Here is a 57,671-nt window from a genome sequence, read left to right on the forward strand (position 1 = left end):
CCGCCATGGATCATATGCGAGGACGCGCCGCTTGCACCCTGGCAGTAGTCACCGCGCTCCACCAGGGCGACATCCACGCCCTGCAGCGCAAGGTCGCGGAACGTTCCCACACCGTTAATACCACCACCGACCACCAGTACTTTGGCGTGCGGACGGCGGCGCAGGTTGTGGACTGAAGGGCGTTCCACCCCATGCCGGGGCGCAGCAACAGACGGTTGAACAGATGGATCCTTGGGTCCCAAAACGACTCCCTTGGGGCTTTGTGTGATGCGGCCGCCGCTGGATGGCGCCGCCGTTCTGCTCTATTCTTCGGAGAAATGGAAAATGGAGTCAAGGACTATGCACGAATGTGCAGAAGGGAACTGAGATGGCACTTTCACGGGATCAGGAAGCCCTGCGAGCTGCACAAATGTACTACCTGCAGGACCTGACGATGGACGCGATCGCGCGTGAACTGCGCACTTCCCGGTCCACCGTTTCAAGGCTCCTGTCCTCCGCCAGGGAGTCCGGCCTGGTGCAGATCCAGATCCGCAACCCCCTGGACACCGGTCCCGAACTGGAGGGCATGATCCGGCGCCGGTACAACCTGGACGTCCACGTAGTCCCCATCCTGGGCACCCTCAACGAAGCGGAAACACTTGACCGGGTGGCCATGCAGGCCGCCCGCACCATCGGGCCGCTGGTGGATTCCAATGCCATCATCGGCGTGGCCTGGGGCTCAACTCTCAGCGCGGTGAGCCGGCACCTCACCAGGAAAATCACGCATGACAGCGTCATTGTCCAGCTCAACGGCGCCGGGAACATGCACACCACGGGCATCACCTATGCAAGCGACATCATGCGGAGGTTCGGCAGCGCCTACGGCGCGCGGGTAGAACAGTTCCCCGTCCCGGCCTTCTTCGACCACGCGGCCACCAAGACCGCAATGTGGAACGAGCGCAGCGTCCAGCGCGTCCTGGAACTGCAGGCAAAGATGAGCATCGCCATCTTCGGCGTGGGTTCAGTACACGCCGACTACCCCAGTCACGTGTACGCCGGAGGTTATCTTGACGAGGAGGACCTGAACGCGCTGGCCAACTCAGATGTGGTGGGCGACGTTGCCACCGTATTCTTCCGCGGTGACGGCTCCTCAGACGGGATTGTCCTGAACGAACGCTCCACCGGTCCGTCGCTGGCCCAACTCCGCCAAGTGCGCCGACGGATCTGTGTGGTGTCAGGAGTTTCCAAGATCAACGGCCTGCGCGGAGCCCTCGCGGCGAGGCTCGCCACCGACCTGATCCTCGATGAAGCCACCGCACGCCGGCTGGTCGATTACGAAGGACTGGCCAGCTGAAGTGGGTAGAGTCGTTGCCATGAGAACCTCACCCCGGCTCAGCCTCAACAACGGCGTGCTGATAGACCAGCTCGGCTTCGGGCTGTACAAGGTGCCGGCAGCTGACGCGGAAGGACTGGTCGCCACCGCGCTCGCAGCGGGCTACCGCCACTTCGACACCGCCGCGATGTACGGAAACGAAACCGGCGTGGCCCGCGGCATCAGCTCCCAGCTGGATGCAGGGACCGGCAGTGGCGGCTCGGGCGAGTTGTTCCCGTCCCTGTCCCGTGAAGACATTTTTGTCACCACGAAGGTGTGGAATGACCATCACGGCTACGACGCCACACTGCAGGCCTTCGATGACTCCATGGTCAACTTGGGGCTCGACTATGTGGACATGTACCTGATCCACTGGCCCTGCCCGCGCCGGGGACTGTTCCCGGAGACCTATCGGGCCCTCGAAACCCTGTACCGGGAAGGCAGGGTACGGGCGATTGGCGTCAGCAACTTCCAGCCGGCTCACCTTGACCGCCTGCTCCAGACCGCCGAGGTGGTCCCCGCCGTCAACCAGATCGAACTGCACCCATGGCTGCAACAGGACGAACTCCGGCACAAGCACGCCGAGCTGGGAATCCGCACCGAAGCGTGGAGCCCGCTGGGCCGCGGCCAGGTCCTTTCCGACCCCGTCATCCAGGCCTGCGCCACGGAACATAACCGCACCCCCGCACAAGTGATCCTCCGCTGGCACATGCAGCTGGGTAACATCGCCATCCCCAAGGCCAGCTCTGAGGCCCGCATCCGCGAGAACCTGGACGTTTTCAGTTTCGAGCTCTCCGAACGCGACATGGTGGCCATCAAGGCGCTGGACCGCGGACAGCGGACCGGTTCACATCCGGACAACGTGAACTAGGCCGGGCATGGATACCGTGAACCCGGGGACTTCCCCTGCGCCTGCCTACTTCAGCCAGAGCCTTGCCACCCGCGCCTCCGCCTCCACAATCACCCTCGACGACGGCACTGTGGCCTTTTGGACCTACGAGCCCCTTGAAGCGAATCCGGACACCCGCACCGTGCTGGTGGTGCACGGGTTCCGCGGCGACCACCACGGACTGCTGCGCGTAGCGGACCAACTTCCCGATATGCGGATCATCATGCCGGACTTGCCCGGCTTTGGCCGCTCCGACGCTTTTGCCGGGCGCCCGCACTCCGTGGAGCGGTACGGGCAGTTCATCTCTGACTTCATGGCCGCCCTGGACCTGGGGCCGGACACAGTGCTCCTTGGGCACTCCTTTGGCTCCATCGTGGCGGCTCACTTCGTGGCCAACAACCCGGGCGCTGTGCGCCCGCTGATCCTCATCAACCCCATCGCCGCTCCTGCCTTGGAGGGACCCAAAGGTGTGATGACGCGCCTCGCAGTACTGTACTACCGGCTCGCTGCACGGCTGCCCCGCCGCCCGGGCCTGGCTTTGCTGCGCAATCCGCTGATCGTGCGGGTAATGAGCGAGACCATGGCCAAAACCGGCGACCGTGAGCTGCGGGCCTTCATCCACGGCCAGCACCACGCCTATTTCAGTTCGTTCGCGGACCGCGACAGCCTCCTGGAATCCTTCACTGCTTCCGTCACCAGCCACGTGGCGGAAGTCGCCGGGCAACTGGAACTGCCCGTGCTGCTGATTGCCGGTGAAAGGGATGAGATTGCCACCCTTCCCAGCCAGCACCGCCTCCTGGAACTGCTGCCGGACGGCGAGCTCAAGGTGATTCCCGGCGTCGGACACCTGATTCACTACGAAACGCCGGAACCGGCCGCCCGCTACATCCGCAGCTTCCTGAAGGACCATCCCGCGTGAAGATCGTCATTGATGCACGTTTTACCCGTACCGACCACCACGACGGCATCAGCCGCTACGGCGCAAGCCTGATCGCAGCCACGGCGAAAATCGCGGATGTCTCAATGCTCATCTCGGACCCCCGGCAGCTCGCCCTGCTCCCCGACGTCCCCTACACGCTCATCAGCAGTCCGCTCTCCCCCCTGGAACTCTTCGTTGCGCGGAAGGTCAACGCCGTGGGGGCCGACGTCGTGGTGTGCCCCATGCAGACGATGGGCACCTGGGGCCGGAAGTACGGCTTGATCCTGACCCTGCACGACCTCATCTACTACGAGCACCCCGCTCCCCCCGGTTTCCTTCCGGGCCCCGTGCGGCTGCTCTGGCGGCTCTACCACAAGGCGTTCTGGCCGCAGCGTCTGCTCCTCAACAGGGCAGACGCCGTGGCCACCATCAGCAGGACAACGGAGGCGCTGATGGCCAAATACCGCCTGACCCGCCGACCGGTCCGCATCATCGCCAACGCTCCCCAGCCCGCGCAGGACCCGCGCGATCCGGGCGACGGAGCGGACAAAACGATCATCTACATGGGCTCGTTCATGCCCTACAAGAACGTGGAAACAATGGTGGCCGGGATGGGCGCACTGAGCGGGTACACCCTGCACCTGCTAAGCCGGATCACTCCGCAGCGGAAGTCCGAACTGGAAGCCCTTGTCCCGCCGGGCGCATCCGTGGTGTTCCACAACGGCGTGACAGATGACGAATATGACGCACTGCTGCGGCGGGCGACGGCGCTGGTGAGTCTGTCCCGGGCCGAGGGGTATGGCCTTCCTTTAGTCGAGGCCATGGCTGTGGGCACGCCCGTCATCGCCAGCGACATTCCGATTTTCCGGGAAGTCGGCGGAGACGCCGCCCTCTATGTTGACCCGGAGTCGCCTTCGCAGTTTGCGGATGCAGTGGGGCAACTGCAGGACGGGGCGCACTGGAAGGACCTGTCCGGCCGGTCGGTTGCCCGCGCGGCACAATTCAGCTGGGATGAATCCGCGCGCCAGTTGGTGGATGCGGCGCACGAGGTGATGGCGAAGAGGCACCGTTAGAGAACGTCAACACCGTCAAGGCGCAGCTGCACAGGGTCCGTGGTCCGTTTGGCTGCCACCGCTGCCCGGGTCACCCGCAGCGCGCGGACGACGGCGGCGGCCTGGCCGTACGTGAAGAACAGCAGGGTCCGAACGTCCTCGGCTGAGCGCCTGCCGGAGGGAGGCGCGGTCAGCAGCAGCGGGGCGGGCCCTGCTGTGCGCACCGCAATGGCCTCGCCCGCCAAGTGCGCTTGCACCGCACCAGTAAAGTGTTCAACCGCTGCCCGCGGCCCCGTCACCGATGCGATCCGCACAGCGGGAGGAAGCCCCAGTTCCGCCCGAAGGGACAGCTCCCGCTGGGCGTAACCTGCGGGATCCCACCGCAGCAGCGCCCCGGTGGCGGCCGGGTCCGTAGCCGTGACAACAACAAGTCCGCCGTCCGGGGCAGGCCGGACGAGGGCGGCCGCATTGAACCAGCGCCGCACGGTGTCCTCACCTGCCCTGAGGGTCTCCCGCCGCAGCAGTGAATCACCGTCCAGCAGCAGGGCAGCGGCATACCCACCCTCCGCAACCGGCTCCGCACCCACTGTTGCCACCACCAGCGTCTTGCCGGCAGATACCGTTGCCTTCACTTGGTCTCCGGAAGAAGTGATGACCGTCCTGCCCGGGAAGGCCCGGCCGAGTTCCTCGGCAGTCCGCAGGACTCCGGTGGCGCCTTTTCGAAGCCGTCTCCCGCCGCAGTGGGCGCATTTCCAGTCCGGAGCGGGGGTGGAACACCAGCGGCACTGGGGCAGCGAAGACGTGCCGGCCAGTGCCAGGGGCCCCTGGCAGTGGCCGCAGCGGGCAGGCTCCCGGCACGTGTCACAAACCAAGGAAGGGGCGTAGCCAGCCCTCCCTACCTGGACCAGGACGGGGCCCCGTTCCAGTCCTTCCTTTGCCGCCTGCCATGCGGCGTGGGGCAAGCGGGCGACAGTGGCGAGCGGGTCCCGCTCCTGCTCGAAGCTGTCCGCGGTATTGACCACGCGGGCAACGGTGCTGCGGATCGTGGCCCTGTCAGCCTCGATGGGGAGCGCCCAGCGCGCCTCCACCAGCCGCTGGGACTCAGTGCTGCGGGCGTGGCCGGCAAGGAGGCAGGCCGTCCCCTCCTGTTCTGCCCGCAGGAGGAGGACTTCCCGCGCATGGGCATAGGGCGCGCGCTGCTCGATGTGGAGATCGTCGCCGTCGTCCCAGCAGGCAACCAGTCCAAGGTCCCGGACCGGGGCAAAGGCGGCCGACCGGGTGCCGATGGCAATCCTGGCCCGGCCCGCCAGCAGGCGGAGGAAGCTCCGGTAGCGGGGCGTGGGACCGTCGTCGGCAGTAAGCCGTGCCACTGCCCCAGCGGGCACCAGGCCATTCAGCGCTTCCTCCAGGCGGTCCAGGTCGCGGTAGTCCGGCACCACCACCAGCGCGCCCCTGCCTGCGGCGTAAGCTGCGGCCGCAGCCTGGGCAAGCAGGTGCGGCCACCCTGCCGCGCCGTGGCCCTGCAGCGGATTAATGACGGCCCGGGGAGATCCGCCACCAGCCAGATGCCTCAGGAACGCGGCGCCGGTGCGGTACACCGCCCAGGCGGAAACGCCCGGGGGCGCAGGAGGAGCGGCGTCTGCTTCCGCTGTCCCGGTGTCCAGCGACCCGGGGTAATCCTTTTCCAGCCTGGCAACGCGGGGCGGTACGGCAAGGCGGAGGACATCGCTGACTGTACCCGCATACCGGGCAGCGACCGCGGCCGACAGCTCCCTGATGGCGGGCGTCAGGACCGGAACCGGGGACACAACCTTGGCCAGGGGCACCAGGGTGTGTCCGGCGTCGGACTCCGCCAACCGCTCAAGCAGGAATCCGGTGAGGTCCTGGCCGTTGAACTTGACCTTCACCCTGACTCCCGGCTGGGCGGCCTGGTCCAGCGCGGCCGGCACTGCGTAGTCGAAAGGGCGGTCCAGGTGCGGCAGGGAGGAGTCAACCAGGACCCGTGCCACCGGTAGTTCCCCCGCCAAGGCGACGCCGCCGGCCATCTTCCGCACGGGAAAACCCTGCAGCAGGCTCGGCTGGACGGAGCTGTCAGCAACCATGGCAGTTACCTCCGTTCAGCCGCCGGGTGGACAGGAACAGCAAAGCACCGGGCACTGACATTGGACTCCCGGCCTGCGCGGTTGGCTCCCGGCGTGGACAGGCGCGCAACTAGGCGTTGAAGAAAGCCTTGAGGTCGTCCACTCGGTCCAGGCGCTCCCACGTGAAGTCCGGTTCGTCGCGGCCGAAGTGGCCATGCGCGGCCGTCTTGGCGTAGATGGGCCGTTTCAGGTCAAGGGCGTCGATGATGGCGCGGGGACGCAGGTCGAAGATTTCCGCGATGGCTTCACTGATGCGGGCCGGATCAACTGTTTCAGTCCCGAAGGTCTCTACGTAGGTTCCCACCGGCCGCGCCTGGCCGATGGCGTAGGCAATCTGGATTTCGGCGCGCTTGGCCAGCCCGGCAGCCACCACGTTCTTGGCAACCCAGCGCATGGCATAGGCGGCGGAGCGGTCCACCTTGGACGGATCTTTTCCGGAGAAAGCGCCGCCGCCGTGCCGGGCCATGCCGCCGTACGTGTCCACGATGATCTTGCGGCCTGTCAGGCCTGCGTCGCCCACCGGGCCGCCGATGACGAACTCACCGGCAGGGTTAAGGATGTTCGCGGCACGCGAGACGTCCAGGTTGGCGGCGGCCAGGACAGGTCCGATGACTACGGCGGCGAGGTCTGCCCGCAACTGCTCCAGGCTTGCGCCCTCGGCATGCTGGCTGGAAATCACCACGGTTTCCACGGAAACCGGAACGTCCTTGTCGTAGCCCACGGTGACCTGCGTCTTGCCGTCCGGGCGAAGGTAGGGCAACTGGCCCGTCTTGCGGACCTCGGTGAGCCGTTCCGACAAGCGGTGGGCCAGCCAGATGGGGGTGGGCATGTAGGACGGCGTTTCGTCGCTGGCGTAGCCGAACATGAGGCCCTGGTCCCCGGCGCCCTGGAGGTCGTAGTCGTCCTCCTGGCGGCCTTCGCGGGCCTCAAGTGAGTTGAAGACGCCGCCGGCAATGTCGTTGGACTGCTGGCCGATGGAGACGGAGACGCCGCAGCGGGCGCCGTCGAAGCCGTTGGCAGAGGAGTCGTAGCCGATGCCCAGGATGGTCTCACGGACGATCTGCGGGATTTCGACGTAGGCGTCGGTAGTGACTTCGCCGGCGACGTGCACCAGCCCCGTGGTGGCCATTGTCTCAACTGCCACCCGCGATTCGGGATCCCTGGCCAGCAGTGCGTCCAGGATGGCATCACTGATCTGGTCGCAGATCTTGTCGGGGTGGCCTTCGGTAACCGACTCGGACGTGAAGAGCCGGAGCGCAGAGGGCGTGGTCCCATGGGTCTGGGGAAGGTGCAGCGGTAAAGTCACTCAATTACCTTACTGGTTGGTGTTGGTTGCCAGGCGGGAGATGTCCCCGTGCTAAGCAAACGTGGCCCGAAACACGTCAGGCCCGGGGCGAAACGTGGTTCAGTTCAAAGCTGATGCGGCTGATGATGGCGTCGGAAACCTCGGTTTTGGTTCCTGATGCTTCCTGTGGTTCGGCGCCGGAACGGGAGAGGATGACCACCGAGTTGGAATCCTGCCCAAAGACTTTGTCCGTGCCCACATGGTTGACCACCAGGAGGTCACAGCCCTTGCGCTGCAGCTTTGCTTCCGCATAGGCCAGCACACCGCCCTGGCTGTCCCCGGTTTCTGCGGCGAAGCCGACAATGAGCTGCGGGGCGCCGCCGGCGCCGCCATTCCGCTGCTCAACAAGTTCCTGCAGGATGTCCGGGTTCCGGACCAGCGTGATGACGGGATCCGCGGTGTCGTCCCGCTTTTTAATCTTGGTATCCGAGATCTCGGCGGGGCGGAAATCAGCGACGGCCGCGGACATGATGACGACGTCCGACCCGTTGGCAGCCTCCAGCGCGGCTTCCCGAAGCTGCAGGGCAGTCTCCACCCGCACAACTTCAACCCCTGCAGGCGGCGGGACTTCCATGTGGGCGGCCACAAACCTGACAGTTGCACCGGCGTTGCGTGCTGCGACGGCCAGCGCCACTCCCTGCTTGCCCGAAGACCGGTTGCCGAGGAAGCGAACGGGGTCGAGGGGTTCCCGGGTCCCGCCGGCGGTGATGGTCACGGTGCGGCCCGCCAAGGGCATCTGGTAATCGGACTGTCCCTGGACAAGCGCCATGGCGGCGTCGAAGATCACCTGCGGCTCCGGCAGCCGTCCCGGCCCCGAATCGGCGCCGGTCAACCGGCCGGAGGCTGGTTCGAGGACGGCAGTCCCGCGCGCGCGGAGCGTTTCGACGTTGGCGCGGGTGGCGGCATGCTGCCACATTTCCGTGTGCATGGCGGGCGCAAACAGTACCGGGCCGTGGGCCATCAGCAGGGTGTTGGTGAGCAGGTCTCCGGCCTGGCCGGTGGCAGCCTTCGCCAGGAGATCAGCTGTGGCGGGTGCGACTACAACAAGGTCCGCTTCGTGACCAAGGCGCACGTGGTTGACCAGGGGCACGTCATCAAAGACGCTGTTGCTGACCGGGTTTCCGGACAGCGCCTCCCAGGTGGCGGTGCCGATAAAGCGGGTGGACGCTTCCGTGGGGATCACGGTGACGTCATGGCCGGCTTCAGTAAAAAGCCGGAGGAGCGACGCCACCTTGTAGGCGGCAATCCCTCCCCCGACTCCGAGGACTATGCGCACGTGACCTCCGTCAACAGCACGTCAGCAGCGGCAGGTTTACTCTGCGGCTTCGATCGGCGTGGAAACCAGCTTGCCTTCGTTGATCTCGCGCAGGGCGATCGACAGAGACTTTTCGTTCAGCTTGGTGTCAACCAACGGGCCGACGTATTCGAACAGGCCCTCGTGCAGCTGGGCGTAGTAAGCGTTGATCTGACGAGCGCGCTTGGCACCGAAAATGACCAGGCCGTACTTGGAATCCGCTACCTTCAGCAGATCGTCGATCGGCGGGTTGATGATGCCTTCAAGGTTCGTGGACACGAATTCTCCAAATTCCTAGCGGGCTGACGGTTCCGGCAGGTGTGGATGCGGTGTCAGCCCCATGAGTGAAACAAGCTCGTCCGCTGCCCGGCGGACGTCGTCGTTAATGACGGTGTGGTCGAACTCCGGTTCAGCAGCAAGTTCCAGTTTAGCGGTTTCCAGGCGTCGTTGCTGTTCCTCGGGGGTTTCGGTGCCCCGGCCCACCAGCCGGCGGACCATCTCGTCCCAGCTGGGCGGGGCCAGGAACACGAACTGGGCGTCAGGAACGGCCGCCTTGACCTGGCGTGCTCCCTGCAGGTCGATCTCCAGCAGGACGGAACGGCCTTCGGCGATGGCCCGTTTCACGGTGCTCTTCAGGGTGCCGTAGGTGTTTTGACCGTGGACCACAGCCCATTCCAGGAGTTCACCCTCAGCAATGAGCTGCTCGAACTCCTCCCTGGTTTTGAAGAAGTAGTGGACGCCATCCACTTCCCCGGGGCGGGGCGCCCGGGTGGTGGCTGAGACGGAAAGCCAAACCTCGGGGTAGTTGTCACGGATGTAGGTGGACACGGTGCCTTTGCCAACAGCCGTCGGACCTGCGAGGACTGTCAGTCCAGGTTTGTTGCTCACGTATTCCTTTTGCGCAGTTGGGGGAAGACAGGCGCCGCCTGCCTCAATGCTCGTCTATAAAATCTACCAGCGCCCGGCGCTGGTGGACGCCCAGGCCCCGGACCCGGCGGGAGGCAGCAATACCCAGCTGCTGCATGATGGCGGCGGCCCGCACCTTGCCGATGCCCGGAAGGGCTTCGAGCAGTTCCGAAACCCTCATGCGGGCCAGCGCGTCGTCCTCCAGCGCGGAGCTGATGATGTCAGCGGCGGTCCTGTCGCCGTTCCGCAGGCTCTCCTTTGCGGCAGCCCGGGTGGCCCTGGCCGCCGCGGCCTTGCCCAGCGCATCGGCCCGTTCAGACGCAGATAAGGGTCGCAGGACCATCACGGACACCCCCGAAGTCGGCGGATTCATCCAAGGGCGGCCGCCCTTGGACCTGTCCTGAAACTACCCTTTGGTGCAGCCCGAATCAATGCATCCGGGCAATTGCGGGCTATCCCCGGAGTCCGTCCAGGGTGTGGAGTGCAGCTTCCCGCAGTCCGCTGACCTGCGGTCCCGCCGTCAGGATGCCGCGGCTGGAAGTTCCGAGGACCAGCGGGTAGGCGGTGCCGAAGGTCGCCCGAAGGTCAGCCGGAGTTGCCCCCTGGGCGCCGAGTCCGGGAGCCAGGATGGGTCCGCGGACGGAAGCCAGATCCAGCTCCAGGTCCGTCAGTGCGCTGCCGACGGTGGCGCCGACCACCAGGCCCACGGAACCGAGGCTGCCCCCGTACCGGGCGTTCTCCGCCGCGGCGGACTCCGTGATCCTGCGTGCCACGGAGTCTCTTCCGCCCACGTGCTGGACCGAAGCTCCCTCGGGGTTGGATGTCAGTGCCAGCACGAACACGCCGCGCCCGGTGTCGGCCGCGAGGTCCAGCGCGGGGCGCAGGGACTCAAAGCCGAGGTATGGGCTCAGCGTGACCGCGTCGGCTGCCAGGGGGGATCCGTCGCGGAGCCACGCGTCAGCGTAGGCGGCCATGGTGGAACCGATGTCGCCGCGCTTTGCGTCAGCAATCGTGAGCACTGACGAGTCCCGGGCCGTGGCCAGGAGCTCCTCCAGCACCGCCATGCCGGCGGACCCGTGCCGTTCATACAGTGCCACCTGGGGCTTCACCGCGGCAGCGAGCGAAGCCACCGCCTCCAGCACGGTCAGCGAGAAACGCCGAAGCCCCGCGGCGTCGTCGTCCAGTCCCCAGGCTTGCAGCAGCGCCGGATGCGGATCAATGCCAACGCACAGCGGCCCGCGCGCAGCCATGGCGGCGCCGAGCCGGGAGCCAAAGGACTCCCGGCCGGCGGCGGGTACCTGCTCAGGCATGCTGCAGGGCCGCCTTCTGCGACGCCGCAAGCGCTGCGGCGTGCTCCTGCAGGCTGGTGACGGACCACTCGTAGGTGCGCATGGCCTCGATGGCCTGGACGGCGGCGTTGAATTCGGCCACAGTCGTGATGCACGGGATGCCGATGGACGTTGCCGCGGCACGGAGTTCGTAGCCGTCGCTGCGGGCTTCGCCGCCGGACGGGGTGTTGAAGACCATGTCGATCTCGCCGGCCACGATCAGGTCCGCGATGGTGCCCTCGCCCTCGGCGCTGCTGCCCTCAGCAACCTTGCGCACCGGGGTGGCCTGGATGCCGTTGCGGCGCAGGACATCCGCAGTACCGCCGGTGGAGACGATCTCGAACCCGAGATCCGAGAGCCGCTTGACGCCCATGATCACCGAGCGCTTGTCCCGATTGGCCACGGAGACGAACACCTTGCCCTCGGTGGGCAGCGCGTTGTTGGCGCCGGCCTGGCTCTTGGCGAAAGCGGTGTCAAAGTGCTTGTCGATGCCCATGACCTCGCCGGTGGACCGCATTTCAGGGCCAAGCAGGGAGTCCACCACCTTGCCTTCAAGGGTGCGGAACCGGCTGAACGGCAGCACGGCTTCCTTGACGGCTACGGGGGCGTCCAGCGGCAGGGTGGATCCGTCGCCGGTTTCCGGCAGCATCTTGTAGGCGCTGCGGAGCTGGTTGATGGTCACGCCGGTGCCGATCAGGGCGGCTGCCTTGGCCATCTGGACGCCGGTGGCCTTGGACACGAACGGCACGGTCCGGGAGGCACGCGGGTTGGCTTCCAGGACGTACAGGACGTCCGAGGCCAGTGCGAACTGGATGTTGATCAGGCCGCGTACGCCCACGCCCTCGGCGATGGCGCGGGTTGCCACGCGCACCCGTTCGATGACGTTGCTGCCCAGGGTGATGGGCGGCAGGACGCAGGCGGAGTCGCCGGAGTGGATGCCGGCTTCCTCGATGTGCTCCATGATGCCGCCCAGGTACAGATCGGTGCCGTCGAATAGGGCGTCGACGTCGATTTCGACGGCGTCTTCCAGGAAGCGGTCGATCAGCACCGGGTGGTCCGGGGTGATCTCGGTGGCGTTGGCGATGTAGCGGGAGAGGTTGGGCTCGTCATAGACGATTTCCATACCCCGGCCGCCCAGCACGTAGGACGGACGGACAAGCACCGGATAACCGATCTCGTCAGCGATGCTCTTGGCGTCCTCGAAGGAGACGGCGGTGCCGTTCTTCGGTGAAACCAGGCCGGCCTTGTCCAGCACGCGGGAGAAGGCGCCGCGGTGCTCGGCGAGGTCGATGGCTTCAGGGGAGGTGCCCAGGATGGGCACGCCGGCGTCGGCCAGCTGCTGGGCGAGCTTCAGCGGGGTCTGGCCGCCGAGCTGGACAAACACACCCATGACGCCGCCGGTACGTTCCTCTGCGGCGATGACCTCCAGGACGTCCTCAAGCGTCAGCGGCTCGAAGTACAGCCGGGTGGAGACGTCGTAGTCCGTGGAGACGGTTTCCGGGTTGCAGTTGACCATGACGGTTTCGTAGCCGGCCTTGCGCAGCGCCATGGAGGCGTGAACGCAGGAGTAGTCGAACTCGATGCCCTGGCCGATGCGGTTGGGACCGGAACCGAGGATCAGGATGGACGGCTTGGAGTGCAGCGCAACCTCGTCCTCCTCGTCATACGCCGAGTAGTGGTACGGCGTGTACGCGGCGAACTCGGCGGCGCAGGTGTCAACGGTCTTGTAGACCGGGCGGATGCCCAGCGCCTGCCGGACGCCGCGGACCACTGCCTCGGAGTTGTGCGTGAGGGCACCGATCTGCTCGTCCGAGAAGCCGTGGCGCTTGGCGCGCTTGAGCATGTCCGCTGTCAGTGCTCCGGCCTGCCGGATTTCGTGGGAGATCTCGTTGAGCAGCTGGAGCTGGTCAAGGAACCAGGGATCGATCTTGGTGGCCTCGAAAAGCTGCTCCACGGTGGCGCCCCCCAGGAGGGCGCGCTGGACCTGGTGCAGGCGCTCGGTGGTGGGGCGCTTGGCCTTTTCGATGAGCTCCGCCACTTCGTATTCGGGGACGGAGCTGAAGTCCAGCTGCGAGCCCTTCTGTTCCAGGGAACGCAGGGCCTTCTGCAGTGCTTCGGTGAAGTTGCGGCCCATGGCCATGGCCTCGCCCACCGACTTCATGGTGGTGGTAAGGGTGTTGTCGGCCGCCGGGAACTTCTCGAATGCAAAGCGGGGTACCTTGACCACCACGTAGTCCAGGGTGGGCTCGAAGGACGCCGGGGTCTTCTGGGTGATGTCGTTGGGGATCTCATCCAGCGTGTAGCCCAGGGAGAGCTTGGTGGCGATCTTGGCGATTGCGAAGCCAGTGGCCTTGGAGGCCAGTGCCGAGGAGCGCGAGACGCGCGGGTTCATTTCGATGACCACCACGCGGCCGGTCTTGGGATCGATGGCGAACTGGATGTTGCAGCCGCCCGTGTCCACGCCGACTTCGCGAATGACCGCAATGGCGACGTCCCGCAGCTTCTGGTATTCGCGGTCCGTGAGGGTGAGGGCCGGAGCCACGGTGATCGAGTCGCCGGTGTGCACGCCAACGGGATCGAAGTTTTCGATGGAGCAGACGACAACCACATTGTCGTTCTTGTCGCGCATCATCTCAAGCTCGTATTCCTTCCAGCCCAGGATGCTCTCTTCGAGCAATACCTCGCTGGTGGGGCTGTACTGCAGGCCCTGTCCGACGATGCGGCGCAGGTCCTGCTCGTTGTAGGCCAGGCCGGAGCCCAGTCCGCCCATGGTGAAGGAGGGCCGGACCACCATCGGGTAGCCCAGGTCGACGGCGGCCGTGAGCGCCTCGTCCATGGTGTGGATGATGTGGCTGCGGGCGGATTCGGCGCCACAGCGTTCCACGACGCCCTTGAACTTCTCGCGGTCTTCACCGAGCTCGATGGCAGCGATGTTGGCGCCGATCAGCTCCACGTTGTACTTCTCCAGCACACCGTTCTTGTCCAAAGCGATGGCGGTGTTCAGCGCCGTCTGGCCACCCAGGGTGGGCAGCACGGCGTCGGGGCGCTCCTTGGCGATGATCTTCTCCACCACCTCCGGGGTGATGGGCTCCACGTAGGTGGCATCGGCGAACTCCGGGTCCGTCATGATGGTGGCCGGGTTGGAGTTCACGAGGATGACGCGCAGGCCTTCCTCTTTGAGGACACGCAGTGCCTGGGTGCCGGAGTAGTCGAATTCAGCGGCCTGCCCGATGACGATCGGGCCGGAACCAATGACGAGGACGCTCTTGAGGTCGGTACGTTTCGGCATTACTTCTTGTCCTCGGTCTTGTTGTCGGTGGCGGGGTTGGTGTCAGCGTTCTTCGTGTCCGCCATCAGGTCAATGAAGCGGTCGAACAGGTAGGCGGCATCGTGCGGGCCAGCCGCTGCTTCCGGGTGGTACTGCACAGAGAACGCCGGGATGTCCAGGCAGGCCAGGCCTTCCACGACGTCGTCATTCAGGCTGATGTGGCTCACTTCCACCCGCCCGTAGCGTGCCTCGGGAGCCTGGGTGGCGCCCTCGAGCGGGGCGTCCACGGCAAAGCCGTGGTTCTGGGAAGTGATTTCCACCTTGCCCGTGCGCCGGTCCATGACCGGTTGGTTGATGCCGCGGTGTCCGTAGCGGAGCTTGTAGGTGCCAAAGCCCAGTGCGCGGCCCAGGATCTGGTTGCCGAAGCAGATACCGAAGTACGGCAGCTTTTCGTCCAGGACGGAGCGCAGGAGGCTGACCTGGGCGTCCGCGGTGGCGGGGTCACCCGGGCCGTTGGACATGAAGAAGCCGTCCGGGTTGACGGCCTTGACGTCCTCGAGGGTGGCGGTGGCGGGAAGTACGTGGACGCGGACGCCGCGCTCCGCGAAGCGGACGGGGGTCATCGCCTTGATGCCGAGGTCGATCGCCGCAATGGTGAAGCGGGGTTCACCGTCCCAGCCGTGGTCCTTCGGTTCCACCACGAAGGCTTTGTCGACGCTGACTTCCTCGGCCAGGCGCGAACCCTCCATGGGGGCGCTGGCCAGGACGGCGTCGACCAGTTCCTTGTCCGTGGCCTCCGCAGCCTCGCCGGAGAAGATGCCGGCGCGCATGGTTTTGTGCTCGCGCAGGTGGCGGGTGATGGCGCGGGTGTCCACTCCCTGGATGCCGACGATGCCCTGGGCCACCAGTTCCTCGTCCAGCGACCGCTCGGATCGCCAGTTGGAGGGCCGCCGCGCAGCGTCGCGGACGATGTACCCGGCCACCCAGATGCGCCGGGACTCGGCGTCCTCATCGTTCACACCGGTGTTGCCGATATGCGGGGCCGTCTGCACCACCAGCTGGTGGGCGTAAGACGGGTCGGTGATGGTTTCCTGGTAGCCGGTCATGCCCGTGGCAAAGACGGCCTCGCCCAGGGCGGTGCCGGTGGCGCCGTAGCTGGTGCCGCGGAAAATGCGCCCGTCTTCGAGAACTAGCGCTGCCGGAGCGGAGGTGGTTGCTGTCAATGTATTCGCTTTCACTGTCTTACTTTCCACTGGTGGCACCAGCCGCTGGGGCTGACGAAATCAAATCCTGAAGGGCCTGGTACAGCACGTCCTTGTCCGCGGCGCGGCGGGTCCGGAAGCCGGTGTCCAGCTCGTGCCTGCCAAGTGTCCAGGCGAGCACCAGCAGGCCATCCTTTTCTACGAACTTACCCGCCATCCCGCTGTCCTGGCGTACGCCGGTGAGGGAGGCAGCCGGGATGTACAGGGCGGGCGCCCCGGCTCTTTCATAAAGGACGCCGTGCGGGTACACGGCCAGGTTGGAATTGGTGCGGATGCCCAGCCCGTGCACCGCAATCCGGTCGAGCCAATCGCCGGCGGTCGTGGTGGCCACATACTGGCCCTCGGCGACGGCGGTGGGCTCCCCCGGTGCACCGGGCACCTGGGGCAGCTGCTCGACGTCGGACTGGCGTTTCAGGCGGTTGCGCCACCCCAGGGCAAGAAGGACAAAGACGACGGCGACCACCGCCAGCATGGCAAGGCCGGGAAGGATCTTGTCCATCAGGCCGCGCCTGCCGGGGTTGCCGCGGCTTCGGGGTGGGGCGTGTTGAGTGCGCCGTCGAGGACGGTGGGGTGCCCCTTGAAGAAGGTGGCCACCACCTTGCCCGGCAGTTCCCTGCCCGCGAACGGGGAGTTGCGGCCCATGGTGGCCATCCGGAAAGGGTCCACCGTCCAGCGTGCCGCCGGATCAACCAAGATGAAGTTCGCGGGTTCGCCTGCCTCGATGGGCCTGCCCTGGTCGCTCAGCCGGCCGATCTTCGCCGCCGCGGTGGACGTGACCCGGGCGAAGTCAGCCCAGGTCATCAGGCCGGTGTCGATCATGGCGTGCTGGACCACGGACAGTGCTGTTTCCAGGCCCGTCATTCCCATGGCCGCCTGCGCCCACTCGCATTCCTTGTGCTCGCTCGGGTGTGGGGCGTGATCTGTGCCCACCACGTCGATGGTGCCGTCTGCCAGGCCTGCACGCAGTGCCTGGACGTCGGCGTCGGTGCGCAGCGGCGGGTTGACCTTGAAGACGGGGTCGTAGCTGCGCACGAGGTCGTCGGTGAGCAGCAGGTGGTGCGGCGTGACCTCGGCCGTGACGTCGATACCCCGTTCCTTGGCCCAACGGATAATCTCCACCGACCCGGCCGTGGACACGTGGCACACGTGCAGGCGGGAGCCCACGTGCTGTGCCAGCAGGACGTCCCGGGCAATGATGCTTTCCTCAGCAACCGCAGGCCAGCCGGTGAGGCCCAGCACGGCGGATACATCGCCTTCGTTCATCTGTGCCCCGGCGGTCAGGCGGGGCTCCTGGGCGTGCTGGGCCACCACGCCGTCGAACGCCTTGACATACTCCAGGGCGCGGCGCATCAGCACGGGGTCATGGACGCAGATGCCGTCGTCGGAAAACATCCGAACCCGGGCACGGGAATCGGCCATGGCGCCGAGCTCAGCCAACTGCTCTCCTGCGAGGCCGACCGTTACAGCGCCCACCGGGCGGACGTCCACCCATCCGGCCGCACGGCCCAGGGTGTAGACCTGCTCCACGACGCCTGCGGTGTCGGCAACCGGCGTGCTGTTGGCCATGGCGTGCACGGCGGTGTAGCCACCGAGCGCAGCCGCACGCGTTCCGGTCTCCACGGTTTCGGCATCCTCGCGGCCGGGTTCGCGGAGGTGCGTGTGCACGTCCACCATGCCGGGCAGCGCCACCAGGCCGGCGGCGTCGATTACGGTGGCGCCGTCGACGGAAAGGCCACTGCCGATCTCGGCGATGATGCCGTCCCGGACCAGCAGGTCTGCGGGCTCGCCACCAAGAATGGCGGCGCCCTGGATGAGGTACGTTCCGGTGTTGGCTGCCATCAGATGCTCTCCTTGGTGGAAGGGGCGGCGGCAGCGTAGGCCGGTGCCCGGTGTGCGGCTGGTTCCCGGGTGTCACCGGAGAGCAGCAGGTAAAGCGCGGCCATCCGCACGGACACGCCGTTGCGGACCTGCGCCAGGACGGTGGACCGGGGCGAGTCCGCGGCGGCGGCACTGATCTCCAGGCCCCGGTTCATGGGTCCGGGGTGCATGATGATCGTATCCGTCATGCCAAGGTCATCCAGGGCACGGAGGCGGTTGTCGTCAAAGCCCCAGCGGCGCGAGTATTCCCGGGTGCTGGGAAAGAAGGAGGCGTTCATTCGCTCGCCCTGCACGCGGAGCATCATGATGGCGTCGACGCCGTTTGCCAGCGTCTGGTCCAGGTCGTAACTGACGCTGCAGGGCCATTTTTCGACGCCGACGGGCAGCAGGGTGGGCGGGGCGACCAGGGTGACTTCTGCGCCAAGGGTGCGGAGCAGCCAGACGTTCGAACGCGCCACGCGGGAGTGCAGGACGTCGCCTGCTATGGCCACCCGCATGCCCTTGAGGTCGGTCCCTTCGGAACCGGTGCCCGAGAGGCGGGCCCAGTGCCGGCGCATGGTGAAAGCGTCGAGCAGGGCCTGTGTGGGGTGTTCATGGGTGCCGTCGCCCGCGTTGATGACGGCTGCATCGATCCAGTCGGTCGCCGCGAGCCGGTGGGGGGCGCCCGACGCCCAGTGCCGGATGACGACGGCGTCCGCACCCATGGCGGACAGCGTCTGGGCCGTGTCTTTGAGGGATTCGCCCTTGGAGACGGATGATCCCTTGGCTGCGAAGTTGATGACGTCCGCCGAAAGCCGCTTGGCTGCGGCTTCGAACGAGATACGGGTGCGGGTGGAGTCCTCGAAGAAGAGGTTGACCACGGTGCGTCCGCGCAGGGCCGGGAGTTTCTTCACTTCCCGCTCCCCCACGGCCGACATTTCCTCGGCGGTGTCCAGTATGCGGATGGCGTTCGAAAGGCTGAGGTCCTCAGTGGACAGAAGGTGCTTCATGCGCCGCCCTCGATCACGACTTCGTTGACCGGGACGCCGGCGTCGGACATGTCCGTTTCTTCGAGCCGGACCCGGACCTTCTCGGAGGCGGCGGTGGGCAGGTTCTTGCCAACGTGGTCGGCGCGGATGGGAAGTTCCCGGTGCCCGCGGTCGATCAGGACCGCCAGCCGGACGATGCGGGGTCGGCCGAGGTCGACAAGGGCGTCGAGGGCAGCCCGGATGGTGCGTCCCGAGTAGAGGACGTCGTCGATGAGCACCACCACTTTGTTGTCGATGCCGGTGCGGGGCAGACGGGTGGGATACGGCGGCCGCGTCCCCTGGTGGGAGAGATCGTCACGGAACATGGTGACGTCAAGCTGCCCCACGATGGCTGCGGCGTCAACGGTGTTGTCCGCGGCGGCAATTTTTTCGGCAAGCCGGACAGCCAGCGGGTAACCGCGGCGGGGAATGCCCAAAAGGACCAGGTCCCGGGATCCCTTGTTGGCTTCGAGGATCTCATGGGCGATACGAGTGAGTGCCCGGTCAATGTCCGCCTGGCTCAGGACGACCCTGGCTGGAACCGGTGCGCTGGTGACAGAAGTCAACGCTCGTCTCCCCTTTCCCCGCCTCACAGGACGGAATTAAAAAAGGAATGTTTGCTTTCCAAAATTACCACACGGTCCCCGGGCCCCGGCCCCGGAACAACGCGGCGCTCATCACACCCGGTCCCGCGGCCGCCCGGCCCTGGTGGGGCGGTCCTTGGTGGCGCGGTAGGCCCAGCTTAGGCTGTCGGGTATGCCGATGTATTCGCAGCACCCCTCCCCCGGCCTGCCCGACGACCCCTACCTCGGGCCGGGCGGCCCCGTCCCCCGGCAGGCCAACCCGAGCTGGATGGGACAGGTGCAGCCGCAGCACTACCGGGCCGCGCCGGGCCACCAGGGCCAGCCGCTGGCTGCCGTGGTGCCGCCGCAGGCGCAGGGGGCGGTGCTGCAGGCATCGCGCACGCGCAGCGGGCTGGTGGGCTTGGCCGTGGCCGGTGGCGTCCTGGCTTTCCTGAGCCTTTTCCTCGTGGTGCCGTTCCTGTTGTCCAACACCGGCGTCGGCGGATTCGTGATTGGTTTCCTGGCCTCACTTATTCCATTGACGGTGGTCCTGGCGGCCGTGCACATCATTGACCGGTGGGAGCCGGAACCGAAGCGGCTTCTGTTTTTCGCTTTCACATGGGGCGCGGCGGTATCCGTCGCCGTAACCCTGCTCATCCAGCCGTTCTTCGTGATCGCCTTCCAGTTCACCGGGGAACCTGACCTGCAGACCTACATGGCCACCGTCCAGGCACCAATCGTCGAGGAGTTCGCAAAGTCGCTGGGCCTGCTGATCCTCCTGCTCGCGGCGCGCCGGCAGTTCGATGGACCAGTGGACGGCGTGGTGTTCGCCTTCACCATCGCCGGCGGGTTCGCGTTCACCGAAAACATCCTCTACTTCGGCAGGGCCGTCGCGGAGTCGGCGTCCCCGGCCAGCGACTTCGCCCAGATTTTCTTCCTTCGCGGCGTCATGTCCCCGTTCGCCCACGCGATCTTCACCGGCACCACCGGTCTTGTCATGGGCTTTGCAGCGAGGCGGTGGCACACGGGCGCGTCGATCGGGGCCTTCTTTGTGGGGCTGCTGCCGGCCATGTTCCTGCACAACCGGTGGAACAGCATGGGGCAGGGTTTCGTGCTGGACTACATCATGGTCCAGGTGCCGATTTTCCTCCTGGCGGTGGGCGGCATCATCTTCCTGCGGGTTGCGGAGAAGCGCCTTACCCGGCAGCGTCTGCTGGAATACTCCGCCGCGGGGTGGTTTACGCCCGCCGAGGTCGAACTCCTCGCCACCCGCGCGGGACGCCGCACAGCCCTGGCATGGGCGGCGGGCTCAGGCAGGAAGCCGCAGATGAAGCAGTTCCTGAAGGCGGCCACCCAGCTTGCCAACACCCGCCAACGGATCCTGAGTGGACGCGACGTGCCGCTGCACCAGGCGGAGGAAAGGCAGCAGCTGCAGCAGATCCTCTCCCTGCGGGCGTCCGTGGCCGGCTGAACTGTCCGCGGCAACGCAAAAGGACCCCGCCAACGGCGGGGTCCTTTTGCGCGTTCCTGAGCGGAGCCTACGCGAGCAGCGAAGGCTTCAGCTGCTGCAGCCGGCCGAGAAGGCCGTTGATGAACTGGGGCGACTCATCGGTGGACAGCGACTTTGCCAGCGCAACTGCCTCGCTGACGGCTACACCGTCGGGGACGTCCTCGTTGTAAAGAAGTTCCCAGGTGCCTATGCGCAGGATGATGCGGTCTACCGACGGCATGCGCTCCAGGGTCCAGCCCTGCGAGTAGGTCTCCAGGAACTCGTCGATGGCTGCCTGGTGGGACAGCACGCCTTCGACGATTTCCAGGGTGTAGGGGTTGACCACCTGGTCGGTCTTTTCCCGGCGTGCACGGAGCACGTCGAACGCCGAAACAGAGCGCTGCTCCGCTTCGAAAAGAACATCCAGTGCCCTGTTGCGGGCTTTACCGCGGGCGCTCACTACTCAGTGACCCGGCCCAGGTAGCTGCCGTCGCGGGTGTCCACCTTGACCTTGGTGTTGTTTTCGATGAACAGCGGAACCTGGATCTCGTAGCCGGTTTCCAGGGTGGCCGGCTTGGTGCCTGCGGAGGAGCGGTCACCCTGCAGGCCCGGCTCGGTGTAGGTGATCTCCAGGACAACGCTCGGCGGCAGCTCGATGTAGAGGGGGGTGCCGTCGTGGATGGCGATGTTGACCATCTGGTTTTCAAGCATGAAGTTGGTGGCGTCGCCCACAGTGGCGCCGGAGACCGTGATCTGGTCGTAGTCGGAGGTGTCCATGAAAACGAAGTCCGCGCCGTCCTGGTACAGGTACTGGTAGTCGCGGCGGTCCACCGTGGCAGTCTCGATCTTGAGGCCGGCGTTAAAGGTCTTGTCAACAACCTTGCCGGACATGACGTTGCGCATCTTGGTGCGCACAAAGGCGCCGCCCTTGCCAGGCTTGACGTGCTGGAATTCGATGATGTTCCAGAGCTGGCCCTCGAGCTTCAGGACCGTTCCGTTCTTAATGTCATTAGTGGTTGCCACTGGGTTCCTCTGGTTTCTTTGTCCGGCCGCCTGGGCCGGATGCTGTATGCCGGGCGGGCACGCCACAACGGCCCGCCTGCACGTGTTTGTCAAAAATCGCGTGGATGCAAAAATTCCACAACCATTCTACCGGTAAATAACGGGCAGCCTCTCCGAAGCCGCTGTCTGCCGCTTCAGCAGGCGAGATCCAGGACGTCCCGGGCCCGCTGGAGCGCGACGGTTGAAGAGTAGATCTGGGCGGCGTCGGCCGATTGAGCCACGCGCAGGTCCAGGGCTTTGGAGAAAGACTCCACCGCCGCCGATGTTTGTCCGGCCGCGTACTGCGTCCTCCCCAGGTACTGGAGGGCCAGCGCTTCCCGGGGCGTGCCGTGCACCTCCGCGAGGAGCTGGCGGAACAAATCGATGGCGCGGTCCAGGCGGTGGGAGACGCTCAGCACCTCCGCTTCAAACACCCTCAGGCGGAATGACTCCGGGTCCTTGAACCGCGCCTCGGCCAGCAGCTCAGCCGCCTCGGACGCGTGCCCTTCCACCAGCAGCACGAAGATGTGGTCCGCAGGATCGGCTGAGGCCGCCAAGGCTTCCCGGACCGCGTCCTCGTTGACGATTTGGGGCCGGAGTGAGTCCGGGTTGATGCGGATTCCCGGGAACCCGGCCTCCGGCCAGTCGGTGGTGCCGCTCATGTCGCCCTGCATCAGGACGCAATTTCCTGGTAGGCCGCAAAGAGCAGCGAGGTGTCCGGGACGTCAAGGATGCCCGGCTTGCCAATACCGTCCAGCACGACGAAGCGCAGAAGGTCGCCACGGGACTTCTTGTCGCGGCGCATCCCGTCCAGCAGGCCCTGCCACCGGTCCCGCCGGTAGGTGACCGGCAACCCGAGGCCGTCCAGGATGCTCCGGTGCCTGTCGGCGTCGGCATCGCTGAGGCGCCCGACGCTGCGCGCGAGTTCGGCTGCGAACATCATGCCCACGGAGACCGCCGCCCCGTGGCGCCACGAGTAGCGTTCCACCAGTTCGATGGCGTGCCCCAGGGTGTGTCCGTAATTCAGGATCTCCCGCAGTCCGGACTCTTTGAGGTCCTCGGAAACCACTTTGGCCTTCACGGCGATGGCCCGCTCGATCAGCTCACGAAGAGCGTCGGAGCGGGGGTCGACCACTGCGGCGGGGTCCTTTTCCACCAGGTCCAGGATGGCGGGGTCGGCGATGAAGCCGCACTTGATCACCTCCGCCAGGCCGGAAATGATCTCGTTTTTCGGCAGGGTGTCCAGGGTGTCCAGGTCCGCCAGGACGGCGGCGGGCGGGTGGAAGGCGCCTACGAGGTTCTTTCCCTCGGCGGTGTTAATGCCGGTCTTGCCGCCGACGGAGGCGTCAACCATGCCGAGCAGGCTGGTGGGCATGTGGATCACCTTGACGCCCCGCAGCCAGGTGGCGGCGACAAAGCCGGCAAGGTCGGTGACGGCACCGCCTCCCACGGCAACGATCGCGTCCGAGCGGGTGAAGTCGTTCTGGCCCAGAACCTGCCAGCAGAAGGCAGCCACCTGGATGTGCTTGCCTTCTTCGGCGTCCGGGATTTCCGCAGTCAGGGACGTGAAGCCGGCTTCTGCGAGTTCATCACGGACGGTGTCGCCAGTGAGGCGCAGGGCGCGGGGGTGGATCACCAGGACCCGGCGGACACGCTCTCCGAGGAGTGCGGGAAGGTCACCCAGAAGGCCGCGGCCGACGACGACGCCGTAGTTGTTGCCGGCGCCCTCGCCGGTGACGTTGATGACTGTTGATTGCGTGTTCACTTTTCAACTTCCTGTTTGGCAGCTGCATGGTGGCGCAGTGCTGCTTCCAGCCGGCCGCCGAGTTCGGGTATGGAACCGTGGCGGACGTCCAGGGTGATGTCGGCCAGCCTCTCGTAGACCGGCCTGCGGGTGGCGAACATGGCCTTCCAGCGGCCCATGGCGTCGCCGGCAAGGAGCGGGCGGCCTGAGTTCCGGGCAATCCTGTCCGCTACGGTTTCGGCATCGCATTCGAGGTACACGACGGTGCATCGGCCAATGAGCTGCTGGGTGCCGGAATCGAGTACGGCGCCGCCGCCAAGGGAAATGACGGTGGGCGTCCCGTCGGCCTCCTCAACTGCATCGGCCACTGTCCGGGCCTCAATTTCCCGGAACGCGTGCTCACCGCGCCCCGCGAAGATTTCGGCAATTGATCCATGGCCCGCGACGATGACGGCATCGGTATCGACGAACCGGACACCAAGCTGCTGCGCCAGCTGCTGGCCGATGGCCGATTTGCCCACGGCCATAGGGCCGATGAGCACAATCGGACGGTTGCCGAATGGGCCGGGACTGCTGAGGTGGAGCACTACTGGCCGATCGAGTCCAGGGATGCCGGGATGTTGTCCAGGTAACCCTTGATGTTGCGCGTGGTCTCCGCCACTGAGTCACCGCCGAACTTCTCGATGACGGCTTCAGCGAGGACCAGGGCCACCATGGCCTCGGCCACCACGCCGGCGGCCGGGACCGCACAGACGTCCGACCGCTGGTGGTGCGCCTTGGCCGGTTCGCCGGTGCTGACGTCGATGGTCCGCAGGGCGCGGGGCACGGTGGCGATGGGCTTCATGGCGGCCCGGACACGCAGGACGTCGCCGATGCTCATTCCGCCTTCGATGCCGCCGGCACGGTTGCTGGCACGCACGATGCGGCCGTCGCCGTCGCGCACAATTTCGTCGTGGGCTGCAGAACCACGGCGGGCCGCGGTGAGGAAGCCGTCGCCGACCTCCACTCCCTTGATGGCCTGGATGCCCATGAGCGCGGCAGCGAGCCTGGCATCCAGCCGGCGGTCCCAGTGCACGTAGCTGCCCAGTCCTGGCGGGAGTCCGTAGGCCAGGACTTCCACCACTCCGCCCAGTGTTTCGCCTTCTTTGTGCGCGGCGTCAACTTCGGCGACCATGGCATCCGAGGTTTCGCGGTCGAAGCAGCGGAGGGGGTCCGTGTCCAGGGCAATGACGTCCCCGGGCACGGGCAGCGGACGGCCTTCCGGCACGGTCACGCTGGCGATGGAAACGGTGTGGCTGACCAATTCGATGCCGAGGTGCTTGAGGAACTGTGCTGCCACAGTGCCCAGCGCAACACGGGTGGCGGTTTCGCGGGCGCTTGCGCGCTCCAGGACCGGGCGGGCTTCGTCAAAGCCGTACTTCTGCATACCGGTGAAATCCGCGTGCCCGGGGCGGGGACGCGTCAGCGGCGCGTTGCGGGCCTGGTCGGCGAGGAGTTCGGCGTCCACAGGATCGGCGGACATGATCTGCTCCCATTTGGGCCACTCGGTGTTTCCCACCTGGATGGCAACAGGACCGCCCTGCGTGCGGCCGTGCCGGACGCCGCCGAGGATGCTGACCACGTCCTGCTCGAACTTCATCCGCGCCCCACGGCCGTAGCCGAGGCGGCGGCGGGCGAGGGAGTCTGCGATGTGGCCGCTGGTGATCTCCACACCGGCGGGGACGCCCTCAATAATTCCCATCAGAGCCGGACCATGGGATTCACCGGCAGTCAACCAACGCATAATTTCCATCCTGCCACGTAGGGCGGTCAGAACGCCCGCCGGGCAAGGCCGACTGCGTCACACATCACATCTATGACAGCTGCATTAACGTCTTCCCCGAGCCGGGTGAAGAGCCGTACCTGCTCCACCGCCTGGTACAGCAGCATCTCCAGGCCCGGCACCACGCGGCCGCCGCCGGCCTGCCAAACGGAGGCGATAAGGCTGGGCCAGGGATCGTACGCCACGTCCAGCAGCACGCCGGGCGTGGTGGTTTTCAAAGCCGCAATTTCCGCGGCGAGTCCGTCGGCCGCGCGGGGCGGCAGCGTGGAAATTACGACGTCGGCTTCCGCGGTTGCGCTGGCGGCACCAGCCAGTGGGCGGATCTCCAGGGAGATACCAAGGCTGTCCGCAGCCCGGCGCACCTCTCCCGTCCGGGAAGCGTCGCGGACGAACACCTGCACTGTTCGGGTTCCCATGTCCTTGAGGGCGGCCACGGCCGACGCAGCAGTCCCCCCACCGCCCAGGACCACGGCGGATGGTGCTGCGGCAGTGCCGGCATGGCGGAGCGCGTTGACGATGCCCGTGACGTCCGTGTTGGAGCCCACCGTCCTCACGCCGCCGCCGGACTCCTCGAATGTGACTGTGTTGACCACACCAAGGGTCCGGGCCACGCCCCGTACCTCATCAACCTGCGAGAGCACCGCCGTTTTCAAAGGCATGGTGACGGACAGCCCGCGCCAACCCGGCTGGTTCCGGATCTGCCGCATGAAGGACGGCAGCAGCTCCTCCGTCACGTCGATGGCCGTGTAGCTGATGCCGGCCCCCAACTGCCCGTAGGCCGAAAGGTGCAGCGCAGGGGACTTTGAATGGCTGATCGGGTGGCCCAGGACGGCAGCCCGCAGGCTCATGTGCAGCGGCCAGGGTTGGCCTGGCACCACGCGTTGTACTGCTCCACGTAGGTGTTGTGTTCAGCCAGCGTCTTGGCGAACTTGGTTTCCTTGGTGTCCAGGTTCACGGTCACCCAGAACAGGTAGTCATTGGCTTTGGGCTTGGCAGCTGCATCGATCGCGGTCTTGCCCGGAGACCCGATGGGTCCCGGAGGCAGGCCCGGGTTCGCGTACGTGTTGTAAGGGTTGGACTTGTCCTTGCGCTGCTCATCGGTGAAGTTGAAGCTCCTGGTGCCCAGGCCGTAGGTGACGGTGGAGTCGACCTGCAGGAAACCGCCGGTCTGGTCGTTGGGCTTGAGCCTGTTGTAAATGGCGCCGGCCACGTCGCCATAGTCTGCCTGGCCGCCCTCGGCCTGGACGATGCTGGCCACGGTGACAACTTCATACTGCTTGGCGGGGTCGGTAATACCCTGCGATACCAGTTCATCGGTGGTGGCTTTCACCAGCGCCTGGAGTATGTCCTTGGCAGGAGTTCCCAAGGGGAAGCGGTACTCGCCGGGCGCCAGGTAGCCTTCGAGGTTCTTGGCCTTGGCGGGCAGGCCGAACTGTGCCGGCTGGTTACTCAACGCCTGGAGCTGCTGCATTGAGATCCCGGAGCCCTCGGAAATGGCCTGCAGGGATTCGCCGATGCGCAGGCCTGCACTCAAGGCGAAGTAGATGACCTTGGTCTTGTCCTTGCCGAGCAGGACATTCACTGCGTCGGCGTTCTTCATCTCCGTCTTGAAGGTGTAATCGCCCGGCGACAGCGTTCCGCCGGAGGCGTGGAACGCCTGCAGGAAGGTATCCGCATTGGCAACAACGCGCTGGCTTTCCAGCTCGGTGGCAACAGACCGGGTTCCTTCGCCACTTTGTACCTTGACCTGGACCTCTCCTGTTCCAGGGCCTGGGAAATCCGACGGCTTGCCGCCGCCGAGGAGGGGTTTGAGGAACTGCGCACCCACGGCCACTGCTGTCACGAAGACAGCCAGCGTCAGGAAAAGGGCCAGCAGGCGGCGGCGACGGCGGACCTTCTTCGAGGGCCGTTTCACTTCCTGCGTTGCCGACGGCGCCGGAAGCAGTCCGTGAACCGCGTCGTGGTGGGCTACGTCGTCGTGGTAGCCGGCGGGGTCGTATGCGTGGTCGCCGTGCACGTCTTCCGGGAAGTCGTGGGCAGGGAAGTCGTGCTGCAGGCCTTCATCGTGGTGCAGGTTGTCGCCAAGCTGCAGGCCGTCGTCGTGGGCCTCTCCAGCCTGGTGCGGGACAGGCTCGTGGTGGGCAGCATCAAGCCGGGTCCCGTTTCCGTCCCGCAGGACGTCGAAGGGGTGTGCGCCGTCGTCGTGCCCGGAGACAACCGGCACGGATTCTGCAGGGTCCCCGCTGCCGAACGCAGCGGCGGCAGGCTGTTCTTCCTGGATGGACGGCGGTGCTTCGGGTGCCGCCGGAACATCACCCGCCACGGGAAGCGGAGCATAGGTGGAGTCGGCTGCCGGGGACGGGGCTGCGGGCGGGGCTGCGGGGGCCGGCGGAACGTCGAGGGTCTCGTACGCCTGCGGGGGCACTGCATCCTGGCCAGCGGTATTCAGGCTCTTCTCCCGCGCCCGCAGTTCCTTGCGGGTCAGCGGCCTCGCTGCCCCCGTGCCCAGCGGGCTGGAGGTGTCGTCAATGTTGGCAGGGCTCACTGTTGCCTTCCATTATCTGAAGATCGGGCCGTGTCTGCGGAGATGGTGCGGACAGATTCGTCCAGGCCACCGGCCCCCAGGTCCACGGACGGGGATGGCGCTGTCACGCGTGAGCCGACATCCGCTCCCCTGGCTTTCTGCATGTCGATGGCGTGCTGAAGAATACCGGCCGCCGCGACCTGATCAACTACTTTACGGTGGTCCCTGCTGCTCATGCCAGCTTCGTGGAGGTTCCGGTGGGCCGTGACACTGCTCAGGCGCTCATCCACCAGGTTGACCGGGACTGCCAGTCCGCGGCTGGAAAGCTCGGCAGCCAGCAACTGGGCGTAGTCCGTGGCCATCCTCGCAGAGGCGTGTTCTTCGCCCTTAAGGGTCCTGGGCAGTCCCACGAAAACCTGGACCGCCCCGAGTTCCTCAGCCAGCCTGGCAATGACGCGCACGTCTGAGTTCTTCTTGGGGTTCCGGTCCAGGGTCTTGTAGGGCGTGGCAAGGATGGAGTCCCGGTCACAGATCGCCACCCCTACCCGGACGGTGCCGACGTCCACCCCCAGTTTGACCCCCTGGGGGCAGCCGCCGGCAGCAACAGGATTGGTCATGGCGGGATTAGCGCGCCGAAATGGCGTTGACGACGGCGGACAGTGCCGCGCCAACCTTTCCGGCGTCGGTCCCTCCACCCTGGGCAACATCGTCCTTGCCGCCGCCGCCACCGCCGAGCACACCGGCGGCGACACGCACCAGCGCTCCGGCCTTGACTCCGGCTTCGCGGGCGGCCTCATTGGTCGCCACCAGGATCAGCGGGCGGTCGTTGGCGACGCCGGCGACGGCCACCGCGGCAGCCTCGGAGCCCAACCGGTTGCGCAGGTCCAGGGCCAGTCCGCGGAGGTCGTCCGCACCACTGACGGTGCCGGCGTCATGGGCCACCACCCGGACACCGGCGGCGTCCTGGGCGGTGTTGACCAGCTGCGCCGCAGCAGCGGCCAGCTGCTCCTTGCGCAGCCGGTCCAGTTCCTTCTCCGTGGCCTTCAGCTTGGCCAGGGTGGCGGATATCCGGTCGGCGAGCTGGCCGGACGGGACCTTCAGCAGGTCCGTCAGCTCCGTCACCAACGCGCGCTCGGCGGCGAGGTGGCGGAAGGCCTCCATGCCCACGAAGGCTTCAACGCGGCGGTTGCCCGAACCGACGGACTGCTCGCCAAGGAGGGACAAGCTGCCGATGAGCGAGGTGTTGGCAACATGGGTGCCGCCGCACAGTTCGCGTGACCACGCGCCGTCGATCTCCACCACGCGTACTTCGCTGCCGTAGTTTTCGCCGAACAGCGCCATGGCCCCCATGGCCTTGGCTTCGGCAAGTCCCATGATCTTTGTTTCCACCGCGTAGTTGTTGCGGATGGCCAGGTTGGAGACCTCTTCAATCTCGGACCGGGTTGCGGTGCTCAGTCCTTCACCCCAGGCAAAGTCAAAGCGCAGGTACCCGGCCTTGTTGAAGGATCCACGCTGGGTGGCTTCCGGCCCGAGGATCTGGTGCAGGGCAGCGTGCACGATGTGCGTGCCCGTGTGCGCCTGCTCCGCGGCGTGCCGGCGTTCACGGTCGACGGCGGCACGCACCAGCGAGTCTGCGCCGATTTCGCCTTCGCGGACAATCGCCTTGTGGACGCTCAGGCCCTTGATGGGCCGCTGGACGTCCAGGACTTCGACGACGAAGCCGTCGCCGGTGATGAGGCCGGTGTCGGCGGCCTGGCCGCCGGCTTCGGCGTAGAACGGGGTTTCGGCGAGCACGAGTTCGATCTCGTCGCCGGTGGCTGCCTGCTGCACCTGGCGGCCGGCGCTGAGCAGGCCGCGGACGCGGGACTCACCCTCGAGCTCCGTGTAGCCGGTGAAGACGGTCTCGCCCTGGCCCAGGAGTTCCTGGAAGACGCTGACGTCGGCGTGGCCGCCCTTCTTGCCCTTGGCATCTGCCTGGGCGCGCTGGCGCTGTTCCTGCATGAGGCTGCGGAAGGCCGCCTCATCCACCTTCAGGCCGGCTTCCTCGGCCATCTCAAGCGTGAGGTCGATGGGGAATCCGTAGGTGTCATGCAGGGTGAAGGCGTCCTCGCCGGACAAGGGCTTGTTGGCGGCCTTGGATTCCTTGACCGCGTCCTCGAGCCGTGCAGTGCCGGACGCAATGGTGCGCAGGAACGCCTTCTCCTCGGCGTAGGCGATGCGGCTGATCCGTGCGAAGTCCGTCTCCACCACGGGGTATACGCCCTTCATGGCATCCCGGGAAGCCGGCAGCAGCTCCGGCAGGCAGGCCTGTTCGACGCCCAGCAGGCGCATGGAACGCACGGCACGGCGGATCAGGCGGCGGAGGACATAGCCGCGGCCCTCGTTGGAGGGAGTCACGCCGTCGGAGATCAGCATCAGGGCCGAGCGGATGTGGTCGGCCACAACGCGCATGCGGACGTCGTCAGTGTGGTGGGGATCCTCAGGAGTCTCTGCGGAGGTGTACTCCTTGCCGGACAGTTCCGCGGCCTTGTCGATGACCGGACGGACCTGGTCGGTCTCGTACATGTTCTCGACGCCCTGCAGGATCATGGCGAGGCGTTCCATGCCCAGACCGGTGTCGATGTTCTTCTTGGGCAACTCACCCACAATGTCGAAATCGACCTTGGAGCGCACGTTTTCGATCTGGTACTGCATGAAAACGAGGTTCCAGATCTCGATGTAGCGGGTCTCGTCAGCCAGCGGGCCGCCTTCGACGCCGTAGGCCGGGCCGCGGTCGTAGTAGATCTCGGAGCACGGCCCGGCAGGACCAGGCTGGCCCGTTGACCAGTAGTTGTCCGACTTGCCCATGCGCTGGATGCGTTCAGCGGGGACGCCGGTGTTCTTGAGCCAGAGTTCCTCGGCTTCGTCATCCTCCTCATAGACCGTCACCCACAGCCGTTCGGGCGCAAGGCCGTAGCCGCCATCGTCAACGCTGGTGGTGAGCAGCTCCCAGGCGAACTTGATGGCGTCTTCCTTGAAGTAGTCGCCAAAGGAGAAGTTGCCGCACATCTGGAAGAACGTGCCGTGGCGCGCGGTCTTGCCCACTTCCTCGATGTCGCCGGTGCGGATGCACTTCTGCACGCTGGTGGCACGGGAGTAGGGCGGTTCCTCGCGGGCGGTGAGGTAGGGAATGAACGGGACCATGCCGGCCACCGTGAACAGCAGCGAGGGGTCGCTGGAGACCAGCGACGCGGAGGGAACCGCGGTGTGGCCCTTGCTGACAAAAAAGTCCACCCAGCGCTTTGTGATCTCCTGCGACTTCATGAGCTGTTTTCTTACCCTTCTTGGTCCGCGCCCATGGGGCACGGATATTTCGTTCAGGTGGCGGTTTCCCGGATCGGGTCCCTGCCGGTTGTTGGCTGGCTGCCGGTGACGGGCCCTGGGGGCCTAGCGGCGAACCACTTCCGCGGACTCGATGCCGAGCGCGGTCCTCAGGTCGGTTTCCCGTTCCTGCATTCCTGCGCGGACGGCGTCGGCGAAGTCATATACACCGTCGGCAAGCCGGCCCACAGCGCGGTTGAGGCCTTCGGGTCCAAGGCTGGACTGGGCCTGGCTCACTTTACGGAAGGCGATGACGCCAATGGCCACGCCGATTCCCATCCACACAATTCTTTTCATCGTCTTCTTTTCGAATCTAGCGGCTGCGGCGCCCGGCAGCGGGCTTCCGGCGGTTGGCGAAAGCGCTGCGCACGCCGTAGCTGAACGCGGCAACCTTGATCAGCGGGGAACCCACCGTGGCGGCAACCAGCGACGACAGGGCGGAGATGTTTGCGGAGGCGTCCGAAACGTTCGACGAAATTCCGTCCACCTTCTTCAACTGCTGGTTGGTGGTGGAAACGGTGGCGGTGACCTCATCCATGAGGGGGGTGGCACCGTCGCTCAGGGACCTGATGGTGGTCCGTACCTCATCGAAGACCTTCCCCAATTTCAGGATGGGGACCGCAAGCAACAGGACCAGGAGTGCAAAAACTCCGGCAGCGATCAGGCCGGCAATATCGCCACCAGTCATAGACGTTCATCTCCTCGAAATTCCGTGGTTGGGTTCCGTCCTGCACACGCCCGGAAGGGTGGAGCGCAGATGTCCCCCAAGTACCTTACATACAAAGAAGCCCGCGGCGCTTGCCACGGGCTTCTTTGGATACGCTGCTGGGATTTAGCGTGCGTAGAATTCGACGACGAGCTGCTCTTCGCAGGTCACCGGGATTTCCGAACGCTTGGGGCGGCGGACCAGGCGTGCCTGCAGGGCCTCCAGCTTGACGTCCAGGTAGGCCGGAACGGCAGGCAGGACGTCGCGGTGGCCACCGGCTGCGGCAACCTGGAGCGGAACCATGGTCTCGCTGCGGGTGTGGACGTGGACCAGCTGGCCCTCGCCGACGCGGAACGACGGGCGGTCAACGCGGATGCCGTCAACCATGATGTGGCGGTGCACAACCAGCTGGCGGGCCTGGGCGATGGTGCGGGCGAAGCCGGCACGCAGGACCAGGGCGTCAAGGCGCATTTCGAGCAGTTCGATGAGGTTTTCACCGGTCAGGCCCTTGGTGCGGCGGGCCTCTTCGAAGGCACGGGTCATCTGTGCTTCGCGGATGCCGTACTGGGCGCGCAGGCGCTGCTTTTCGCGCAGACGAACGGCGTAGTCGGAGTCCTGCTTCTTGCGGGCACGGCCATGCTCACCGGGGCCGTACGGGCGGCGCTCCATGTACTTGGCGGCCTTGGGGGTCAGAGCAATGCCGAGGGACCGCGAGAGGCGGGCCTGACGGCGAGCACGAGTGTTGTTAGCCACTTGTGTCCTTCCAATATCTGCGGCGTGTCAGTGTTACTGGCCTCCATCATGGAGAGCATCGGCCAACCGCTGCCTTTTGCTACTGGGCGCAGGGCATAACCTGTCCAACTGAAATTGGGGAGATTGTGCGCCGGCGCCTTGCCAGACAAGGATTCAGCTTACCACGTGGTTACTTGCCCCGGACAATCTTCCGCAGCCGCTCAAGCCGCTGGGCAATATCCCGTTCAGCGCCGTTGCCGGTTGGCTGGTAATAGTCCCGGCCCACCAGGTCATCCGGGGGATACTGCTGGGCTGCCACTCCGTGCGGCGCGTCGTGCGCGTACTTGTAGCCCACACCGTGGCCAAGCTGCTTGGACCCGGGATAGTGGGCGTCGCGCAGGTGGGCGGGTATGCCCACGCCGAGTCCTGCACGGACGTCCGCGATCGCCATGTTGATACCCATGTAGGCGGCGTTCGACTTCGGCGCCGTGGCGAGGTGGACTACGGCCTCGGCCAGGATGATCCGCCCTTCGGGCATGCCGATGAGCTGAACCGCCTGCGCTGCGGCTACCGCGGTCTGGAGCGCCGTGGGGTCGGCCATGCCCACATCCTCCGCCGCGGAGATGACGATCCGGCGCGCAACGAACCGCGGGTCCTCCCCCGCTTCGAGCATCCGTGCGAGGTAATGCAGGGCCGCGTCCACGTCCGAACCCCTGATGGACTTGATGAAGGCGCTGGCAACGTCGTAGTGCTGGTCGCCGGCGCGATCATAGCGGACGGCGGCGGCGTCCAGGGCGCGTTCGGTGTGGTGCAATTCCACGGTGGCCGGGGCGTCGGGCGCCCCCTCCGCCCCCACCGGACGCTCGACGTCGTCCGCGTCACCGAAAGCGACGCCCGCCGCAGCCTCAAGCGCCGTGAGTGCCCTGCGCGCATCCCCGCCGGACAGCCGGACCAGGTGCTCCAGTGCTTCGTCGCTGAGGCTGACGTTGCCGCCCAGCCCGCGCGGGTCCTCCACGGCCCGCAACAGCAGGCCCTCGATGTCCGCGTCGGTCAGGGGCTTGAGCGTGAGGAGCAGGGAGCGGGACAACAGGGGCGAGACCACCGAGAAGGACGGGTTCTCCGTAGTGGCGGCCACCAGGACCACCCAGCGGTTTTCGACGCCGGGCAGCAGCGCGTCCTGCTGGGCCTTGTTGAAGCGGTGGATCTCGTCCAGGAACAACACCGTGGTGGTTTTGTACAGGTCCCGGGCCGTCAGCGCATCGTCCATCACCCGGCGGACATCCTTGACGCCGGCAGTGATGGCGGACAGCTCCACGAACTTCCGGCCCGGTCCACGGGCAATGACGTGCGCCAGGGTGGTCTTGCCGGTTCCGGGAGGTCCCCAGAGGATCAGGGAGCTGGGACCGGCGGGACCGGCGGCGTCGGCGCCTGCTCCTGCTGCGAGCTGGCGCAGCGGCGACCCCTGGCCGAGCAGGTGCTGCTGGCCCACCACCTCGTCGAGGGTGCGGGGACGCATGCGGACGGCGAGCGGACTCCGCGGCGAACCAGTCCCCCTTGCACCCTGTCCACGGGAAGCGGCGCCTGTCCCTCCAACGGGACGGTCGTCGTCGTCGTTTTCTGGCCCGTTGCCGAAGAGATCATCCACATAGATAGGCTACTTCCAGTCCAGCACCTGTTTTTCCCCGGCCTTCCCGCCGGTCCCCTGATACTTGAGGAACCGCCATGCCCGCCCCAGGTTCGCCCGGCACACCGCCCCCAGTCCGGACGGCATTCGTTTCCGGTGCCCGGCTGGCCGGCTGGGCGAAGCGCTTCGGCGCCTCCCACGGCGGCTACCGGATGCAGGATGACGACGACGGCCTCCGCCTTGTGGCAGGCGACGGCGCGGAAGCACTGCTGCAGCCGCCCTGGCCGGCAGACGGACGCCCGGGACGCGGCGACGGACCCCTGGAGCGGCTGGCTGCCCTTGCGTCGCAGCCGCGCCGGCTGGGACTGCTGCTGGTACGGCGCGGCGGTTACGGCGTCGGGGTGGCAACCGAAGGCGTGTTGCTTGCAGCGAAGGCCGGCACCAGGTACGTGCAGTCCCGAACCGCCGCCGGGGGCCAGTCCCAGCAACGCTTTGCCCGGCGCCGTTCCAACCAGGCGGACGCGCTGGTGGCGGCGGTGGCGGAGCAGGCAAGGCTGGTCTTCGCCGGCCACGCCTTCGAATATGTAGTGCCGGGCGGTGACAGGTCACTGGCTGACCTGGTCCTTGAAGAACCCCTGATGCGTGACTACGCACGCCTGCCGCGCCTTGCTTACCTTGATGTGGTTGAGCCCCGGGCCGCCGTGTTGAAGAAGGCGGCGGCGGACGCCTGCTCGGTGCGGATCACGGTGACGGATGCCTAGGACGGTGGAAGTCAGGCGTGCTTCCGGCAGGGTCGCCATGCAATACAGGCCGCCTTGGTTGCTCCCGGCGGGAAGGGCAAGGCGCCCGACGGCGGCGCGCCGGCCGTCATCGTCCCGGGCCAAGGCATACAGAGACGGGCAGCCTCGGAGAATCTTCCCGGCCACGGCCAGGGCGTCCTCCCCGCCGCGGCCGTCCACCGTCCACCAAACCCGCAGCCACTCCTGCGACGGTTCCATGGAGAGCTCCACCGCCGGCCTGGCACCTGCGGGAACCGGGACGTCCGTGGCGCGGCGCGTCATTACCAAGGTCTCGGACTGGCTGGTGAAGCCCTCGGCGTCCAGCAGCTGGTGGAGTGCGGATGCTGCCGGGGTGTCGAAGAGCTGGAAGATGACCGGCAGCCGCCGGCTGCGGTACCAGGACCGCGCCTCGCGGAGCAGGGCGGGAAGGTTCTGCTCCGAATGACCGGAAAGGTCACGCGGCCAGACCGAGTTGGCCCGCTGGGTGACGCCTTCCGCCGCCCTGAGGATCCAGCCGCCTGCCGCTTGCTTCTCCAGGGCCGGCCAGGCGGCATCCATGGCGTTTTCAAGGTCCACGGCCATGGGCCGGATATGGCTCTCGGTGGACACCGGCTTCTCCTTCACGAACGGCTGTAAACGGCAGGAGGTCCCCCGGCGGACCGGGGAACCTCCGTGAGTACGGCGCGGCCGCGCTCCCTGTGTTACTGCTTGCCTTCGGGCTTCTTCTCTTCCGGCTTTTTGGCCTCCGGCTTGAAGTCCACGCCTGCTTCCTTGCGCTGCTGCGGCGTGATGGGGGCCGGCGCCTCGGTGAGGGGGTCGTGGCCGCCGCCGGACTTCGGGAAGGCGATGACGTCCCGGATTGACTCGACTCCTGCCAGCAGCGACACCACGCGGTCCCAGCCAAAGGCGATGCCGCCGTGCGGGGGTGCGCCGTACTTGAAGCCTTCCAGCAGGAAGCCGAACTTGGTCTGGGCGTCCTCCCTGTCCAGGCCCATCAGCTCGAAGACGCGTTCCTGCACCTCGCGCTGGTGGATACGGATGGAGCCGCCGCCAATTTCGTTGCCGTTGCAGACAATGTCATAGGCATAGGACAGCGCCGACTCGGGATCCTTGTCGAAGGTGTCCAGGAATTCCGGCTTGGGTGAGGTGAAGGCGTGGTGCACAGCGGTCCACTGTCCTCCGCCGACGGCGACGTCGCCGGAGGCAACGGCGGCAGCTGCCGGCTCGAACATGGGTGCGTCCACAACCCAGCAGAATGCCCACGCGTTGGGATCGATCAGGCCGGTGCGGTGGCCGATCTCCACGCGGGCAGCACCCAGGAGGGCACGCGAGGGCGTCTTCTCACCCGCCGCGAAGAAGATGCAGTCGCCGGGCTTGGCACCTACGGCGTCGGCCAGTCCCGCGCGCTCGATTTCCGTGAGGTTCTTGGCGACCGGACCGGCGAGCTCGCCGTCCTCCTTGTACAGGACGTACGCCAGGCCCTTGGCGCCGCGCTGCTTGGCCCATTCCTGCCAGGCATCCAGGGCGCGGCGTGCCTGCGAAGCGCCGCCCGGCATGACCACGGCGCCCACGTAGGGAGCCTTGAACACGCCGAAATTCGTGTCCTTGAAGAATTCGGTGAGCTCGGTCAGCTCCTGGCCGAAACGGAGATCCGGCTTGTCCGAACCGTACCGGGCCATGGCGTCGGCGTAGGTGATGCGCCGGATGGGCGTGGGGATGTCCACTCCGATGAGCTGCCACACGGCCTTGACGATGTTTTCGCCCAGCCGGATGATGTCGTCCTGGTCAACGAAGCTCGCTTCAATGTCCAGCTGGGTGAATTCCGGCTGCCGGTCGGCACGGAAGTCTTCGTCGCGGTAGCAGCGTGCGATCTGGTAGTACTTCTCGAAGCCGCCCACCTGCAGCAACTGCTTGAAAAGCTGCGGGGACTGTGGGAGGGCGTACCACGAACCCGGGGCCAGGCGTGCCGGAACCAGGAAGTCCCGGGCGCCTTCCGGCGTCGAACGCGTCAGCGTGGGGGTCTCGATCTCCACGAAGCCCTCCTGGTGCAGCAGGTCGCGGGCCACGCGGTTGGCTTCGGAGCGGAGGCGCAGGTTGCGGCTGGGGCCGGGGCGGCGCAGGTCCAGGTACCGGTGCTTGAGGCGGGCTTCCTCGCCGACTTCCACGTGCTCATCAATCTGGAACGGCAAGGGGTCCGAGGTGTTGAGGATGGTGACGTCCTCGGCAATGACCTCGATCTCGCCGGTTGCCAGCGCAGGATTCTCGTTGCCTTCCGGACGCCTGGAGACAGTGCCCTTGACCTGCAAGACGTACTCGTTGCGCAGTCCGTGGAACACTTCTTCCTCGCGGACCACCACTTGGGCGACGCCGGAAGCGTCGCGCAGGTCCACGAATGCCACACCACCGTGATCACGACGGCGGCCCACCCAGCCGGCCAGGGTTACGGTTTGTCCAATGTGCTCGGAGCGAAGGGATCCGAGGTCATGTGTGCGCAGCACAGCACGCCTTTCTGCGGGAAAACAGTGGGAAGTTCAATATGATCGTTGCGGGAACGATCCCGTTCGAGTTTACCCGCTGGAAAGGGACTGCCGCCGCATGAGCGAACCGCAGCAGCTGCAACGCCGCTTGGGAACCTTCGATGCCACGGCCATTGGCCTCGGTTCCATGCTGGGCGCCGGCGTGTTTGTGGTATTCGCCCCCGCGGCCGCGCTTGCGGGGAATTTGCTGGTCCTGGCCGTGGCGGTTGCGGGCGTTGTGGCGTACTGCAATGCCGTTGCTTCCGCAGCCCTCGCCGCGAAGTACCCCACCAGCGGCGGGACCTATGTGTACGGCCGCAAACAGCTCGGTGAGTGGTCGGGCTTTATTGCCGGATGGGGTTTCGTGACGGGCAAGACGGCATCGTGCGCGGCCATGGCTTTGACATTCGGCAGTTACGTGGCGCGGGACTATGCCGTACCGGTGGCCGTAGCCGCCGTGGTGGCCCTCACCGGCGTCAACCTGCTGGGCATTACCCGTACCGCCCTGCTGACGCGGATCCTGCTGTGCATGGTCCTGGCAACGCTCGTGTTTGTTGCCATCGCCTCGGTGCTGGGTCCGCACCCTGCCGCAGGGACAGCGGGCACGCAGTCCGGCGGACTGGCAGGGGTCCTCCCTGCCGCGGGCCTGATGTTCTTCGCGTTTGCCGGCTACGCCCGGATCGCCACTCTTGGCGAAGAGGTCAGGAATCCGGCGCGGGCCATCCCACGGGCCATTTTGGCGGCCCTGGCAGCCGCCTTCGCTATCTACCTGCTGCTGGCAGTGCTCCTGCTGGCGCATCTCGGAGTGCGGCTTTCCAATTCCGGAGCCCCCTTGCTTGATGCAGTACTGGTCTCCCGTCTTGCCCCTGCTGCGCCGCTGGTGCAGGCGGGCGCCGCCGCCGCGTGCCTGGGCGCGCTCCTCGCGCTGATCACGGGCGTGGGGCGGACCACCCTGGCCATGGCGCGGGAACGCGATCTTCCAGGCCCACTGGCAAAAGTGGGCGGCACCCACACGGTTCCGTTCGTGGCGGAACTTGCCGTGGCCGTCGTCGTCATCCTGCTCCTGCTCACCACCAACGTGATGACGGTAGTGGGCTTCTCAAGCTTCGGTGTGCTGGTGTATTACGCGGTGGCGAACGCGGCTGCCTACACCCTTGCCATCCACCCGGGCTATGCTCCCCGCTGGCTCAACGCGGTGGGTTTCGTAGGGTGCGTGGTCCTTGCCTTCACGCTGCCGGCGGCTCCCGTCCTGACCATGGCTGCGGTCATCGCCGCAGGCATGGCGGGGCGCTGGCTGGCGCTTCGATTCCGGCAGCACCAGCCACGTCGTTAGGCCGGCCACCCCAGCCACGCCCTGGCCCTGCCGGCTAGACCGTAGCTGCCGCCGTGGCCGTGGTCTCTACCTGAACCGCCAGGTCCTCCAGCGGCGGCATCCAGGTTTCGGGGGCTGCCAGTACCTGCTCGCCGGTGCGGATGTCCTTGACCTGGTGGGTACCGTCCTCGTCCGTGAACCAGACGAAGGGAATGCCGCGCCGGTCGGCGAACTTGATCTGCTTGCCGAATTTCTCCGCTTTCGCCGCAACTTCAGTGGGAATACCCCGGCTGCGCAGCAGGGCGGCAACATCCTGGGCGGCCCCCCAGCTGTCGTCATGGTTCAGGGCCACCAGCACCGCGGTAGGGACTGAGCGGGAGGCCTTGGCCAGGTCCTGGCTCAGGATCCGGGACACGAGGCGGGTGACGCCGATGGACAGGCCGACGCCGGGGAACTTGCGGTTGCCTTTGGACGCCAGGGCATCGTAGCGGCCGCCGGAGCAGATGGAGCCCAGCTGCTCGTGGCCCACCAGCACGGTTTCCACCACAGTCCCCGTGTAGTAGTCGAGGCCTCGGGCAATGCTGAGGTCCGCCAGGACCTTGCCCGGGGCCCTCTGCACGGCGGCGTCGATGACCTGTTCCAGTTCGTCCAGGCCTTCATCCAGGAGTTCGTTGCTGACGCCCAGGGCCCGGACCTGGGCCACAAAGGACGTGTCCTCGGTGCGGATGGCAGCCAGCTGCAGGGCCTTGGTCGCCTGCTCGTCGGAAGCGCCGAGTTCAGTCTTCAGCAGCTCGGCCACCTTGGCGGGCCCGATCTTTTCGAGCTTGTCGATGTTGCGCAGGACCCCTGCCGTGTCATCGAGTCCGATGCCGCGGTAGAAGCCCTCAGCGAGTTTCCGGTTGTTGATGCGCAGCCGGAAGTCGGGGATGGGCAGGGCGCTGAGTGCCTCGGCGATCACCAGCGCAATCTCCACGTCGTAGCGGAACGGAAGCTCGCCGTCGCCTACCACGTCGATGTCGGCCTGCGTGAACTCCCGCGCGCGTCCTTCCTGGGGCCGCTCCCCCCGCCACACCTTCTGGATCTGGTACCTGCGGAACGGGAAGGACAAATAGCCGGCGTTCTCCACGACATACCGCGCGAAGGGCACTGTCAGGTCGAAATGCAGGGCAAGCGCGTTGGGATCGGCCTTGCCGCCCTTGACGGGGTTGTCGCTCTCGTCCTCCTGGAGCCGGCTGAGGCCATACACTTCCTTGTCGATCTCCCCCTTGCGGAGTAGCTGGCCCACGGTTTCCACTGCGCGGGTTTCGATCGAGCCGAACCCATGCAATTCAAAGACCCGGCGCAGGGTATCGAGCACATGCAGCTCCACCAGCCGCTCCTCGGGAAGCCACTCGGGGAATCCGGACAGGGAGGCGGTGCGTGCCATGGGGAAGGTTCTCCTTAGGGATGGACGGCACGGCGGGCTGCCTGACGTACCCCATTAAGAGGCAGCGTGCGGCGGCAGCACAGCCAGCCATGCATAAACTATGTGCGGCAGCCAGTTTATGCGGCATCCGTGTGCATCTCTAATGCGGCGGAAGCGGGGAGCCTGGCGCCTGATGACTGCGCCCTGCGGCCAACCGCCGGGCACCAGCAGACCGACGATGAGGAGGACCCTTGGCGGCCAGTTCACGCAGTGCCCGCGAAGCAAAACGGCGCATCCAGCAAATGGAAGCCAAGCGTGAGCTCCGGCGCGGCCAGGAGAAGCGGCGGAAGCGCGACAACCTCGTCGCCGCCGGTGCGGGGGCTGCTGCCGTGGTGCTCGCCGTCGTCCTTCAACTCACCGCATTCGCCGGAAACCCAACGGAGGACGAATACGCTGCCGCGCAGGCAGGACTGGCGGAACCATCCGCCTCGGCGAGCCCGTCCGCCACCCCGTCGGCACCGGCAACCAACGGACCGAACATTCCCGCTGCAGACACTGCGGCCGGCAAGACTTTCACGGGCCAGCTGCTGTTAAACGGCAGCCCGCTTGGCGTGGAAGTGGACGGCACCAAGGCGCCGCAGGCAGCCGCGGTCTTCAAATCGCTCAGCGACCAGGGCTACTTCAACGGCAAGACGTGCCACCGGCTGACCACCGCCGACAAGTTCGGCGTGCTTCAGTGCGGATCCCCCAACGGAGACGGCCAGGGCGACCCCAATTACACGTGGGGCCCGCTGGAGAACACCCCCGCTGACAACACCTACCCTGCTGGCACCATCGCCGTCGCCCGCACGGGCAACAACGCCTACGGCAACGGAACACAGTTCTTCATTGTGTACAAGGACACCGTTATCCCGGCGGACGCTGCCGGGGGCTACACCGTTGTGGGAAAGGTGACGTCCGGCCTGGACGTTGTGTCCAACGTTGCAGCCGCGGGAATCACGCCGGGCGCCAGCGACACGGACGGCGCGCCAAAACAACCAGTCACGATAGACTCGTTTTCTCTGAAGTAGGAAGCCGGGCCGTACAGGCCACGGTGAGCACGTGAGTATTTCCCTCCAAGCGAAAGACTTTTAGCGGTGACAGACAGTCAGAAATCCGACGAAACAGCAACAGACCTGACCGAAACGGCGGCGGCTTCGGACGCCAACGAAGGTACGGACGTACCTGCCGCCCAGTCCCCTGCGGCCCCGGAGGCTCCCGCGGCACCGGCACCTGCTTCCGGCCCGCGGCCGTCTGCACCCTCACCCGCAGCCTTCGCATCGCGGCCCAAGCCGGCTGCCGCTGCCCCGGCCGCAGCTCCGGTTCCTGCCGCGCCCAGCACGTCTGTTGCCGAAGCGTCCAAATGGGGACGTGTGGAGGGAGACGGCCACGTCTACCTGAACATCGACGGCGGAGAGCACCCCGTCGGCCAGTACCCCGGCGTCAGCGACGACGAAGCCCTGCTTTACTTCGCGCGGAAGTACGACGACGTGGTGGCGCAGATCGTGCTGCTGGAGCAGCGGGTCAGCTCCAAGGCCCCCAGCACAGACATGCACAAGACGGTGACGCACCTGCATGAACAGCTGGCCGAACGCAACATGGTGGGCGACCTCCGCGCGGCCGAGGCACGATTGGACAAACTGTCCGGCCAGATCGCCGAGCTGGAGAAGGCCGAAAAGGCCGAGCACGACGCCGTGCGCGCCTCCGAGCTGGCAGCGCGTGAAGCCATCGTTGCCGAGGCCGAACAGATTTCCGGCCAGGATCCGTCCCAGACGCAGTGGAAGACCTCCAGCGCCCGGATGAACGAGCTTTTTGAGAACTGGAAGGCAGCCCAGAAGAGCGGCGTGCGGCTGGGCCGCAGCAACGAAGACGCACTGTGGAAGCGGTTCCGTGCCGCCCGGACCGTCTTCGACCGCCACCGGCGGGCCTACTTCTCCCAGCTGGACAGCAACAACTCCGCCGCGAAGGCCGCCAAGGAGAAGCTGATTGCCGAGGCTGAGGCCTTGTCAACATCCACGGACTGGGGTTACGCCGCCGGCGAGTACCGCAGGCTGATGGATCAGTGGAAGGCGTCCCCGCGGGCCAGCCGCAAGGATGACGACGCGCTGTGGGCCAGGTTCCGTGCCGCCCAGGACGTCTTCTTCACCTCCCGCCAGGCCGCCAACGACGAGATCGACCAGGAATACGCCGCGAACCTCACGGTCAAGGAAGCGCTTCTGGAAGAGGCCAACACCATCCTCCCGGTCAAGGACCTGGCGGCGGCGAAGAAGGCACTCCAGTCCATCCGCGACCGTTGGGAAGAGGCAGGCAAGGTGCCCCGCGCCGACATGGGCCGGGTTGAGGCCGGCCTGCGGAAGGTGGAGGACGCCGTTCGCCAGGCGGAGGAAGAGCAGTGGCAGCGGTCCAACCCGGAGCGCAAGGCACGCACCAACAGCGCGCTGTCCCAGCTGGAATCAGCCATCGCAGGCCTTCAGGAAGACCTGGCCACGGCTGAGAAGAGCGGCAACGAGGGCAAGATCAAGGCGGCCCGCGAAGCCCTGGAGGCGCGCCAGGCCTGGCTCGACCAGATCCAGCGTTCGGCAAGCGAGCTCTCCTGACTTTTTCGGCCAGCTGACGCGCACAGGCCCTGTCCCGGTTATCCACATGACCGGGACAGGGCCTGTGCCTGTTATGTGCGTGCGGGCAGGATAGGGATATGGCCACACCACCAGTTCCCCCCGCCGGCGCTCTCCGCCCGGACCGCCAGGCCACCTCAGGCGACGCCGCCGTCATGCCCCGCTTTCCGGAGTTATACGCTCCGGGGATGCCCTTCGCGGGCCCCGAACTGCAGTCCCTCGCGGCAGACGGCCTGCTGGCCCGGTTCCATCAACAGGGCTACACCCTCCCGGGAGTCACCGCTTCTCCACAGCTGCGGGCCAGGGCGGCAGCCGGCGCAGTCCCGGCGCCAATCCGGCAACGGGTGGTGGCCGGGCGGATGACAGCAGCATGGATCTACGGATGCGCCGCTGAGCCTGACCGGCTGGCGCTGCTGGTGGACGCAAAACGGAGGGTGTCCAGCCTTCGGAATACCCGCGGCTGCACTCTGCATGAGGTCCGGCTGGGGCCCCTGGATGTGGTCAGCCTGGGCGGACTCATGGTCTCCAGCCCCTTGCGGACGGCACTTGATATCGCCCTGCATGTTGAACCAGAGCGAGCCGTTCCAGCCCTGGCCGGTCTCCTGGCACGCCCGCAGAAGGATGTGAAGCTTCGCCTTCTGGTACGCGCCATCGAGGCGACACCCCGGGTCCCACACAAACGCGCTGCCCTGGAAAAACTTGCCCGGCTAGCTCCGGCGTTTGTTCCCGGTGGTCCGGTAGACGTCGAAAACCCCGTCGATCCTGCGGACGGCGCTTAGTACGTGGCTGAGGTACTTGGGGTCGCCCATCTCGAAAGCGAACTTCGAGATGGCCACCCGGTCCGTGGAGGTGTGGACGCTGGCCGCGAGGATGTTCACGTGATTGTCGGAGAGTACACGCGTCACGTCCGAGAGCAGTGACTTGCGGTCCAAAGCCTCCACCTGGATTTCCACCAGGAAGACGCTGGACTGCGTAGGGGCCCAGTCCACATCGACGATCCGGTCCGGCTGGTCCTTCAGGTCGGAGATGTTGGTGCAGTCCGTGCGGTGCACGGAGACCCCGGACCCGCGGGTCACAAAACCAAGAATGGGGTCCGGCGGAACGGGTGTGCAGCACCGGGCGAGCTTGACCCAGACATCGCCCACGCCGCGCACCACCACGCCGGAGTCCGAGAAGCGGGCCTTCGTGACCTGCGTGGGGATGCTGACTTCTTCAACATCATCATCGGCGCTCTCGTTGCCGCCCAGGCTCTCGATGAGCTTCTCCATGACCGACTGGGCGGACGTGTGCCCGTCCCCCACGCCGGCGTACAGGCCCGAAATGTCGGCGTACTTGAACTCTTCCGCCACGGCGGCCAGCGCCTCATGGGTCATCAGGCGCTGCAGCGGAAGGTTCTGCTTCCGCATGGCCCGGGTCAGCAGTTCCTTGCCGCGGTCGATTGCCTCCTCGCGGCGTTCCTTGCTGAACCACTGGCGGATCTTGTTGCGCGCCCTGGCGCTCTTGACGAAGTGCTGCCAGTCCTGGCTGGGTCCGGCCCCCTCGGCCTTGGAGGTGAAGATCTCCACCCAGTCGCCGTGGTTAAGCTCGCTGTTGAGAGGCACCAGCTTGCCGTTGACCCTGGCGCCGATGGTGCGGTGGCCAACTTCCGTGTGTACGGCGTAGGCGAAGTCCACCGGCGTGGATCCGGCAGGCAAGGCCATGACTTCGCCCTTGGGCGTGAAGACGAACACCTCGCGGGCGTTGATTTCAAAGCGCAGCGAGTCCAGGAACTCGCCCGGGTCCGAGGTCTCCTGCTGCCAGTCCACCAGGGAACGCAGCCAGCCCATGTCGCCGTCGCGGGGACTGCCCGGACCGACTGCGGTGCGGTTGGGCTGGTCCTTGTACTTCCAGTGGGCCGCCACGCCGTATTCTGCCCGTCGATGCATCTCATGGGTGCGGATCTGGATCTCCACCGGCTTGCCGCCGGGGCCGATCACCGTGGTGTGCAGCGATTGGTACATGTTGAACTTGGGCATCGCGATGTAGTCCTTGAACCTGCCGGGCAGCGGGTTCCAGCGCGAATGCATGATGCCCAGGGCGGCGTAGCAGTCCCGGACCGAGTCCACCAGGACGCGGACGCCCATGAGGTCGTTGATGTCGTCGAAGTCCTTGTCGCGGACGATCATCTTTTGGTAGATCGAGTAGTAGTGCTTGGGCCGTCCCGTGATGGTCGCCTTGATCCGGGCGGTGCGCAGGTCCTCGGTAATCTGGTCGCGGATCACCCCCAGGCTCTTTTCCCGCTCAGGGGTCCTGTCCCCCACCATCCGGACGATCTCTTCGTACACTTTGGGGTAAAGCGCCGCGAACGACAGGTCCTCAAGTTCCCACTTGATGGTGTTCATACCCAGTCGGTGCGCCAGCGGAGCGAAGATTTCAAGGGTTTCACGCGCTTTGCGGGCTGACGACTCGGCAGAGACGAAGCGCCAGGTGCGGGCGTTGTGCAACCGGTCAGCAAGTTTGATCATCAGAACGCGGATGTCCTTGGCCATGGCCACGACCATTTTGCGGACCGTCTCCGATTGGGCGGCCTCGCCGAAACTGACCTTGTCCAGCTTGGTGACGCCATCAACGAGCATGGCCACTTCCGGCCCGAAGTCCCGTTTGAGGTCCGCAAGCGTGTAGGGGGTGTCCTCCACCGTGTCATGGAGGAGGGCCGCGGCCAGCGTGGTTCCGCTGAGGCCCAGCTCAGCAAGGATGGTGGCCACGGCCACCGGATGGGTGATGTATGGGTCGCCGCTCTTGCGTTTCTGGCCCCGATGGCTGCGTTCGGCTACGTCGAAGGCCCGCTGGATGAGGTCGAAGTCCTCTTTGGGATTATTGGCGCGCACTGTCCGGAGCAGCGGCTCAAGGATGGGCGAATAGGTTGCGGTGCCCCGGCCGGTCAGGCGGGCCAGGCGGGAGCGGGTGCGTTCACGGCGGCCAGGGAATGTGGCACGGGATCCCGAGTTGTCCACGGGGACCAGGGAACCGGGGCGCGCCGGGGCTGCCGAACCGGCCTGTACACCGGCAGGACTCTTTTCTTCCTGTGCCGTTGGCGCCGCCGCCGAACGTTCTTCCAATGAAGCACCCCTCACCACTGTTTAATTACCCCAGTCTATTCCTCAAGGCACCCACTTTTATAACCGGGAGAGAATAGGAAGAGGCCGGGCAGCGCACAGTGTGCGCTGCCCGGCCTCTTCCGGATCTCAGGACGGCCTGCCCGGGCTTGTCAGGCCTTGGCCGGCGACGCCGGGGCCGACCGTTCCCCTGCCCCGGCCCGGCGTTGCTGCACGCGCCGCGCCTGCTTGACCAGGTCCGGTTCGCCCTGCCGGAGCCATGCGTACATCGGGGCGGCAACGAAAATGGTGGCCGCGGTGCCGATCAGGATCCCGACGAACAAGGCCAGCGACAGGTCCCGCAGGGTTCCTGCCCCCAGGAGCCCTGCACCAATGAACAGGATGGCGCCCACGGGAAGGATAGCCACCATCATGGTGTTGATGGACCGCACCAGCGTTTGGTTGACGGCGAGGTTTACTTCCTCGGCGAAGGTGCGCCGCGTGGACGCATCAATGCCCGAGGTGTTCTCGCGGATCTTATCGAAGACCACCACGGTGTCGTACAGCGAGTAGCTCAGGACCGTCAGGAAGCCGATGATGGCCGAGGGCGTGACCTCGAAATCGCTCAGCGCGTACACCCCGGCAGTGATGAACATGGTCACAGCCATGCCGGCGAGGGCAGAGACGGACATCTTCCACGTGCGGAAGTACAGGGCCATCAGGAGCGCCGCAAGCAGAACGAACACCACCAAACCGATCAATGCCTGCTTGGTCACGTCAGCACCCCAGGTAGGTCCAACGAACGTGGAGGTCACCTCGTTGTCGGTGACCCCGTACGCCCCGGTGAGCCCCTGCTTGATCCGGAGGGTTTCGTCGTCGGTCAGCTTGTCCGTCTGGATCCGCATGGTGTTGCCGGCCACGTTGGCCACCCGCGGAACGCTGCCGGACACCACGTCCGTGACAGCCTTCTCGCCGACAGTGGCATCTGTGGTCTTGACGTTCGAAACCGTGAACTCGGAGCCGCCACGGAACTCGATGCCGAGGTTGAAGCCGCCCTTGGCCACCGGGATGATGATGGAAAGGGCCACTCCCACCGCGGCGATGATGAACCAGATTTTCTTGGCGCCGACGAAGTCGTAGGAGCGTTTGCCGGTGTAGAGCTCGTTGCCGAAAGTGGCGAAGCCTGACATTACTTGTTCTCCTTCGCGGAGGTCTTGGACGAGCCAGCCAGCTGTTCCTGCTTCTCTGCCAAACGCCGTTCGGCGATGGTCATGCGTCGCTCAGCCTCTGCAGCCGCCCCGGTGTTCTTGGTCCGAACCAGCGCAGGCTTGTCTTCCGGTGTTCGGATGCGTCCTGCACCGCGGTACAGCGGCACGGCGCCCAGCCGTTCTGGATCCAGGCCGGAGAACTTGTGTCCTTCACCGAAGAAGCGCGTGCGGGCCAGGAGCTGCAGCGTGGGGTGGGTGAACATGAACACCACGATGAGGTCGGCGATGGCGGTCAGGCCCAGCGTGAAGGCGAAACCGCGCACGTTGCCCACGGCAACGAAATACAGCACGAGGGCCGCAAGCAGGTTGACGGCCTTGGAGGCCAGGACGGTCCGCTTGGCGCGCTTCCAGCCGTTTTCGACGGCGGACACCAGTCCGCGCCCTTCGCGCAGTTCGTCGCGGATTCGCTCGAAGTAGACGATGAAGGAGTCTGCCGTCTGGCCAATGGCCACGATGATGCCTGCCACGCCGGCCAGCGAAAGACGATAGTTCTCGGTCCAGCCGAGGATGGCGATGGCGAGGTACGTCAGGGCGCCTGCCACCACCAGGGAGGCGATGGTGACGAAGCCGAGGGCACGGTACTGGAATAGCGAGTACACCACCACAAGCAGGAGCCCGATCAGGCCGGCCAGCAGGCCCATCCGCAACTGCTCCCCACCGAGGGTGGCGGAGATCTGCTGTTCGCTCTGGATGTCGAAGCTGATGGGCAGTGCGCCGAACTTCAACTGGTCTGACAGTGCCTTGGCGGTCTGCTCGGTGAAGCCGCCGGTGATCTGGGGACGTCCGTCGGTGATCACTGCCAGCGCGCGCGGCGCGGAAATGACCTGGTCGTCCAGGACAATGGCGAACTGGGACTTCGGGTCGGTGCCCGATTGACCGCCGGCGGCCACGTAGAACTGGTTCAGGCGCTCGGTGACGTCTTTGAACTTTGCTGTTCCTTCGGCGTCGAACTGGATGTTGACGGCCCAGTCATTGGTGACTGCACCCTGCGCACCCTGCTGCAGCTGGAAGGACGACGTGACGATGTTGCTGCCCTTGACCTCCACGGGACCCAGGATGTACTTGATGGCCGGAGACTTGGCGGTGGCAGGCTCGCAGGTGACCAGCGGCTTGGTGGGATCCGAACGCTGGGACTTCTCGGCGGCGGCACCGTTGCAGTCCAGTGCCTCGAACTGCTTGTAGATGTCAGGGGTGATCCAGTTGGTGTCGCTGCTGTTGGCGGGCTGGGCCGTGGGCTTGGGCAGCTTGTCATCCGGCGTCCGCGACTCCGGCGGCACCGCTGCTCCGTCTCCGTTGAGAAGGACGGGGCGGAAGTTCATGTCCGCGGAGGCCTGGATCAGGTTGCGGGTTTCTGCGGAGGGCGTGCCGGGAAGGCTGACCACCACGTTGCGCCCTGACTGGGTGCTGATTTCAGCTTCCGAAACGCCGGAGCCGTCGACGCGCTGGCGGATGATCGCCACGGCCTGGTTGAGTTGCTGTTCGTTGATGTCCGAACCGCCTTCGACCTTCGGGGCGAGGATCATCTGGGTGCCGCCCTCAAGGTCCAGGGCGAGTTTGGGTGCCCAGCTGGCCTGTCCGACGGCGGTCCCGCCGGCCAGGACTGCAGTCAGCGCTGCCAGGAGTACGCCAAGCCAGACCAGGACGCGGAGCCCCGGCTTCTTGCGGCCAGTTCGTGCCATTGTCGATCTTTCTCTTATTCGCGGAGGAACCGCCGGCGCGGGCTGCTGCCTGCGCCGGCGGTGGTCCGCAGCGGTAGAGGGAGGAAAGGGGCCAGCGGGCCTAGCTGTCCTTCTTGCCCTCGTCGTTGAGGCGCTTCAGGGTTTCTTCGGGGGTCTCGGTACCCGTGGCCGTGCTTCCGGTCTCCCCAAAGGTGAGCGAGGAAGGGTCGTTCGGTACCACCGGCGAAGCGGCAGCGGGCCCGCCGGCTTCGGCCGCGGGTTCCACGGCTGGCTCCACGACCTTGGTAACTGCCTGGCGGTGGACGGTGGCCAGGTTTCCGGGGGAAAGTTCAAGGGTGACCTTGTTTTCGGCCTCGTCGATGTCAACGATCCGGCCGAAAAGACCAAAGCTGGTCATGACCTCCACGCCCGGAGCGAACTTCGACTGGAGCTCTGCCTGCTGCTGCTGCGTCTTCTTGTTGCGGCGGAACATCATGAAGATGAACACGCCGAGCATGACGAACAGGAGAATTGACATTGGATCCAAGGGGGAATTCCGTTCTTTTGCGGGTGCAGCTGGTTTACCAGCGACGTCGGCTTCGCTTCGGCCGGGGCTGGCATGATGCAGGCAGAGCGCCTGACAACTACTTCCCCAAGCGACGGGGGCGTCAGGGCCTCCCGCGAAACAAAGACCCGAACGTGCCGGGCGTCATACCAGTCTAGAGGGAAAAGCTGAAGGGAGCCTGCTATTGGCCGTCCGGGGCCAAGTCTGCGGCCGGGGACTCATCTGCGCCGGCTTCAAAAAGGTCGAGTTGCTCCTGTGCGAAGACGCCGGCCGGGACGGCGTAGCCCAGGTGCGTCCATGCTGCCGCCAGGGCGATCCTTCCCCGGGGGGTACGTCCAAGCAGGCCTTCACGGACCAGGAAGGGCTCGGCGACCGTCTCCACGGTTTCGGTCTCTTCGCCAACGGCGATGGCCAGGGTGGACAGACCCACGGGACCGCCGCCGAATTTGGTGATGAGGGCGTCAAGGACTGCCCGGTCCAGCCGGTCCAGTCCCTTCTTGTCCACTTCATACATATCCAGGGCAGCGGAGGCGGATCTGGCATCGATTTGTTCCACACCATGCACCAGCGCCCAGTCCCGGACGCGGCGCAGCAGTCGATTGGCGATGCGCGGGGTCCCACGGGAACGGCCGGCGATTTCGGCGAACCCGGCGGAATTGACTTTGAGGTCCAGCAGCCCTGCGGAGCGGCGAAGGACCAGCTCCAGCTCGGGAACGGAGTAGAACTCGAGGTGTCCGGTGAAGCCGAACCGGTCCCGGAGAGGACCCGGGAGCAACCCGGCGCGGGTGGTGGCACCCACCAGGGTGAAAGGTGGCAGCTCGAGAGGAATGGCGGTGGCACCGGCGCCTTTGCCCACCACGATGTCCACCCGGAAGTCCTCCATGGCCATGTACAGCATTTCCTCGGCCGGCCGGGACATGCGGTGGATCTCGTCGAGGAACAGTACCTCGCCCTCGGACAGCGAGGACAGGATGGCCGCGAGGTCGCCGGCGTGCTGGATGGCCGGTCCGCTGCTGAGGCGCAGCGGGGCGTTCATTTCCGCGGCAACGATCATGGCAAGGGTGGTCTTGCCCAGGCCCGGCGGACCGGAGAACAGCACGTGGTCCGCCGTCCGTCCGCGCATCCGGGAAGCCTGGAGCACCAGCGACAGCTGCTTGCGCACCCGGTGCTGGCCAACGAAGTCGTCCAGGTTCTTGGGCCGGAGCGCGGCCTCGATGGCCCGCTCCTCCGGCTCCTCCCCTGCGGCAACCAGCGAGTGTTCAGCCACGGGTGCCTACGCGGTTGCCGGCGCGCGCGCCGTCCTGGCCCAGCCAGCGGAGGGTGGTGCGCAGGATTTCCGGGACGTTGCCGCGGAAGGACACCTCAGGATCGTCGGCCAGGGCTTTGTCGATACTGGCGGAGGCGTCTTTCTCGGACCAACCCAGGCTTGTCATGGCGGCCACCACCTGGGGCTTCCAGGCGGCTTCTGCCGGGGTGGCGGCACCGGGCGCTGCCGGGGTTCCATGGGGGACGAGCTTCCCGGCCAGTTCCAGCACGATCCGGCCGGCCACCTTGGGCCCGATTCCGGGGACTTTGGTGAAGGTCTTGCTGTCCCCTGTGTGCGCTGCGACGCGGATGGCTTCAGGATCATGCACCGCCAGGACTGCCAAAGCCAAGCGGGGGCCGACACCGCTGACACTGAGCAGGATGTCGAATACCTCGCGTTCGTCATCGGAAGCGAAGCCAAAAAGCGTCAGCGAGTCTTCCCTGACGATCAGGGAGGTGAACAGCTGCCCCTCGTCACCCACCCGCAGCCGGCTGAGGGTCTGCGGCGTGGCGTAGACACTCATGCCCGCGCCGTTGAGGTCAATCACTGCCGTTGACAGGCCAACGTGCGCTACGGTTCCGCGGAGGAAACTGATCAAGGCCGGGCTCCCGTTATTCTGCCGGACCCTATATCGTGGCCCCGGCTATCCGAACATATCTACGAATACCCTAGCAAGCAGCAGGGACAATCAGCGTGCGCGGCGCGCCTTGGCCTCGGCTTCGGCCCACGCCCGCTGGGCAGGCGTGAGCGATGAACTGCCGGGGCCTGTGGTTGCCACGGCCGCCCCGCTTCCGGCCCGCCACGCGTGCGTGATGGCCAGTGCCAGGGCATCGGCAGCGTCAGCCGGACGCGGCGGGGCATCAAGCCGGAGGATCTTGGTGACCAACTTGGTCACGGCGTCCTTGTTGGAGGACCCGCTTCCGGTCACCGCCGCCTTGACCTCCGACGGCGTATGCAGCGCCACCGGTATTCCCCGCCGGGCCGCCGCCGCGATGACCACGCCGGAGGCCTGGGCAACGCCCATCACAGTGCTGACGTTGAGCTGCGAGAAGACGCGCTCGACGGCGAGGACCTCCGGTTCGTAGCGGTCCAGCCATTCGTCAATGGCGGTGGCGATCACCAGCAGGCGCCGGTCGAGGCTCTCGTCCGGGGACGTGCCCACGACGCCGACGGCCACCATGCTGGCGCGGCGGTTCCGCTCGACATCCACCACACCGATGCCGCACCGGGTGAGGCCGGGGTCGACGCCGAGGACGCGGAGGGTCACGCCTGCACCCGCGCCCCGGGCGCAGCCGGTTCCAGCCCGGGCGGCCGATTACCTGGCAAGGCCGGACGTCACTCTGATTCCAGGGCAGCCTGGACTTCGTCGCTGAGGTCGGCGTTGCTGTACACGTTCTGCACGTCGTCGAGGTCCTCGAGGGCGTCGGCGAGCTTGAGGAACTTGCGCGCGCCGTCCACATCGAGTTCAACCTGCATTGACGGCACGAACTCCACCTCGTCCGTGTCGTATTCGATGCCGGCTTCCGTCAGCGCTTCACGGATGGCCTGGAGGTCGCCCGGTTCCGAGTGGATCTCGAAGGTCTCGCCGTTGTCCTTGACTTCCTCCGCGCCGGCGTCCAGGACTGCCATCAGGACGTCATCCTCGCTCAGGCCGTTCTTGGGCAGGTTCACCACGCCCTTGCGGGTGAAGAGGTAGCTGACCGAACCGGGGTCGGCGATGGTGCCGCCATTGCGGGAGATGGCCAGGCGCACTTCGGAGGCCGCACGGTTCTTGTTGTCGGTAAGGCACTCGATCAGCAGGGCCGAGCCCTGGGGCCCGCGGGCCTCGTACATGATTTCGGTGTAGTCCACCACTTCGCCGGTGAGGCCGGCGCCGCGCTTGATGGCGCGGTCGATGTTGTCGTTGGGAACCGACGTTTTCTTGGCCTTGGTGACAGCCAGTTCCAGGCCGGGGTTGCCGGCGAGGTCCGGTCCGCCCATGCGGGCGGCAACTTCGATGTTCTTGATCAGCTTGGCAAACGACTTGGCGCGGCGGCTGTCAATGATCGCCTTTTTGTGCTTGGTCGTTGCCCATTTGGAGTGGCCTGACATGGCTTTACGCTTCTCCTCTGATCATTCGGATAAAAAGTTCATGTACGCGTTTTTCGCCGGTCACTTCCGGATGGAAGGAGGTGGCCAGCAGCTGGCCGGAACGCACTGCGACAATTCTAGCCGCCCCGGGGAGCGATACGGCGTGCGACGCCTGCCCGGGGTCCGCCGGTTCCACCTGGGCCAGGACCTCCACGTCCGGCCCCACGCGCTCCACCCAGGGACCGCGAATAAAGACCGCGTGCACCGGTTCCACGCCGGATTCGGTGGCGCTGAAGTCCAGGCCCTTGAAGTCCAGGTCGGTTTCGAAGGACTCACGCTGCCGGCCGAACGCGTTCCGGCGGACGGTGATGTCCAGGCCGCCGAAGGTCTGTTGGGGCGCGCCGGACAGATCGGTTGCGGGGTCGGCGATGTCCGAGGCGAGCAGGATCATGCCTGCGCAGGATCCATAGACGGGCAGTCCCTCGGCGATGTACTTGCGGAGGGGGTCGGCAAGCTCGAACGCCCGTGCGAGCTTATCGATGGCGGTGGACTCGCCACCTGGAATGATGAGGCCGTCCAGGCCGTCCAGTTCCTCCGGACGGCGTACGGGCACGGCCTGGGCGCCTGTGTCCTGCGCGGCACGCAGGTGCTCGCGGAAGTCTCCCTGGAGGGCCAGGACGCCAATCTTCAGGCCCGAACCCACGCGTGCAGGAGCAGCAGATGGGGGATTAATCATCCCTCCAGCATACGGGCCGTGAAGGATGGCCGAAGCCGCGGGCACGCGGCCGGCAAAGGTTGCATGCCCCTGCTGGGATATATTCAAAACATGGTCTTCTTCACTGTTCCGCTCGGCAAGCTGGTCCGCAGGGTCTCCCGGCTCCGGGGTGGCGGATCCGCCCTGCCAGGCCTGGTGGTCGAGAAAATCGACCCCGGCTTCATGCGGCGGACGCTCACCACCCTGCCACACGGTGTTGCGGTGGTCAGCGGCACGAACGGCAAGACCACCACCACCAAAATGGTGGTTGAGCTGCTGGAAAGCCAGGGCCTGAAGGTGTTCACCAACCGCACCGGGAGCAACTTCACGCGGGGCGTGGCGGCTGCCCTCCTGGGCGAGGTTGACTGGCGCGGGAGGCTGGATGCAGACGTCGCTGTCCTGGAGCTGGACGAAGCACATGCCGTCCATTTCGTGAACAGTGTCCCGCCCCGGTACTGCCTGCTCCTCAATGTGCTGCGTGACCAGCTGGACCGCTTTGGCGAGATCGACAAGACCGCGCAGCTGCTGCAGCAGATCGCCGCCAAAACCACCGGAACGGTTGTCCTGAACCGTGAAGACCCAAGGGTCGCCAGGATCGCGGACACCCTGACGGGACAGGAGGTCAAGTACTTCGGCCTTGACCACTCCCTGCTGGGCACCTTTCCCAACGACGACGACATGCGCGCCGCCCCCGGCAGCCCTGCTCCGGCGGCCCTGCCGGAAAAGCCCGCCGCCGACGTCGTACTCCGTAAGGTGGGCGCGGACAGCGCCGAGTTTGAGTACGACGGCGGGACGGTCACCACGGCGATGAAGCTGCGCGGCGTCTACAACATCTTCAACGCCGCCGCCGCCCTGACGCTGGCCCGGAGCATCTGCGGAGCGGGCGCCGCAACAGCTGACCACGCCACGTTGCTGGAGGCGCTGTCCCGGGTGGCCCCGGCCTTCGGCCGCGGTGAAAGTCTCACCGTGGAGGGCCAGCCGCTGGACCTGGTGCTGGTGAAAAACCCGAGCGGTTTCCGCCTGGGGTTGAAGTCCTTCCCCGCCGCCGGTTATGCCACCATGATTGCCATCAACGACAACTACGCGGACGGCCGCGACATGTCCTGGCTGTGGGATGTCGAATTCGACTCCCTCCGCGAGGGCGGGGTGGACGTTTTGACCGGGTCACGGGCCTACGACATGGCACTTCGGCTGCAGTATGACCAGGTTCCCGTCGGAGCGGTGGAAACGGATATTCCCGCGGCGCTGGCAGCGTTCGTCCGGGAGGGCCGGGGCAAGCCCAAGCGCATCTTCTGCACCTACACTGCCATGCTGGCCATCCGCCGCGAACTGTCCAAAATCACCACCGTGGAGGTTGTCTCGTGAACCAGGCAGAAGCAGCGGCCACGGACGGCCGGTCCAAGGGCACCATCCGCGTGGTGCAGCTGTACCCGCGCGACATGAACATCTACGGCGACTGGGGCAACGCCCTGGTCCTGCAGCGGCGCATCCAGTGGCACGGCTACACCCCTGAACTGCTTGAGTACAACGTCGGCGATCCCTTCCCGGAGGACGTGGATATCATCGTCGGCGGCGGCGGCCAGGACAGCGGCCAACTGGTCATCCAGGATGACCTGCAGGCCCGGGCCGGGCAACTGAAGGACCTGGCGGAGGACGGCGCGCCCATGCTTGTCATCTGTGGCCTTTACCAGCTTTTCGGCCGGTTCTTCAAGACCCGCACGGGCGCGGTCATCCCGGGCATCGGCATCCTTGACGTGGAAACACACGGCACTGATGAGCGCCTGATCGGCAACGTCAAGGTGTCTACCCAGGAGTTCGGCGAGGTCCTGGGCTACGAGAACCACAGCGGCCAGACGACCCTGGGCACTGGGGTCCGCCCGCTCGGCACCGTACCCAAGGGCACGGGAAACAACAGCAACGACGGCCATGAGGGTGCCCGCTACCGCAACATAGTGGCCAGCTATTTGCACGGCTCGCTGCTGCCCAAGAACCCGGCCATTGCGGACTTCCTCATCCGCACGGCCGCTGAGCGCAAGTTTGGCAGCTTTTCCCCCGGCAACCCGGACGACACTTACGCTCTCCTGGCCCGCGAGCACGCCGGTCGCCGTCCCCGCTGACCCGCAAAAGGGCCGCAGGAACAGGCGGTTTCAGGGGCGCCCTACCGCCATTGGAAGTACTCCCGGTGGATGTTGGCGCGGCGCACACCTGCCGCCCGGAAGCCCTTCCGGAACTGCCGCAGCATGGCGTCAGGGCCACCCATGAAGACGGACAGATGGCGTGGCTCCGTGTCCACCGCCGCGATGACCGCCTCCGGTGTCAGCCTCCCATCCCTTCCCGTGTCAACAAGATGGACTGCCAGCCGCGGATGGTTCCGGGCGATGGCGGTGATCTCGTCCGCGAACGGGGACTGCCCTGCCGAGGTAACGAATAAGTGGACGTCTTCCTGGAGTTCCCCGTCAAGGGACCGCAGCCAGCTGAGGAAAGGCGTGATGCCCACGCCACCGGCAATCCACACCTGATGGGCAGTGCCGCGATGCCTGTCGAAACGGCCATAGGGTCCACCCACCACCGCAGGCATTCCCGGCTGGACCACATCGGGGAGCCTGGTGGTATGGTCACCCAGGGCTTTGACGGTAATGCTGATCCCGCCTTCCGGGGCGGGGCCCGAGATGGAGAACGGATGCCGCTGCCAGCCATCCGCCGTCTCGAGATAGACCATGGCGAACTGTCCGGGCTTGAAGGCCAACGGACGCCCGAGGGGCCGGAGTGCAACCTCCAGCAGGTCCGGCGCAACCGGCCGCACCGCTGCCACCTGGTAGTCGTGGTGCGGCAGGAAGCGCCGCGCCAGCAACTCACGGTAGGCGTAAAACGCAAGTCCCGTTCCGCCGATGGCCACGTAGCTCCACCGCAGCGCGGGGACTGCCTCGAACGCGCTGGCATCGAGCAGTCCGTGCAGGAAGCCCGCCGCCAGGAACAGGCCGGTGAGCCGATGGAAACCCCGCCACCGTTCGTAGCCACCCAGCAGGCGGGCCAGCAGCCGGGCCGGCCGTGTTTGCAGCGTGGCGACCACCAGCTGGCGGACAGGCGCCGGAAGCATGGTGCGCCAGCGCGGCAGGATGGCCCACACCACCAGGGCCGTGAGGCCGCAAATAGCCACTACCGCCAGGGTCTTTCCGAGGCTGGTGGCCTCCGGATTGGACGCCATTTCTATGTGCGGCAGGAGCAGGACGGTTGCGGTGATGGCCACCCTGCGATGCCAGATGGCGGCGTGGTCGATACCGCCGAAGACCGGCTCGACATGTGGAAGGGTACTGACCAGGACCAGTGCGATTGAGTACAGCAGAACTGATTCCCCGCCGAACAACTGCCCCACGTGTCCCAGGACAGGTTCACTGGCCGGACGCGCCAGGTACCAAAAGATGCCATAGGCAGCCACCAGCGCCAGGATGACGGCGGGTCCCACCCACCGGAACGGTAAGCCCACCAAGGCACTCCCCGACCTCGTGCCGCGTTCGGCCATGGACCTGGCTCCCTTCGTCAGTGCCCAACCCCAGCGCTGCCAAGCATGACGCGCAGAATGCGGCCCGGACTGGACCCCATAGCGGCCATTGTAGGGATGGACGCTGGGAACACGGGCATTTTTGGACGATTGAGAAGCGTTGCACCTTGTGAAAGGTTTACCCCATGACGAACCCCCTTCTTTCCGCCAGTCCCGTGCCCTACGCCCTCCCGCCTTTTGTGGGGATTACGGTGGAGCAGTACCGCGAAGCGATAGAAGCGGGGCTTGGTGCGCACCTGGACGAGATCAAGGGCATCGTCGGCAACAGCGAACCAGCCACGTTCGGTAATACGGCCCTCGCAATGGAACGGTCCGGGCAGTTGCTGAACCGCGCAGCCGCCGCCTTCTTCACCCTGGTGTCAGCGGATGCTTCGCCGGAGATCCGGGAACTCGAATCGGACCTTTCCCCGAGGTTCTCCGCCCACCAGGACGAGGTATTCCTCAACAGGCAGCTGTTCGATCGTTTTGCCGCCATTGATACCGCGGGCCACGACTCGGAATCCGCC

53 protein-coding genes and 1 pseudogene (1 of these 54 running past the window's edge) are annotated in these 57,671 nt (G+C 66.1%); 13 read left to right on the top strand and 41 right to left on the bottom strand.

All coding sequences use genetic code 11. The features are described from left to right. On the bottom strand, positions 1-242 hold a 242-nt coding region (locus tag J2X98_RS07075; protein WP_373460843.1), incomplete at its 3' end, for an FAD-dependent oxidoreductase. A 125-nt stretch (positions 243-367) separates the two neighbouring features. Here J2X98_RS07075 and J2X98_RS07080 point away from each other — a divergent pair. The 4 genes from J2X98_RS07080 to J2X98_RS07095 are packed head-to-tail and all read left to right on the top strand — an operon-like array spanning position 368 to position 4,232. Beyond that, positions 368-1,333, top strand: a complete 966-nt coding sequence (locus J2X98_RS07080) for a sugar-binding transcriptional regulator (protein ID WP_141941516.1) — start codon at positions 368-370, stop codon at positions 1,331-1,333. Positions 1,334-1,352: 19 nt separating this feature from the next. Further along, a complete protein-coding gene (locus J2X98_RS07085) occupies positions 1,353-2,222 on the top strand; it encodes an aldo/keto reductase (RefSeq protein ID WP_307306032.1) in 870 nt (289 codons plus the stop codon). Between the two features lie 7 nt (positions 2,223-2,229). Continuing rightward, entirely contained in the window at positions 2,230-3,159 is a 930-nt protein-coding gene (locus J2X98_RS07090; RefSeq protein WP_307306035.1) for an alpha/beta fold hydrolase, read from the top strand. Then, positions 3,156-4,232, top strand: coding sequence for a glycosyltransferase family 4 protein (locus tag J2X98_RS07095; RefSeq protein ID WP_307306037.1), 1,077 nt, complete (start codon positions 3,156-3,158; stop codon positions 4,230-4,232). Before J2X98_RS07090 ends, J2X98_RS07095 begins: the two co-directional genes overlap by 4 nt. On the opposite strand, the gene J2X98_RS07100 is transcribed toward J2X98_RS07095, so the two are convergent. The 13 genes from J2X98_RS07100 to pyrR form a co-directional block, all read right to left on the bottom strand. Next, entirely contained in the window at positions 4,229-6,313 is a 2,085-nt protein-coding gene (locus J2X98_RS07100; protein ID WP_307306039.1) for a primosomal protein N', read from the bottom strand. The two genes, J2X98_RS07095 and J2X98_RS07100, sit on opposite strands and share 4 nt — an antisense overlap. 109 nt (positions 6,314-6,422) lie before the next feature. Beyond that, positions 6,423-7,658 (bottom strand): methionine adenosyltransferase, encoded by a 1,236-nt coding sequence (gene metK, locus J2X98_RS07105; RefSeq protein ID WP_141941524.1) that lies wholly within the window; start codon positions 7,656-7,658, stop codon positions 6,423-6,425. Between the two features lie 76 nt (positions 7,659-7,734). Beyond that, the gene (coaBC, locus tag J2X98_RS07110; RefSeq protein ID WP_141941526.1) at positions 7,735-8,973 is read right to left on the bottom strand and encodes a bifunctional phosphopantothenoylcysteine decarboxylase/phosphopantothenate--cysteine ligase CoaBC; all 1,239 of its coding nucleotides are present in this window, start codon (positions 8,971-8,973) and stop codon (positions 7,735-7,737) included. Positions 8,974-9,009: 36 nt separating this feature from the next. Continuing rightward, positions 9,010-9,270 carry a DNA-directed RNA polymerase subunit omega gene (gene rpoZ, locus J2X98_RS07115; protein ID WP_026264487.1) on the bottom strand — a complete coding sequence of 87 codons (261 nt, stop codon included), beginning with the start codon at positions 9,268-9,270 and terminating at the stop codon, positions 9,010-9,012. Between the two features lie 15 nt (positions 9,271-9,285). After that, on the bottom strand, positions 9,286-9,879 hold the full coding sequence (gmk, locus tag J2X98_RS07120; protein WP_141941528.1) for a guanylate kinase: 594 nt from the start codon (positions 9,877-9,879) through the stop codon (positions 9,286-9,288). A 43-nt stretch (positions 9,880-9,922) separates the two neighbouring features. Further along, the gene (gene mihF / locus J2X98_RS07125; protein ID WP_174237589.1) at positions 9,923-10,240 is read right to left on the bottom strand and encodes an integration host factor, actinobacterial type; all 318 of its coding nucleotides are present in this window, start codon (positions 10,238-10,240) and stop codon (positions 9,923-9,925) included. A 109-nt stretch (positions 10,241-10,349) separates the two neighbouring features. After that, positions 10,350-11,207, bottom strand: coding sequence for an orotidine-5'-phosphate decarboxylase (pyrF, locus tag J2X98_RS07130; protein ID WP_307306050.1), 858 nt, complete (start codon positions 11,205-11,207; stop codon positions 10,350-10,352). Beyond that, positions 11,200-14,514 (bottom strand): carbamoyl-phosphate synthase large subunit, encoded by a 3,315-nt coding sequence (carB, locus tag J2X98_RS07135; protein ID WP_141941531.1) that lies wholly within the window; start codon positions 14,512-14,514, stop codon positions 11,200-11,202. Before carB ends, pyrF begins: the two co-directional genes overlap by 8 nt. After that, a complete protein-coding gene (gene carA, locus J2X98_RS07140; protein WP_373460844.1) occupies positions 14,514-15,755 on the bottom strand; it encodes a glutamine-hydrolyzing carbamoyl-phosphate synthase small subunit in 1,242 nt (413 codons plus the stop codon). The genes carB and carA overlap by 1 nt, the downstream gene beginning before the upstream one ends. Then, positions 15,736-16,254 carry a PH-like domain-containing protein gene (locus tag J2X98_RS07145; protein ID WP_141941535.1) on the bottom strand — a complete coding sequence of 173 codons (519 nt, stop codon included), beginning with the start codon at positions 16,252-16,254 and terminating at the stop codon, positions 15,736-15,738. Before J2X98_RS07145 ends, carA begins: the two co-directional genes overlap by 20 nt. Further along, positions 16,254-17,594 carry a dihydroorotase gene (locus J2X98_RS07150; protein ID WP_141941537.1) on the bottom strand — a complete coding sequence of 447 codons (1,341 nt, stop codon included), beginning with the start codon at positions 17,592-17,594 and terminating at the stop codon, positions 16,254-16,256. The genes J2X98_RS07145 and J2X98_RS07150 overlap by 1 nt, the downstream gene beginning before the upstream one ends. Beyond that, positions 17,594-18,622, bottom strand: coding sequence for an aspartate carbamoyltransferase catalytic subunit (locus J2X98_RS07155; RefSeq protein WP_141941539.1), 1,029 nt, complete (start codon positions 18,620-18,622; stop codon positions 17,594-17,596). Before J2X98_RS07155 ends, J2X98_RS07150 begins: the two co-directional genes overlap by 1 nt. Further along, positions 18,619-19,206: a bifunctional pyr operon transcriptional regulator/uracil phosphoribosyltransferase PyrR gene (gene pyrR, locus J2X98_RS07160; RefSeq protein WP_141941541.1), complete on the bottom strand. Its 588-nt coding sequence runs from the start codon at positions 19,204-19,206 to the stop codon at positions 18,619-18,621. Before pyrR ends, J2X98_RS07155 begins: the two co-directional genes overlap by 4 nt. A gap of 190 nt (positions 19,207-19,396) precedes the next feature. Here pyrR and J2X98_RS07165 point away from each other — a divergent pair, with 190 nt between their 5' ends. Beyond that, positions 19,397-20,674 (top strand): PrsW family intramembrane metalloprotease, encoded by a 1,278-nt coding sequence (locus J2X98_RS07165; RefSeq protein WP_307306059.1) that lies wholly within the window; start codon positions 19,397-19,399, stop codon positions 20,672-20,674. 67 nt (positions 20,675-20,741) lie between these two features. On the opposite strand, the gene nusB is transcribed toward J2X98_RS07165, so the two are convergent. The 14 genes from nusB to J2X98_RS07235 form a co-directional block, all read right to left on the bottom strand. After that, positions 20,742-21,152 carry a transcription antitermination factor NusB gene (gene nusB, locus J2X98_RS07170; protein WP_141941545.1) on the bottom strand — a complete coding sequence of 137 codons (411 nt, stop codon included), beginning with the start codon at positions 21,150-21,152 and terminating at the stop codon, positions 20,742-20,744. After that, positions 21,152-21,715, bottom strand: a complete 564-nt coding sequence (gene efp / locus J2X98_RS07175) for an elongation factor P (RefSeq protein WP_141941547.1) — start codon at positions 21,713-21,715, stop codon at positions 21,152-21,154. Before efp ends, nusB begins: the two co-directional genes overlap by 1 nt. A gap of 173 nt (positions 21,716-21,888) precedes the next feature. Next, positions 21,889-22,407 (bottom strand): tetratricopeptide repeat protein, encoded by a 519-nt coding sequence (locus J2X98_RS07180; protein WP_141941548.1) that lies wholly within the window; start codon positions 22,405-22,407, stop codon positions 21,889-21,891. Continuing rightward, a complete protein-coding gene (gene aroB, locus J2X98_RS07185; RefSeq protein ID WP_141941550.1) occupies positions 22,407-23,498 on the bottom strand; it encodes a 3-dehydroquinate synthase in 1,092 nt (363 codons plus the stop codon). The genes J2X98_RS07180 and aroB overlap by 1 nt, the downstream gene beginning before the upstream one ends. Next, a complete protein-coding gene (locus J2X98_RS07190) occupies positions 23,495-24,064 on the bottom strand; it encodes a shikimate kinase (protein ID WP_141941552.1) in 570 nt (189 codons plus the stop codon). The genes aroB and J2X98_RS07190 overlap by 4 nt, the downstream gene beginning before the upstream one ends. Continuing rightward, positions 24,064-25,263: a chorismate synthase gene (gene aroC / locus J2X98_RS07195; RefSeq protein WP_307306464.1), complete on the bottom strand. Its 1,200-nt coding sequence runs from the start codon at positions 25,261-25,263 to the stop codon at positions 24,064-24,066. Before aroC ends, J2X98_RS07190 begins: the two co-directional genes overlap by 1 nt. A gap of 23 nt (positions 25,264-25,286) precedes the next feature. Continuing rightward, a complete protein-coding gene (locus J2X98_RS07200) occupies positions 25,287-26,147 on the bottom strand; it encodes a shikimate dehydrogenase (RefSeq protein ID WP_141941554.1) in 861 nt (286 codons plus the stop codon). Continuing rightward, a complete protein-coding gene (mltG, locus tag J2X98_RS07205) occupies positions 26,144-27,844 on the bottom strand; it encodes an endolytic transglycosylase MltG (RefSeq protein ID WP_307306071.1) in 1,701 nt (566 codons plus the stop codon). Before mltG ends, J2X98_RS07200 begins: the two co-directional genes overlap by 4 nt. Further along, positions 27,841-28,440, bottom strand: a complete 600-nt coding sequence (ruvX, locus tag J2X98_RS07210) for a Holliday junction resolvase RuvX (protein ID WP_307306074.1) — start codon at positions 28,438-28,440, stop codon at positions 27,841-27,843. Before ruvX ends, mltG begins: the two co-directional genes overlap by 4 nt. A 7-nt stretch (positions 28,441-28,447) precedes the next feature. Continuing rightward, entirely contained in the window at positions 28,448-31,126 is a 2,679-nt protein-coding gene (gene alaS / locus J2X98_RS07215; RefSeq protein ID WP_141941560.1) for an alanine--tRNA ligase, read from the bottom strand. A gap of 123 nt (positions 31,127-31,249) precedes the next feature. Next, positions 31,250-31,480, bottom strand: coding sequence for a DUF6167 family protein (locus J2X98_RS07220; protein ID WP_307306079.1), 231 nt, complete (start codon positions 31,478-31,480; stop codon positions 31,250-31,252). Positions 31,481-31,496: 16 nt separating this feature from the next. After that, positions 31,497-31,871: a DUF948 domain-containing protein gene (locus tag J2X98_RS07225; protein ID WP_141941563.1), complete on the bottom strand. Its 375-nt coding sequence runs from the start codon at positions 31,869-31,871 to the stop codon at positions 31,497-31,499. A gap of 144 nt (positions 31,872-32,015) precedes the next feature. Then, entirely contained in the window at positions 32,016-32,642 is a 627-nt protein-coding gene (rpsD, locus tag J2X98_RS07230; RefSeq protein ID WP_141941565.1) for a 30S ribosomal protein S4, read from the bottom strand. Between the two features lie 169 nt (positions 32,643-32,811). Then, entirely contained in the window at positions 32,812-34,266 is a 1,455-nt protein-coding gene (locus J2X98_RS07235) for a replication-associated recombination protein A (protein ID WP_307306085.1), read from the bottom strand. Positions 34,267-34,343: 77 nt separating this feature from the next. Between J2X98_RS07235 and J2X98_RS07240 the strand changes: the two genes are divergently transcribed. Further along, on the top strand, positions 34,344-35,006 hold the full coding sequence (locus tag J2X98_RS07240; protein WP_307306088.1) for an acVLRF1 family peptidyl-tRNA hydrolase: 663 nt from the start codon (positions 34,344-34,346) through the stop codon (positions 35,004-35,006). 42 nt (positions 35,007-35,048) lie between these two features. Here the strand turns inward: J2X98_RS07240 and J2X98_RS22310 are convergent. Together J2X98_RS22310 and aspS are read right to left on the bottom strand one after the other, a co-directional pair. Then, positions 35,049-35,606, bottom strand: a pseudogene (locus J2X98_RS22310) (GNAT family N-acetyltransferase, cg3035/Rv0428c family); the annotation flags it as partial. Positions 35,607-35,725: 119 nt separating this feature from the next. Continuing rightward, entirely contained in the window at positions 35,726-37,522 is a 1,797-nt protein-coding gene (aspS, locus tag J2X98_RS07245) for an aspartate--tRNA ligase (protein WP_307306091.1), read from the bottom strand. Between the two features lie 97 nt (positions 37,523-37,619). On the opposite strand from aspS, the gene J2X98_RS07250 reads away from it, so the two are divergent. After that, positions 37,620-38,873 (top strand): APC family permease, encoded by a 1,254-nt coding sequence (locus J2X98_RS07250; RefSeq protein WP_307306095.1) that lies wholly within the window; start codon positions 37,620-37,622, stop codon positions 38,871-38,873. Between the two features lie 34 nt (positions 38,874-38,907). Here the strand turns inward: J2X98_RS07250 and hisS are convergent, their stop codons facing one another. After that, positions 38,908-40,278, bottom strand: coding sequence for a histidine--tRNA ligase (gene hisS / locus J2X98_RS07255; RefSeq protein WP_307306096.1), 1,371 nt, complete (start codon positions 40,276-40,278; stop codon positions 38,908-38,910). Positions 40,279-40,508: 230 nt separating this feature from the next. On the opposite strand from hisS, the gene J2X98_RS07260 reads away from it, so the two are divergent. The 3 genes from J2X98_RS07260 (at position 40,509) to J2X98_RS07270 (ending at position 43,690) form a co-directional block, all read left to right on the top strand. Further along, positions 40,509-41,327, top strand: coding sequence for a peptidylprolyl isomerase (locus J2X98_RS07260; protein WP_307306098.1), 819 nt, complete (start codon positions 40,509-40,511; stop codon positions 41,325-41,327). Positions 41,328-41,393: 66 nt separating this feature from the next. Beyond that, a complete protein-coding gene (locus J2X98_RS07265; RefSeq protein ID WP_307306102.1) occupies positions 41,394-42,893 on the top strand; it encodes a DUF349 domain-containing protein in 1,500 nt (499 codons plus the stop codon). A gap of 98 nt (positions 42,894-42,991) precedes the next feature. Next, positions 42,992-43,690: a type IV toxin-antitoxin system AbiEi family antitoxin gene (locus tag J2X98_RS07270; protein WP_141941581.1), complete on the top strand. Its 699-nt coding sequence runs from the start codon at positions 42,992-42,994 to the stop codon at positions 43,688-43,690. On the opposite strand, the gene J2X98_RS07275 is transcribed toward J2X98_RS07270, so the two are convergent. From J2X98_RS07275 to pdxT, 9 genes are all read right to left on the bottom strand, one after another. Further along, positions 43,619-46,009, bottom strand: coding sequence for a RelA/SpoT family protein (locus J2X98_RS07275; protein WP_174237507.1), 2,391 nt, complete (start codon positions 46,007-46,009; stop codon positions 43,619-43,621). The two genes, J2X98_RS07270 and J2X98_RS07275, sit on opposite strands and share 72 nt — an antisense overlap. A gap of 149 nt (positions 46,010-46,158) precedes the next feature. Next, positions 46,159-47,175, bottom strand: coding sequence for a protein translocase subunit SecF (gene secF, locus J2X98_RS07280; protein WP_141941583.1), 1,017 nt, complete (start codon positions 47,173-47,175; stop codon positions 46,159-46,161). Beyond that, positions 47,175-48,932, bottom strand: a complete 1,758-nt coding sequence (gene secD / locus J2X98_RS07285; protein WP_307306109.1) for a protein translocase subunit SecD — start codon at positions 48,930-48,932, stop codon at positions 47,175-47,177. The genes secF and secD overlap by 1 nt, the downstream gene beginning before the upstream one ends. A gap of 100 nt (positions 48,933-49,032) precedes the next feature. Further along, positions 49,033-49,449, bottom strand: coding sequence for a preprotein translocase subunit YajC (gene yajC / locus J2X98_RS07290; RefSeq protein WP_307306112.1), 417 nt, complete (start codon positions 49,447-49,449; stop codon positions 49,033-49,035). 208 nt (positions 49,450-49,657) lie between these two features. Further along, positions 49,658-50,743: a Holliday junction branch migration DNA helicase RuvB gene (ruvB, locus tag J2X98_RS07295; RefSeq protein WP_307306116.1), complete on the bottom strand. Its 1,086-nt coding sequence runs from the start codon at positions 50,741-50,743 to the stop codon at positions 49,658-49,660. Continuing rightward, entirely contained in the window at positions 50,736-51,380 is a 645-nt protein-coding gene (gene ruvA, locus J2X98_RS07300; protein ID WP_307306119.1) for a Holliday junction branch migration protein RuvA, read from the bottom strand. Before ruvA ends, ruvB begins: the two co-directional genes overlap by 8 nt. Positions 51,381-51,470: 90 nt before the next feature. Next, entirely contained in the window at positions 51,471-52,049 is a 579-nt protein-coding gene (gene ruvC / locus J2X98_RS07305; protein WP_141941593.1) for a crossover junction endodeoxyribonuclease RuvC, read from the bottom strand. Positions 52,050-52,117: 68 nt separating this feature from the next. Then, on the bottom strand, positions 52,118-52,873 hold the full coding sequence (locus J2X98_RS07310; RefSeq protein ID WP_018761454.1) for a YebC/PmpR family DNA-binding transcriptional regulator: 756 nt from the start codon (positions 52,871-52,873) through the stop codon (positions 52,118-52,120). 4 nt (positions 52,874-52,877) lie between these two features. Further along, entirely contained in the window at positions 52,878-53,588 is a 711-nt protein-coding gene (pdxT, locus tag J2X98_RS07315) for a pyridoxal 5'-phosphate synthase glutaminase subunit PdxT (RefSeq protein ID WP_141941596.1), read from the bottom strand. A gap of 90 nt (positions 53,589-53,678) precedes the next feature. Between pdxT and J2X98_RS07320 the strand changes: the two genes are divergently transcribed. Continuing rightward, entirely contained in the window at positions 53,679-54,971 is a 1,293-nt protein-coding gene (locus J2X98_RS07320; RefSeq protein ID WP_174237508.1) for a Mur ligase family protein, read from the top strand. Next, positions 54,968-55,723, top strand: a complete 756-nt coding sequence (locus tag J2X98_RS07325; protein ID WP_141941600.1) for a type 1 glutamine amidotransferase — start codon at positions 54,968-54,970, stop codon at positions 55,721-55,723. The genes J2X98_RS07320 and J2X98_RS07325 overlap by 4 nt, the downstream gene beginning before the upstream one ends. 41 nt (positions 55,724-55,764) lie before the next feature. Here the strand turns inward: J2X98_RS07325 and J2X98_RS07330 are convergent, their stop codons facing one another. After that, positions 55,765-57,090: a ferredoxin reductase family protein gene (locus tag J2X98_RS07330; RefSeq protein ID WP_307306125.1), complete on the bottom strand. Its 1,326-nt coding sequence runs from the start codon at positions 57,088-57,090 to the stop codon at positions 55,765-55,767. A gap of 200 nt (positions 57,091-57,290) precedes the next feature. On the opposite strand from J2X98_RS07330, the gene J2X98_RS07335 reads away from it, so the two are divergent. Continuing rightward, on the top strand, positions 57,291-57,671 hold the beginning of the coding sequence (locus J2X98_RS07335; protein WP_307306128.1) for a M3 family metallopeptidase. Its footprint extends 1,632 nt past the window's final position; 381 of the gene's 2,013 nt are visible here — the first part of the coding sequence; it begins with the start codon at positions 57,291-57,293; its stop codon lies beyond the right edge, outside the window.

The sequence above is a fragment of the Pseudarthrobacter enclensis genome, from assembly GCF_030811655.1.
In the GTDB taxonomy this organism is placed as follows: Bacteria; Actinomycetota; Actinomycetes; order Actinomycetales; family Micrococcaceae; genus Arthrobacter; species Arthrobacter enclensis_A.

Coding starts and splice junctions, on each gene's coding strand:
- J2X98_RS07080 (WP_141941516.1), top strand. CDS start 368: ATGGCACTTTCACGGGATCAGGAAGCCCTGCGAGCTGCACAAATGTAC.
- J2X98_RS07085 (WP_307306032.1), top strand. CDS start 1,353: ATGAGAACCTCACCCCGGCTCAGCCTCAACAACGGCGTGCTGATAGAC.
- J2X98_RS07090 (WP_307306035.1), top strand. CDS start 2,230: ATGGATACCGTGAACCCGGGGACTTCCCCTGCGCCTGCCTACTTCAGC.
- J2X98_RS07100 (WP_307306039.1), bottom strand. CDS start 6,313: ATGGTTGCTGACAGCTCCGTCCAGCCGAGCCTGCTGCAGGGTTTTCCC.
- mihF (WP_174237589.1), bottom strand. CDS start 10,240: ATGGTCCTGCGACCCTTATCTGCGTCTGAACGGGCCGATGCGCTGGGC.
- pyrF (WP_307306050.1), bottom strand. CDS start 11,207: ATGCCTGAGCAGGTACCCGCCGCCGGCCGGGAGTCCTTTGGCTCCCGG.
- carB (WP_141941531.1), bottom strand. CDS start 14,514: ATGCCGAAACGTACCGACCTCAAGAGCGTCCTCGTCATTGGTTCCGGC.
- J2X98_RS07145 (WP_141941535.1), bottom strand. CDS start 16,254: ATGGACAAGATCCTTCCCGGCCTTGCCATGCTGGCGGTGGTCGCCGTC.
- J2X98_RS07150 (WP_141941537.1), bottom strand. CDS start 17,594: ATGGCAGCCAACACCGGAACGTACCTCATCCAGGGCGCCGCCATTCTT.
- J2X98_RS07155 (WP_141941539.1), bottom strand. CDS start 18,622: ATGAAGCACCTTCTGTCCACTGAGGACCTCAGCCTTTCGAACGCCATC.
- J2X98_RS07165 (WP_307306059.1), top strand. CDS start 19,397: ATGCCGATGTATTCGCAGCACCCCTCCCCCGGCCTGCCCGACGACCCC.
- J2X98_RS07180 (WP_141941548.1), bottom strand. CDS start 22,407: ATGCAGGGCGACATGAGCGGCACCACCGACTGGCCGGAGGCCGGGTTC.
- J2X98_RS07200 (WP_141941554.1), bottom strand. CDS start 26,147: ATGAGCCTGCGGGCTGCCGTCCTGGGCCACCCGATCAGCCATTCAAAG.
- ruvX (WP_307306074.1), bottom strand. CDS start 28,440: ATGACCAATCCTGTTGCTGCCGGCGGCTGCCCCCAGGGGGTCAAACTG.
- alaS (WP_141941560.1), bottom strand. CDS start 31,126: ATGAAGTCGCAGGAGATCACAAAGCGCTGGGTGGACTTTTTTGTCAGC.
- J2X98_RS07220 (WP_307306079.1), bottom strand. CDS start 31,480: ATGAAAAGAATTGTGTGGATGGGAATCGGCGTGGCCATTGGCGTCATC.
- J2X98_RS07225 (WP_141941563.1), bottom strand. CDS start 31,871: ATGACTGGTGGCGATATTGCCGGCCTGATCGCTGCCGGAGTTTTTGCA.
- J2X98_RS07240 (WP_307306088.1), top strand. CDS start 34,344: ATGCCCGCCCCAGGTTCGCCCGGCACACCGCCCCCAGTCCGGACGGCA.
- J2X98_RS07250 (WP_307306095.1), top strand. CDS start 37,620: ATGAGCGAACCGCAGCAGCTGCAACGCCGCTTGGGAACCTTCGATGCC.
- hisS (WP_307306096.1), bottom strand. CDS start 40,278: ATGGCACGCACCGCCTCCCTGTCCGGATTCCCCGAGTGGCTTCCCGAG.
- J2X98_RS07270 (WP_141941581.1), top strand. CDS start 42,992: ATGGCCACACCACCAGTTCCCCCCGCCGGCGCTCTCCGCCCGGACCGC.
- secF (WP_141941583.1), bottom strand. CDS start 47,175: ATGTCAGGCTTCGCCACTTTCGGCAACGAGCTCTACACCGGCAAACGC.
- secD (WP_307306109.1), bottom strand. CDS start 48,932: ATGGCACGAACTGGCCGCAAGAAGCCGGGGCTCCGCGTCCTGGTCTGG.
- yajC (WP_307306112.1), bottom strand. CDS start 49,449: ATGTCAATTCTCCTGTTCGTCATGCTCGGCGTGTTCATCTTCATGATG.
- J2X98_RS07310 (WP_018761454.1), bottom strand. CDS start 52,873: ATGTCAGGCCACTCCAAATGGGCAACGACCAAGCACAAAAAGGCGATC.
- pdxT (WP_141941596.1), bottom strand. CDS start 53,588: ATGATTAATCCCCCATCTGCTGCTCCTGCACGCGTGGGTTCGGGCCTG.
- J2X98_RS07320 (WP_174237508.1), top strand. CDS start 53,679: ATGGTCTTCTTCACTGTTCCGCTCGGCAAGCTGGTCCGCAGGGTCTCC.